This is a genomic window from Streptomyces sp. NPDC003027, assembly GCF_053591435.1.
The window spans coordinates 1-56,611 of the sequence record NZ_JBSFTU010000018.1 but is presented as its reverse complement, the minus strand read 5'-3'; the positions used below and the strand labels follow the sequence as shown (position 1 = coordinate 56,611).

The following is a 56,611-nucleotide window of genomic DNA, read 5'->3' as shown; positions in this document are numbered from 1 at the left end:
CGATCTCCGAGACGGCGGCCCGGACGACGTCGGTCAGCGGCACCGGCTTCCGCCAGGCGCGGCCGGGGGCGGCGCCGGAGAGGATGATCAGGCTCTCGGCGTGGCGCCTCATCCGGGTGGTGAGGTGGTCGAGCCGGAAGAGGTCCCCGAGTTCGTTCGGGTCGTCGGCCCGGCGCTCCATGCTGTCGAGCAGGGTGAGCTGACGGTGGACCAGGATCTGGCTGCGCCGCGCGAGATTGACGAAGACACCGGAGATGCCGTCGGCGAGTTCGGCGCGTTCGACGGCGGCGGAGAGCGCGGCGCGGTGAACGGTGCCGAGGGCCTCGCCGACCTGGCCGATCTCGTCCTCGGGGGTGGGGCCGCGCGGCGCTTCGGCCTGGACGTCGATCTGCTCCCCGGCGCGCAGCCGGCGCATCGCGTCGGGGAGTTGACGCCGGGCGATCTCCAGAGCCGTGTTGCGCAGGCTGATCAGCTCGATCACCAGGGCGCGTCCGATGCGTACGGAGACGACGAGGGAGGCGGCGACGGCGCCGAGGCCGAACAGGACGGCGGCGCCGCCCGCTGTCAGGACGCCGCCCGCGAGCGGGTCGGCGCGGTCGGCGGCGGCGCGCCGGGCGTCGGTGTCGAGGGCGGCGAGCCCACCGCGTACGACGGCCACGGCGTCGTCCCAGGTCGCGGCCGGGACGGCCCGGGCTGCCCTGCGTCCGGGGGCGGCGGCGCGGACCCGGTCCTCGGCCGCGGTGAGCTGCTGGTGGCCGCGCTGGGCGACGAGGCGCTGCCAGGCCGCTCGCTCGGGCCCGCGCAGGTCGGCGGTGGCGGACTCGATGAGAGTGCGGCGGGTGTCGACGGCGCCGGTGAACCGGCGCAGCCCTTCCGCGCTGAGCTGTCCGGTGAGGTGTGCGGAGCTGAGCAGGGCGTCCTCACGGGCGAGCATCTCGCCCGCGCGGGCCAGTTCCAGGAGCACGCGCGCGTCGGATCCGCCGCGGGCGTCCTGGATGCCGCTCAGGGCGCCTCCGACGGTGAAGGCGGCGGAGATGACCGTGGTGTACTCCTCGTACACCTGGTCCGCGTCGCCACGGCCGGTGGCGGCGGCGGTGCGCAGGGGGCCGAGGCTCTCCGCCTCGGTGACGAACTGCCGCACCCGGCCGGCGACTTCGCCGGGCAGGTCACCGGTGTCGCCGACGGTGTGCCTGCCGTCGAGGCGGAGCCGGGAGACGGCGGCGTCGGTGCGCCGCCCCTGCTGCCGCAGCTCGGTGGCGCGTCCGGTGCCGGGAGAGGCGATCTGGCGGACGGCCGCGCGGCGTTCGGCCTGGAGGGCGGTGACGGCGGCGGCGACCGGTTCGCGGATCTCGGTGTCGCCGCGGTGCAGCTGGCGCAGCCGGGCGACGTCCTGGGCGGTGGTCACGGTGGCGAACCCCCACAGGCCCAGCAGCGACACGACGGGCAGCATCAGGAGCGAGACGATCTTCGCGCGGACGGTGCGGGGGCGCGGGGTTCGGCGCCCGGGCGGCGCGGGACGCGCGGGTGGCACGGGTGGCATCGGCGGCGCGGGCGGTCCGGCCTGGGCGCGGGGGGCGTGCTCCGGCGGTTCTTGGGCGGGCGGCCCCGCATGCGCGCGCCGCCCGCGCGCCGCCGCCGGGCGCGGCCTCGCCGTCGCGTCGATGCCCTGGGTCCTGCGGGGAGTTCGCATGGCCTCCTCGTTCCGGCTGCGTCTTCCTGGTGCGGTGTGCGGTGACTGCGCGGGCTTGCCCAGGGGGCGTTCAGGGCCTGTCGACGGGCCCCGCCTGCCGGGCGTACGAGGGTGGGGGCAGCGCGCCGTCCGGGCTCGGTGCTCGGCGGGGAAAGCCGGGGGGCGGCGCATGCGCGGCGGGTTCGTCCGGTTCGTCGAGGTGTTCCGCCGAGGCGTACGCGGCCCGTTCCCCCGCCGTCGGGGAGAGGGCCACGAAGGCCGAGGTGATGAAGAGATAGGAGCCGAGGCCCACCGCGAGGGGGAAGATGAACTGCATGGCCGAGGCTCCGGGAAGGGCTGCCGCCGAGGGGACGACGTCGATCTGCACGGCGAACATCCCGGTGTAGTGCATGCTGCTGATCGCCGCACCCATGACCAGGGAGGCGACCGCGACCGCGGCCGGCGCGCGGATGTGGAGGGCGGCCCACAGAGCGGCCGTCGCCGCGACGACCGCGATGGCGACGGAGAGCGCGACGAGCGGGAGGTCGTACCGCACCTCCCCGTGCAGGCGCAGGGCGGCCATACCCGTGTAGTGCATGCCGGCGACGCCGACTCCCGTGGTGAGCCCGCCGATGAGCAGCGAGCGGACCCGGTCGCCGCCGTGGCCGACGGCGAAGACACCGGCTCCGACGACGGCCACGGCGATCAGCAGGCTGAGCATGGTCAGCGGCACGTCGTAGCGGATGTCGGTCCCGGTCACGCCGAAGCCGAGCATCGCGAGGAAGTGCATCGTCCAGATTCCGGTGCCGATCGCGGACGCGGCGGTGAGCAGCCAGTTGCGTCGCGACCGGCCGGTGGCGTCGAGCGCTCGTACGGTGCAGCGCAGGCCGAGGGCGGCGCCGATACAGGCCATCGCGTACGACAGCACGGGTGTCAGCCAGCCGAAGGTGGCGTGGTCCAGGTGTCCCATGGCTGAGGGACGCTAGTCCGCACCGGGGGGCGCACCGGGGGCGCATTTCGAAAGCTGATGGAATATGACGCAGAGATGTTCCGGAACGATCGTGCCGCGCTCGAACGTGTGCACAGCGCGTTCACCCCTGAGGGGGACAGCACGTGGGGGATCATGGGCGCATGAGCGACGACCCCACCCGCGTCCAGGAGTTCTTCGGCGCCCGCGCCGCCGCCTGGGACGCGCGTTTCCCCGATGACGGTCCCGCCTATGCCGCCGCCGTCGCCGATCTCGGCCTGCGCCCCGGTGACACCGTGCTCGACGCGGGCTGTGGCACCGGTCGGGCGCTGTCTCCGCTGCGCGCGGCCGTCAGCCCCGCGGGCACGGTCCTCGGGGCGGACCTGACCCCCGAGATGCTCGCCGAAGCGGTGCGGGCGGGCCGCGACGCCGTCGCCGCTCTCCTGCTCACGGACGTCACCCGGCTCCCGCTGCGCGACGGCGCCCTCGACGCCGTCTTCGGGGCCGGTCTCCTCTCCCATCTGCCGGACCCGGCGGAGAACCTCCGGGAGCTGGCCCGCGTCGTCCGCCCCGGCGGCCGTCTCGCCCTCTTCCACCCCATCGGCCGCGCCGCCCTCGCCGCCCGCCACGGCCGGCAGCTCACCGAGGAGGATCTGCGCGCCGAGCCCAACCTCCGCCCGCTCCTCGCCCGCTCCGGCTGGCGGCTGACCGCATACGTGGACAGGGACGACCGTTATCTGGCGCTCGCCGTCCGAGCGGACTGAGCGGCCCGCCACCCACGGGCGGTGCCGCGCCCGGGGGCGACAGTGCCGGGTCCCCTCCCGCGCGGTCGCCGCCGCCCGCGCGCCCTTCTGTCCCGGCACATCCATGGCTACGGTGGAGGCACCGGGCAGCCCCTGTCCGGGAAAGGCGGCACACGGTGTCCCGGATACAGGCGATGGCGCGCAGACTCCTCCCGACCGCCCGGCGAACCACGGAAAAACCGCCCGAGCCACGCCATATGCGGCGTGAGCGCAATCTCTTCGAGGCGGCGGCGGTCTATGTGGTCGGTTCCATCGAGGACGACCAGGAACAGGTCGACGAGGCCACCTCCTCGGTCGCGCCGGAGGCGCTCATGTTCGGTCTCAGCGAACTCGCCTGCCGCGCCGTGATCGCGCTCGCCCGCGAGCGGAACGAGTCGCCTCAGAAGGTGGCCCGGTCGCTGCTCGGGCTGCCGGAGGCGTGAGCCGTACGGAAGCCACCGCGCCACTCTCCCCACCGGAGACCCTCGACGTGCGGGTTACCCACTGGTTAAGGTGCGCCGACGACCAGATGGGGAGGCTGCCGTGGGCGGAACGGACCCCGCCGCCGACAACACCGTCGGCGGCATCGACGACGACGCGCTGTACGTACTGACGGCGGTGCTGCTCACACCCGCGCGCTTCCCGAGCGTGCTCGGGGACGACTACCCGGCGGCGTGCGCGGCGCTGGGACTGGAGCCGTACGCCGACGGCTACGGGCTCGTGCTCGGGCAGGACGGCACGGGTGCCCGGTGGACCGTGGTGGTCGACGACGTGTCGCTCGTCGCCGTCGCGATCGCCTCCTGGGACTGCGGGATGGAGTACGACCTCTCCCCCGACGAGCGCTCGGTCGTGGCCGCGCTGCCGGGCTGGCCGCTGGCCGTGGCCACCGCCGCTCCCGGCCTCCCGGACCCGCATGATCCGGAGCCCGAGGAGGGCGACCGCACCCCCCTGACACCGCCGTCCGCCGACGTCTGGGGCCCGGCCCAACGCCGGCTCGGCGCGGACGAGGTGGCGTTGCAGTGGGCGGCCTGGCGGGCCCAGCTGGACGAGGACGAGGACGAGTCCACGGGCGCGGGCGCGGGCACGGACGCGGGCCCGGGCACGGACGCGGACGCGGGCCCAGGCGCGGGCTCAGGCGCGGGCGCGGGCACGAGCGAGCCATCGGCCGCCGACACGCCCCGAGGCGAACCGTCCGGCGTCGACCACCAGGGCTCCGGCCCTCCGGCCGACCCCTACGCCGGTGTCCGGCGGGCCCTCGCCGAGTTGCGCGGCTATCTGGAGGAGGCCCCGCCGGTGGGCCGGGTTCGGTCCAGCTTCGCCGCCGGCGGCGCGCGGATGCTCCGCGCCGACGGACCCGGCTGGTCGCTGGTGGCCCGGACCGACGACATGGCCTTCGTGCTCCTCGACGACCAGCCCAGCGAGGTCCTGCCCGTCACCCGTGGCCCCCAGCTGCCTGCCCTCCTGGAGGCGCTGGACGCGATGGCGGTACGCCCCTCCTGACACCCTGGGCGGGGAAACCACACGGGCCCCCGGCCCGAGGTGTGGCCCCGAACCATGGCCCGGCCCACCGGTCCCCCGCACGATGTGGCGGCGCACCCCGTCCCCTCGTCCCACCGGAGGCCGTCCATGCGCCCGATCCGAGGCGTCCCGCTGCTCGCCACTCTCCTGGCGGGGCTGACCGTCGTCGGCCCCGCCGCACCTGCCGGTGCCGGCACCGGCTCGCCCGCTCCCTGCGCGCGCCAGGACCGGCTCCGCGTCCCCGGCGCTGCCCACCAGGAGACCGCCTGCCTGCCCGATCTCACGACGGCCGGCCTGGCGGGCACGCGGTACACCGACATGGCCGACCAGGCCGGTCTCTCCGCGAAGGGCACCCGTAACCCCTCCGACGTCCCCGGGATCCAGATCGACGGCTACTTCCCCGACGACTCGCGGCTCAACACCACCCACGGCTGGGCCCACGACGCCCAGTTCGTCATCCGGCTGCCGGCGAACTGGAACGGCGGCCTGGTGGTGACCGGCGCGCCCGGCACCCGCCGCCAGTACTCGACCGACGCGCTCATCTCCGATCATGTCCTGGCTCAGGGCTTCGCCTACGCCGCCACCGACAAGGGCAACACCGGGCCGGACTTCTTCACCGACGGGCGGGAGCCCGGTGACGCGGTCGCGGAGTGGAACCGGCGGGTGACCGAGCTGACGAGGGCGGCCAGGCAGGCCGTACGCCAGCGGTACGGCCGGGCGCCCCACCGCACGTACATGACGGGCATCTCCAACGCCGGCTATCTGACCCGCTGGCAGTTGGAGAACCGGCCGGAGCTGTACGACGGAGGGGTCGACTGGGAGGGGGTGCTGTGGACCAGCCGGGGGCCCAACCTCCTCACCAGCCTGCCGGTGGCCGTGGCCCGGTCGTTCGGCCGGGCGTCCGACGACGATCTGATCGCCGCCGGCTTCGCACCCGGTTCGCGGTTCCTGTGGCCGTACCACGAGAAGGCGTACTGGGGGCTGACCCAGAAGGTCTTCCGGGCCGAGTTCGACCCCGCGTACGATCCGGGCTGCCCCGGCTCCACGGCCGGGACGACGGTCGAGCGGATCCTCGCGCCGTGCGCGTCCGACGCCTCGTACGACTACGCCTCACGCCCCGCATCGGTCCACCGGGCCGTCGCGAAGGTCGCTCTGACCGGTCGGATCGGCAAGCCGCTGATCACCCTGCACGGCGATCTCGACGCACTGCTGCCGATCGCGACCGACTCGGACGTCTACGCCCGGATGATCGACGGCCGGGGCCGAGGCGGGCTGCACCGGTACTACCGGGTCCAGGACGGCACCCACACCGACGGTCTGTACGACACGTATCCCGACCGGCTGCGGCCCCTGCTGCCCTGCTACCGCTCGGCGTTCGCCGCGCTGACCCGGTGGGTCGAGGAGGGCGCGGCGCCGCCCGGGGACCGGACGGTCGCCCGGCCCCCGGGCGGTGACGTGGTCAACTCCTGCGCGCTGACGGAGAACGGCCGGCCGCGCTGAGCCTCAGACCTTCTCCAGGGGGCGGTGGGGCTCGGCCGGCAGTTCGACGCCGATGCTGTCGCCGGGCCGCACCACCCCACCGGTCAGGACGATGCTCATGATCCCCGCCTTGCGGACGAGCTGTCCGTTCCCGTCGCGGCCGAGCATCTGCTTCAGCAGCCCGTGCCGGTACGTGTCGATCTGCGCGCAGGGGTTGCGCAGGCCCGTGACCTCCACGACGGCCTCGGGGCCGAGGTGCAGGCGGGTCCCGGTCGGCAGGCCGAGGAGGTCGATCCCCCGGGTCGTGATGTTCTCGCCGAGGGCACCGGGGGGAACCTCGAATCCGGAGCGCGCGACCTCGTCGAAGAGCTCGGCGTGGATCAGGTGGACCTGGCGGAGGTTCGGCACGGTCGGGTCCTTGGCCATCCGCGAGCGGTGCTTGACCGTCACCCCGGCGTGGACGTCGCCCTCCACGCCGAGCCCGGCGAGCAGGGTGATGCTCTCGCGGTTCGGCTTGGTGAACGCGTACACGCCGTTGCTGCTGACCGTCGTGACCGTCCCGCTCATGGCGTGGAGCTCCCCTCTCCTACTGATGATCACCTCGACCCTACGCCACCCCCGCCCGGCGCCCCAGGGGGCGGTCAGCGGCGGAGTTCCTTGCGGGAGATCCGGCGCAGCCGGCGCCGCTGGCTCGGGTCGAGCGCCAGGTAGGCCACGGCGGGCACGCCGAGGATCACGAGGAGCGACATCCAGAACCCGATGAGGGGCATCAGGAGGAGGCCGACGGCCACTCCCCCGAGCACTGCCTTGGTCCGTGTCGTCATGGTCCGACGCCTCCTTCTCGGGCCCGCCGCGCGGAGCGGTCAGGCCGCCGTACGGAGCGGCTCGCCGACCTCGTGCAGATGGCCGAGCGCCTGCCGGTAGGACTCGACGAATCCCGTCTCCGTGTAGGGGATACCCAGTGTGCGGCAGTGCGCACGCACGAGGGGCTGGGCGAGCCGCAGATGCGGCCTGGGCATGCTGGGGAAGAGGTGGTGCTCGATCTGGTAGTTCAGTCCCCCGAGGAACCAGTCGGTCAGGGCTCCGCCCCGGATGTTGCGGGAGGTGAGCACCTGGCGGCGCAGGTGGCCCCAGCCGGCTCCGTCCGGGTGGGCGTCGGGCATCTCCATGCCCTTGTGGTTGGGGGCGAAGGCCATGCCCAGGTGGAGCCCGAGGAGCATCTGGTGGATCAGGGCGAAGACCAGCGCCTGGCCGGGGGTGAGGGTGGAGAGCAGGAGGGCCGCGTAGCCGGTGACATGGGAGAGGAGCAGGGCCCCCTCGACGAACCGCTCCCGCCGGGCCCGGAACGGCCCTTCGGTGGAGAAGAGGGCCTGGAACCCGTACACCTTGAGGGCGATGCCCTCCAAAGTCGTCAGCGGGAAGAACAGCCAGGCCTGGTGGCGGGTGAGCCACCCGCGCAGTCCCCTGCGGCCCTCGGCCTGATGCGGGGCGAAGACGAGGATGTCGGCGGCGACGTCCGGGTCCTTGTCGAGGTGGTTGGGGTGGGCGTGGTGACGGTTGTGCTTGTCGTCCCACCATTCCCGGCTCATGCCGAGCAGGAGGTTGGCGTGGACGAGCTGGACGGTCCGGCCGAGGCGGCGGTGGCCGGTGATCTGGGCGTGCCCCGCGTCGTGTCCGACGAAGGCGATCCGGGCGGAGAGCACGGCGAGCGGGGCGGCGAGGAGCAGCGCCCACCAGGAGGGGCCGAGCAGGACCAGGCCCGCGACGACGGCGGCGAGTCCGAGGAGGTTGACGACGATGCCGCGGGCGTACCAGCCGGCCCGTCGTTCGAGCAGCCCTCGCTCCTTCACGGCGCGCAGCAGCGGCGTGAACTCGCTGCCGCCTCCTCTTGCGGCGGTCGTGCTCCGATCGGGCGCCGTGAGCGTGGCGGTGGCCTGGGGCATGGAGGTCTCCGGTGTCCGTGGGCGGGGTTCGGCGCCTGCCGCGCCGGCTCCCTCGAACGTACGGAACGGTGATCGTCCTCAGCCATGGCGTCCTCCCCCGGGATCCCGGGGGGCTGCCCCGGGGGCGGGGGTGGGGCTGACTCCACCTCTCGCCGCCAGGGGCAGCAGGGGTGAGTCAGGTCACGGGGATGGGCCGCCCGTCGTGGCGGGGCGTTCGGGTACCCTCGGCCGCTCGGCCCCCGCTAGTCAAATTTGAGGAATGCGTTGTCGCTGCCGCAGAGCCCCGATGAACTCGCCCGCCGCTCCGCCCTGTTCCTGCCCTCCGACCCTCCCCGCGCCGGCCGGGTCGCCTTCTGGTCGCCTGGCGGTGAGGCGCTCGCGACCGCCGGGCGGACGCCGGTGGACGGCGGACCGTCCGCGCCGGCGGCCGAGGGAACGGGCGTGGCCGGCGAGCTGACGATGGTGGCGGACGACCTCCGTCCGCACACCGTGCCCGCGCTGTTCCTGCCCGTACGGGACGCCCTGCCGATCCTCGCTCGTGCCCGGTTCTCCGACGAGGCCCCGGCCGCGACGGCGTTCTGGGGCGCCGCCGCCCTCCTCGCCCTGCACCTCGTGGCCCGGGGGCTGCTCCTGCCCGGCCTCACCGGCACGGACCGGGACGCCTGGCGGGCGGGACCGCTCGGCCCGGAGGAACTGACCGCGCTGCGGACCCTCGCCGCCTCCATGCCGCCGGCCGCCCATGCCGTACCGCTGCCGGGGGCGGCGGCCGACGGCGAGCTCCTCCTTCCCGAACCCGAGGGCCTGCTGCGGGCGTTCGTCGACGCGGTGGCGGACGGGCTGCCGCGCACTCCGGCCGCCCCGATCGCGGCGGGTGGGCCCGCCTTCGCCGGCGAGGAGCCCCGGGAGCTGCCCGGCCTCCGAGCCTGGGCGGCGGACGTGGCGGCCGGTCACGACGCCGGAGTACGCCTCTCGCTGCGCGTCGAACTGCCCGGGCTCACCGAGCTGGAGGCTCCCTCCTTCCGGGCGGTCCTGCAGATGCACAGCGCCGCCGACCCGGCACTCGTCGCGGACGCGGCCGACGTCTGGGCGGGATCGGGACCGACCGCGGCGGCGTTCGGGCCCCGGGCCCGGATGGACGCCCTGCTCGCGTTGCGCCGTGCCGCCCGGGCGTGGGCGCCGCTGACCCCGCTGCTCTCGGCGGCCGTCCCGGACGCGGTGGAGCTGGCCGACGAGGAGATCACCGAGCTTCTCGGTCCGGCGGTACGGGCGCTCCAGGCGACGGGCGTCCAGGTCCACTGGCCACGCGAACTGGCCCAGCGCCTCACGGCCCAGGCCGTGATCGGCCCGCCGAGCGAGCCGCCGTACGGACCGCCGGGTACGGACGGTGCTCCGGCCCGCCTCACCGGTCTCACAGGTCTCACCGGTCCCACCGCGGACGGGGCCACCGACGGCGATGGCGCCGGTGCCGGCCCCTCCCGGTCCTCCGCTCTGCCCTCCTTCCTCTCCGCCGACGCCCTGCTCGCCTTCAACTGGCGTTTCGCCGTGGGCGACCAGGAACTCACCCGCGCCGAACTGGACCGGCTGGCCGAGGCGGGCCGTCCGGTGGTCCGGCTGCGGGACCAGTGGGTGCTGATCGACCCGGCCGAGGTGCGCCGTGCCCGCGCCTCCGCGGACCGCGAGCTCACCCCCGTCGACGCACTCGGTGCCGTACTCACCGGCACCACCGAGGTCGACGGGCGCCGCGTCGAGGTCCGGGCGACCGGATGGCTGGAACAGCTGCGCGCCCGGCTCGCCGACCCCGAGGGCGGTCCGCAGGAGGTCGCCCAGCCCGCCGCGCTCGCCGCGACACTCCGCGACTACCAGCTGCGCGGCCTCAACTGGCTGCACCGTATGACCTCGCTCGGGCTCGGCGGCTGCCTCGCCGACGACATGGGCCTGGGCAAGACCATCACCCTGATCGCGCTCCATCTGCACCGGCAGACCGAGCCGTCGGCGGCCGGCCCGACGCTGGTCGTCTGCCCGACGTCCCTGATGGGCAACTGGCAGCGCGAGATCGAGAAGTTCGCGCCGGGCACGCCCGTGCGCCGCTTCCACGGGACCACGCGCGGCCTGGAGGACCTGGCCGAGAACGCGTTCGTCCTCACCACGTACGGCACCATGCGGCTCGACACCGAGAAACTCGCCGGCCGCTCCTGGGGCATGGTCGTCGCGGACGAGGCGCAGCACGTGAAGAACCCGTACTCGGCCACGGCGAGGCAGCTGCGCACCATCGGGGCGAAGGCGCGCGTGGCCCTGTCCGGCACCCCGGTCGAGAACAACCTCTCCGAGCTGTGGGCCATCCTCGACTGGACGACGCCCGGTCTCCTCGGCCGGCTCGGCACCTTCCGCTCCCGGTACGCCGCGGCCGTCGAGGGCGGCGAGGACCCGGCCGCGGCCGAGCGGCTCGCCGCCCTGGTCCGTCCGTTCCTGCTGCGCCGCCGCAAGTCGGACCCGGGCATCGCGCCGGAGCTGCCGCCGAAGACCGAGACCGACCGTGCCGTCTTTCTGACGACGGAACAGGCGGGCCTCTACGAGGCGGTCGTGCGGGAGACCCTCGCGGCGATCGCCGAGGCCGACGGCATGGAGCGCCGCGGTCTCGTGGTGAAGCTGCTGACGGGGCTCAAGCAGATCTGCAACCATCCCGCCCAGTATCTGAAGGAGGAGCGCCCCCGGATCGACGGCCGTTCGGGGAAGCTGGAGCTCCTGGACGAGCTGCTCGACACCATCCTCGCCGAGGGCGCGAGCGTGCTGGTCTTCACGCAGTACGTCCGGATGGCGCGGTTGCTCGAACAGCATCTCGCGGCGCGGGGCGTGCCGACACAGTTCCTCCACGGTGGCACGCCGATCGCCGAGCGCGAGGCGATGGTCGCCCGCTTCCAGGCCGGTGAGGTGCCCGTCTTCCTCCTCTCGCTGAAGGCCGCGGGCACCGGACTCAACCTGACCCGGGCCGGTCATGTCGTGCACTACGACCGCTGGTGGAACCCGGCCGTGGAGGCGCAGGCGACCGACCGCGCGTACCGCATCGGCCAGACCCAGCCCGTCCAGGTCCACCGGCTCATCGCCGAGGGCACGGTGGAGGACCGCATCGCCGACATGCTCGTGCGCAAGCGGGCGCTGGCCGACGCCGTCCTCGGTTCGGGCGAGGCGGCGCTGACCGAACTGACGGACGCCGAGCTGGCGAACCTGGTCGAGCTTCGAGGAGAGGGACGATGAGCGGATACGAGACCGGCGGCGAGGAGCGGACGTTCACGGCGCTGCCGCCCGCCCCGGGCGGTGGTGCCTTCGCCCGGACCTGGTGGGGCCGGGCATGGCTGAAGGCCCTGGAGGACACGGCTCTCGACAACCAGCAGCTGAAGCGGGGGCGGCGGCACGCGCGCGAGGGCGCGGTGGGCGCGGTGTCGGTGCGGCCCGGCCGTATCACGGCCGTCGTCAAGGACCCTGACGGCACCTCGTACCGCAGCGATGTGCTCCTGCAGGAACTGTCGGCGGACGAGTGGGACCGGCTGCTGGACCTGGCGGTGGACAGCGCCGGCCATATCGCGGCGCTGCTCGACCGCGAGATGCCGCCGCACCTGGTGGAGGACGCGGCGGCCGCGGGGCTCGAACTGCTGCCGGGCATCGGTGATCTCGACCCCGAGTGCAGCTGTGAGGCGTGGGACCACTGCCCGCACACGGCGGCACTCTGCTATCAGGTGGCGCGGCTGCTGGACGAGGATCCGTTCGTCCTGCTGCTGATGCGGGGCCGCGGGGAGCGGACGGTCCTCGGGGAGCTTCAGGAGCGCAGCGCGTCACGGGCCGCGCCTCCCGCCGCGGCGCCGCGGGAGGCCGCTGCCGAAGGGGTGCCGGCGCGGGAGGCGTTCGCGGCGCGGGACATCCTGCCGCCGCTGCCCGCTGCGCCCGAGCTGCCCGCGGCGCCGGGCGAGCCGCCGTCCCTGGACACGGAGACGTCCCCGGAGCCGGGCCTCGACCCGGCGGCGCTGGAGTTCCTGGCGGCGGACGCCGCCGACCGGGCGAACCGGATGCTGGCGGAGGCTCTCGCCCACGGCCTCGGATCCGGCGGGGAACGAGCGGCACAGGAGCACGATCTGTCGGTGGGTCAGGACGCGGTTCGGCTGGCCGCCGGTGCTCCGGCGGCGCGGATCGTGGAGCGGCTCGCCTCGGGGTCGGGGCGCCGGCGTGCGGAGCTGGACCTGGCCACGCGCGCGTGGCGGTGCGGGGGCGCGGCCGCCCTGGCCGTGTTGGAGGAGGAGTCGACGCCGGGGCCCGAACTCCTGGCGCGGGCCAAGGCGCGGCTCGCGGAGGCCTGGGAGGACGGTGAGCGGCCCGTGCTGCGCGCGGCGGGGGCGGGTCGCTGGACGGTCGTCGGGGCGGAGGCGCAGCTGCGGCTCGGCGGGGACGGCCGCTGGTGGCCGTATCGCAAGGAGCGCGGTCAGTGGGCGCCCGCGGGCCCGGCGGACCAGGGCCCGGCGGCGGCGCTCGCGGCCCTGTCGGCGGCGGGCGAGGACTGAGCGCCGCGCACACGGGCCGGTAGGACGGGGCAAGGCCGGGCGGGCGGCGGGTCAGTGGAGCGGGGCGGTGAGTTTCCGCCCCGCCTCGCCGCGACCGGTGGGCGTGGCGAGGCTGCAGGCCACCGCGTCGGAGCCGAGGAGGTAGCTGGTGCGGTACGGGTACTGGACGAAGGTGGTCCAGCGGGTGCCGCGCGGCTGTTCCGCCGCCTTGCGGCGCAGCGGCCCCCGGCACAGGCCGGTGGCCGCGTCCCGGACGTCCTGGTCGGTGGGATGGTCGCCGGTCAGCCGCAGCACGGTGACGAGCTGGGCGTCATGGGGCCGGTGGCAGGCGCGTCGGACGACCGTGCCGGGCGCGGCCCGGTCGATGTCGAAGCACTCCCCCGCCCGGAGCCGGTGGTAGGGAAGGGCGGACGGCGGCGGCGCCGGGCGGCGCGGGGGGCGCGCGGACCGCGACGGGGTGGGAGCCGACGAGGGCCGGCGGGTGGCGATCCCTCCCTGGGGGGCGGGGTGTCGACCGACCGTCCGGGGGGTCCGGGTGCCGGACGCGGCCCGGTCGGACGTCGGCCCGGTTCCGAGCGGTGGCGCCTCCCCGTCGCCGTCACCGCCGCCTGTCAGCGCGGCCGCCACCAGGGCGGCCGCGAGGAGGAGCAGGACCGGCACGAGGAGGTGCCGCGGGAGCGGCGACGGTCGCCGGAGTGCGGGGCCATGTGACCAGGGTCACCTCTGGACGGCCGGTCCGGCCACTGTGCGGGCGACGTGCGGCACGTCTCGCACAGAACCGTGACAATCGCTCCATGGAGCGGCCGTTGGAGACCGGCCGGGGGTCAGAGACCCAGTCGGCGCTCGGCCGCCTCGACCGTCTGGGCGAGGAGCACGGCGATCGTCATCGGTCCCACGCCGCCCGGGACCGGGGTGATCAGGGAGGCCCGTTCCGCCGCCGAGGCGAAGTCGACGTCGCCGACGTTGCCCGGGTTGTAGCCGGCGTCGATGACGACGGCGCCGGGCTTGATGTCCTCGCCCTTGATGAAGTTCGGCCTGCCGACCGCCGCGACCAGGATGTCCGCCTCCCGGACGACGGAGGACAGCTCGGTCGTCCGCGAGTGGCAGTACGTGACGGTGGCGTCGCGGCCGAGCAGCAGCAGGCCGGCGGGCTTGCCGAGGATCGCGGAGCGGCCGACGACCACGGCCCGCTTGCCGCTGAGCCCGACCTCGTAGGCGTCGAGCAGGCGCATGATTCCGCCGGGGGTGCAGGAGACGAAGCCGGGCAGTCCGAAGCCCATCGCGGCGAACGAGGCCATGGTCACCCCGTCGACGTCCTTCTCGGGGGCGATCGCCTCGAAGGCGGCGCGCTCGTCGATGTGCGGGCCGACGGGGTGCTGGAGCAGGATGCCGTGGACGTCGGGGTCGTCGGAGAGCGCGGTGATGGCGGCGACGAGCTCGGCGGTCGTGGTGGTGGCGGGCAACTCGACGTGGCGGGAACGGATTCCGGCCTTCGCGCAGCGGTTCCGCTTCATCTTCACGTACGTCACGGAGGCCGGGTCCGCGCCGACGAGCACGGTGGCGAGACAGGGGGTGACACCGGTGCGGCGGGTGATCTCGGCGGCGCGGGCGGCGGCCTCGTCGACGGTGCGACGGGCGAGCGCGGTGCCGTCCATGAGGGTGGCGGGGCCGTGGGAGGCGAGGCTGGTGGGGGCGCTGACGGACATGGGCCGCTCCTGGGCGTCGTCGAGGACAGGTGATCGCCCAGGCGCACGGCAGCGTCGGAGCCGCGCGGACGCGTGGTCTCCACGGGACCGCTCCCCGGTGGTGATCCACCTCAAGCGCCAGTCACGGCCCGGGGCCACTCTACGGGAGGGCCCGGAGCGGCGTCCGGGGCGGGCACCGGGGGAGACGCCGACGGGGCCGGCCGGTCGGCCGTGTCGATCGGTCGGCCCTGTCCGGTGGGCGGCCGGTCGTGCCCGCTCCGTCGGTGCACCGGCCGGTCGTGCCCGCCCGGTCGCGTCAGCCGATCGCGTTCAGCCGGGTGTGGGCGACCCGCAGCTTCGACTGGCCGTGCGGCAGCCGTTCCCAGTCGTCCATGACGTGGGCGACGAGCCCGTGCTTCTCCGCGAGCGCCACCAGCGTCTGGGTGCGGTAGTAGAAGTCCTCACCGAGCACCTGGTGTTCGCTCGTCTCGGTGCGGTCGTACGTGAAGTCGAAGAAGCCGCCGGGAGCGAGCACCCGCCCCACGTGCGCCAGGCATTCGTCGATGACCTCCAGCGGCGAGTGCGAGAAGACGCTGTGCGCGTGGATCACCGTGAACCACCCGTCGGGCAGGAAGTCCAGGGTCAGGTCGTCGACGGGGGTCAGGTGGGGCAGCTTGTCCTGGAGGCCGTAGCGGACGACGGTCTTCTTGGCCTCGATGAGGATGTCGGGCGAGATGTCGATGCCGTAGTAGTGGCCGGGTTCGAGGTGGGAGATGAACCGCCAGCCGGCGCGCAGGTTGCCGCACCCGATCTCCAGCATCCGGTCCTCCGGCTTCAGACCATGCCCGACCAGATAGTCGTACTGCATCTGTCCGATGGCGAGCCAGCGGTCGTGCGACGGCACGCCCCCGACGGCCGCCTCGGGGCTCCTCGCGGTGTCGGAGGCCATCACCGCCCGGTAGTACGCCACATGGCTGCCCCGGTGGCGCAGGCGCAGCCAGGTGTTTCGGCCCGCCCGGCGCAGGTAGGGGACGACACGCTGTGGATGCCGCAGCGCGTAGCGCACTTTGTGCCCCAGTCGGGAGCGGTTCGTCGCCAGGCGGGAGGCATGCGGGTTACTCATGACGGTCTCCGTGGATCCGATGGCCCCCTGTCGCGGATCGTAGCCCGCGGGCAGCGGCACGGCGCCTCGAAACCTCTCCCTCCGCTCGTCCCGTCACGTCCGTTGGGCCGACTGCCTCGTCGCGTGGTGGCGCCGTCCGGCCCGCCGCAGCATGGGGAGACGGACCGAGGGCCGTGACGTCACGCGGGCACTGTTGAGGGAGGTCAGGCATGCGAGATTCCGGGTTGATGTCCGGCTCCCCGAGCGGCTTGCCGTCCGGCCGGAGCGACGAGCCGGGAGACGGCGGACCGCGCCGCGGTGCCCACGGCGGCCGGGCGCGTGCCCGCCGGATGGCGGGGCCGGCGGCGGTCGCCGCGGCATTCACCGTGGCCCAGCTGGTTCTCGCGGTACCGGGTGTGGGTCTGGGGTGGGACGAGACCGTGTACGTCAGCCAGGTCAGCGACCAGGCGCCCGCGGCGTTCTTCAGCGCTCCCCGCGCCCGGGGCATCACCTTCCTCGTCGCACCTGTCACGGCGGTGACCGCCTCCACGGTGGCGCTCCGCGTCTACCTGGCTCTTCTGTCCGGCGCCGGCCTGTTCCTGGCGCTGTGGGCGTGGCGGCGGCTGCTGCCCCCCGCCGTGCTCGCCGTCGCCGGGGCGTTGTTCGCGAGCCTGTGGGTCACCCTGTTCTACGGGCCGCAGGTGATGCCGAACCTGTGGGTGGCCCTGGCAGCGCTCGCCGCCGTCGGCTGCTTCCTGCGCGCCGTGCGGTTTCCCGGCGACAGGTGGGCACTCCCCGGGCTGGGGGCCGGGGTGGCGTTCGCGGCGCTCATGCGCCCCACCGACGCGGTGTGGCTGGTGCTGCCGCTCACCGGGGCGGCCCTGCTCCTGCTGGGGCGACGTCGGCGCGGCTGGCCGCTGCTGCTCGTGCCGGCCGCCGGCGCGGCGCTCGGCGGCGCGGTGTGGGTGGTCGAGGCGTACACGCGGTACGGAGGCCTGGGAGCGAGACTGCGGCGCGCGAGTGAGATCCAGGGCCATCTGGGTTGGCACATGGCCGTCGACGACCACCTGCGCGCGCTGGGGGGCCGTACCCTCTGCCGGCCCTGTGACGTCCCGTGGGCGTACCCGGTCGCGTCCCTCTGGCTGCTGGCGCTGCCCCTGCTGGTCGCGGCCGGAGTCCTGGCCGCCCGGCGTACACGGCATCGCAGGGAGATCGTCGTGGCCACCGCGGCGGGCGCGTCCCTGGCGGTGCCCTATCTGTTCACCGTCGACTACGCCGCTCCCCGCTTCCTTCTTCCGGCGTACGCCCTCCTGGTGCTGCCCGTGGCGCTGGCCATCGTCCGCGCCTGCCGCTCGGAGACCCGGTGGCGTCCGTCCGTCGTCATCCTCGTCGCCGTGGCCGTCACCGCCCACCTCGCCGTCCAGTACCAACTGCTCGACGGAGTCGTCAACCGGGTGCGGCGCGACACGGTCGCCTTCGCCGACGTCGCGAGGGAGCTGCGCGCGGAGGGCGTGCGGCCGCCCTGCGTGGTCACCGGCGAAGAGTCCATCCGCGCCGCCTTCCGCGCCGGCTGCGCCTCCCGGCAGCCCACCGGCCACGACGCCAGCATCACGCCCGCCGCCCTCGCCTCCGCCGCGCTCCGCCGCCCGGTCGTCGTTCTGCTCTCGGGCGACCGGCAACCGCCGTCGTACGCCCGGCACTGGCGCGTACTCCATCTGCCGGACCTTCGCGCACGGACGGACTACCGGGCCTACCTCTCCCCCACGGCGATCCCGGCGGGCCCTTCGTCACCGCGGAACAGCGACGAGCGTTAGGCCCGGCCCGGCCCCGCGGCGCGGCTCGGTCGAACCGAACCGCGCACGAGGTGACGGATCGCGGTCACGGAACCCAGTGGTTGCCGGAAGCCGTGATCATGACTTGGAGCTGGATGCTCGCCGCGAAGTAGCTGCCGGTCTGGATCGGCGTGGCGAGCATCTTGTTCCACAGGGCGTCGAGCCACGCCTGACTGGCCGGGTCGGTCATCGCCGCGAGGGTGAAGGGGGCGAAGAACGCCGCGCTGCCGTACGTCTGGATCGGCGTGCCGTCCAGCCCGTACCCGACGACGATCTTGTTCGGGTCCCCGCCGGTCCTGGTCTTGATCCAGCTGTTGAGCTTGCGCGCGGCGGCCAGGGACTTGGCGTCACCGCTGGTCACCGCGTCATCGGCGATGCGCCACGGGGTGCGGCAGGCGTTCCACCAGAACTTTCCGTCGTTCGGGTCCTCCAGGACCTGGCCCGGGGCGGGCTTCGGGGTGGTGTCGGTGTTCACGACGAAGTCGGGCAGCAGTCCCGTGTGCGGCGCGTACGTCGACTGGAGGCCGGCGATCTGGTTCTGATGGGCGGTGCGGACGGTGTCCCAGGTCGCGTCGCCGGTCGCGGTGCGGAAGGCGCGGAAGTGGTCGATCATCCAGTCGGAGGTGCGGGTGATGTAGTAGTACTGATCGCCGGAGCTGCTCCAGTCGCCCAGCTTCAGCAGGTGGGTGGCCGGGTTGAGCTCGTCCTTCTTGATCGCGTTGATGTGCTTGATCGCGAGGTCTTTGTAGTTGTACGTACCCGAGCTGCCCCACTGCTTGTCGGCGAGCAGCAGCCCGTAGGCCACGTCCATGTCGCCGTCCGTCGCGGCGTCCCCGCCGTTGACGCTCTCGCAGTTCACGTCCTGTTCGGCCGCGAGCAGATTCGGGTTGATGGCCGAGGGGTGGTCGATCTTCCACTTGACCAGACCGTCGAAGATCTTCTTCGCGTCCGGGTCGGCACCCGCCATGGTGGCGGCGATCACCATGCCGTAGCCCTGGGCCTCGGCGACGTACGGGTGATCGGCGTCCGGGGAGATGACCTGGTACCAGCCGTTGCCGCAGTTCTGCCGGACGAAGGCGGACTTCCAGCTGTTGTAGTAGTCGACGACCTTCTGGTCGAGCGCGGCCTGTGTGCCGGACGGCTTGAGCGTGCCCGCCGCGTACGGCTTGAGGTGGCTGCCGAACGGGACGGCCGGGCCGGTCCCGCCGGTGACCGGGGAGCCGTAGACCTCGAACTCCCAGAGGGAGTAGCCGTAGGGGGTGCCGCGCTGCGTGCCGTACATACGGACGTACCGACCGGTGCCCGTCACCGACAGGTCGTCGATCGCGCCGTCTCCGGCGGTCGTGCTGTAGACGTCCGTCCAGGTCGAGCCGTCCGCCGAGGTCTGGATCCGGTACGTCTTGCCGTACGCGACCTCCCAGTTGAGCTTGACCCGGGATATCCGGTGACTGGAGCCGAGGTCGATGCGCATCCACTGCGGATCGACGCCTTCGGCGCTGGCCCAGCGGGTGCCGGTGTTCGCGTCGACCGCCAGGCGGGGTTCGAAGCCGGCTGCCTCGATGGACGACGCCGTCGTCGGCTTGGCCACGGAGACGAGCGTGTCGGCGGCCACAGCCGTCTGAGGCACGGTCAGGGGCGCGGACAACAGGCCGGCCGCGACGAGCAGGCCGATAATTCTTCGTCGCATGTCAACTCCTCTGCTTCTTCCTGGGCATGGGGTGGAGGGGACGGTCGCGGAGATCACGCGCGGGCCTGGGGCGGCAGGCGGACGGTTCTCGTGGCGGCGTATTCTCCGGGGCGGGACATGTCGGACCTCGTGATGCGCTGGTGAGCGTGAGGCAGACACTCCTTCAATGGTTAGTAAAACTTCCTAACTATTGAAGGAGCCTAGAGACGCGCCCGCGCCGTTCGCAAGTCCCTTGCGGAAAAGGACGCGTGGGAACCAGTCGCCGCCGCCTTCCGCCTCCTCCGTGCGGGCGATGACGGGAACCGGACACCCGAAGGGCGGCGCGAAGGGGAAAGATCGAGGCATTGCGGCGCCTCTCACGGCTGTACCACTGCACCGAGACGCGCCCCCGCGCGCCACCGGCGTCGACTCCCCCTTCACCACGGCGCCGCCCGACGGGCGACCCGCCTGTGCGACCGCTACCCCTTCGAGGTGGGGACGGAGGTGCTCGGTGGGCGAGAGCGCCGGAACGGGCCGGCGCCGAGTGCGACGCGGGGGCCCCGCGACGCTGATCTGGAGAGACAGCACGGCACCCTCCACCTCCTCCACAGGCTCTCAACCACCTCCCGCCTCACGCTCCCCGCAGCCCTGAAGGAGTGTCAGCAAACTCTAGTAAGCGTTTGCACTCCCTTGCCGCGCAGGTCGACGCGGTCGCCCGACGAGTTCGCCCTGCGGCCCGCCCGGGGAGGGGACCATCCGAACGCGCGTAGAACGACTGAAAGCCATTCTTGCGGCGAGCACCATCCGGACCGGAGGATTCCCCTCGTCGAGATTGACAGGTCCATGCTGGAGCACCCTCCGTCCCGGACCTGTCGGCCGCGCCTCAAGTCCCGCCTACCCAGCGGGTCTCCACTCCCCCACCGGAGGAAGCAGTGAACCTCAAGCGTCTGTCCCCCCTCGGCGGCGTCGCGAAGGGGGCCCGGCTGATCGCCGTGGCCTCCGCGCTCCTGGCCGCCTCAGCGCTTGCCGCCCCCACCTCGTCCGCGGCGACGGGCGAGACCGCACGTGCCACCAGCACCCAACTCGCCGCGACCAGCGACGCCGTGCGCGTGGCCGACGTGCCCGGCACCGCGTGGTACACCGACCAGGCGACCGGGAAGATCGTCGTGACCGCCGACTCCACCGTCTCCGCCGCCGAGATCGCCAAGATCCGGAAGGCGGCGGGCACCGGCGCCTCCTCCCTGGAGATCAAGCGCACGCCCGGCACCTTCAACAAGCTCATCGCCGGCGGCCAGGCCATCTACGCCGGTGGCGGACGCTGCTCGCTCGGCTTCAACGTCCGCAGCGGCTCGACCTACTACGCCCTGACGGCGGGTCACTGCACCAACATCGGCAGCACCTGGTACACCAACTCGGCCAACACCACGCTGCTCGGCACGCGGACCGGCTCCAGCTTCCCGAACAACGACTACGGAATCATCCGCCACTCCAACGCCTCGGCGGCGGACGGCCGTGTGTACCTCTACAACGGCAGCTACCGCGACATCACCGGTGCCGGAAACGCCTACGTGGGCCAGTCGGTCCAGCGCAGCGGAAGCACCACCGGCCTGCGCGGCGGCACGGTCACCGGCCTCAACGCGACCGTCAACTACGGCAACGGCGACGTCGTCTACGGCATGATCCAGACCAACGTCTGCGCCGAGCCGGGTGACAGCGGTGGCGCCCTCTTCTCCGGCACCACCGCGCTCGGCCTCACCTCCGGCGGCAGCGGCAACTGCTCCAGCGGCGGGACCACGTTCTTCCAGCCGGTGACCGAGGCCCTCAGCGCGTACGGCGTGAGCGTCTTCTAGTCCCTCACCGAAGGACCGGCGGACCCTCCGGTCCGACACGCAGGAAACCTCGCGGGCACACGGGCCGGCGGTCCCCCAGGGGCCGCCGGCCCTCCGCACATGGAGCGGTGCTGCCCGCACCGTGGGACCGGAACCGGTGGGCGGACGCGGGACCGGCCCGGTGGGCGGGGCGGCGCTCTCAGGACGGCGGCCGGGTGTCGTGGCCGACGAGGTGCAGGAAACGATCGGGCAGGGCGTGCAGCCACCCGGCGCGTTCCGTGGCGATCTCCCTCAGCCGCGCGTGGTCGCTGCGGGCGACGAGATGGCCCATGTAGCGCTCGTTGAAGTGGGCGTACTCCTGGTGCAGGGTGCGCAGCGCCTGTGCCACCCTGCGTTCGGGTGCGCCGACGAGCCGGCCGAGCGCGGCGGTGTGCTGCTTCCACCGGCCTTCGACGGCCTGGCGCAGGAGGCGGTCGAGTTCGCCGGCGCGGACGATGACCCGCAGCACTTCGTCCGGTTCGAGGCCCAGGGCGTCCGCGAGCCTCAGGGTCTGCCGGTCGGTGCCGCGCCAGTGGTGGTCCTCCTCGGCGCGGGCGTAGTCCCGCGGGTCCATGCCGATGCGCTGGGCGAGCCGCTCGGCGGTGAACTGCCGGGCCAGGCGGTGCTCGCGCAGGGATCTCGGCCGCAGCGCCATGAGCTCCGGTACGGGGCACCACAGCGCGTCGGCCAGGGCGAACAGTTCCGTCTCCGAGGGCGCCACCGCCCCGGACTCCCAGGCCGTGACGGCCTCCACCGGACGGCGCACGCCCAGCTGCGCCATGGCGGCGACGACCTGTTCCGGGGTCAGGCCGATGCGGAGGCGGGCGGCCCGGGCCTGGACGGGAGAGAACGGAGGGTGGGACACGTACGGATCACCTCGGTGGGCGGCTGCGCGGGGCTAGGGTCTTTCGAAGGCACCAGGGCACGCGAGCCCGGCATGATCCGAACGAGAGGCCCTGGGCTCCGCGAGCGGGAACGGGTCAGCGGGCCGGGGTGGTCCGCGGACCCGTCCCGTCGTCGTACGCGGCGAGCCCGTCCCAGTCGATGTCCTCCCGTTTGCGGCGGCTCTCGAAGACGTGGAAGAACAGGTTCAGCAGGACCGCCGCCAGCGTGCCGAGGGTGATGCCGCTGCCCAGGACGGCCCGCACCTCGGTGGGCATGCGCTCGAAGAAGGGCGCGACGGCGGTCGGCAGCATCGCGGCGCCGAGGCTGACGGCGAGGACGAGGGCGTTGCGTTCCTCCCTCAGATCGACCTTGGCGAGGATCTGGATGCCGACCGTGGCGACCATGCCGAACATCGCGACGGCGGCGGCGCCGAGCACGGGGTGCGGGACGGAGGCGACCACGGCGCCGGCCTTCGGCACCAGGCCGAGGAGGATCATGAAGACTCCGGCCGCGACCACGACGAACCGGCTGGTGACGCGGGAGATCCGGACCAGGCCGATGTTCTCCGCGAAGGCGACGTACGGGAAGGAGTTGAAGATCCCGCCGAGCACGGTGGCGACGCCGTCGGCGCGCACCGCGCGGCTGACCGTGTCGCCGTCGACCTTCCGGCCGGTGATCTCGCCCATGGCGTACACGTCTCCGGTGGTCTCCACCATGGTGATGAGCATGACGACGACCATGGCCAGCATGGGGAAGACGGAGAAGTGCGGAAGGCCGTAGTGGAAGGGCGTGCTGACGCCGAGCCAGTCGGCCTGGTCGACCGCGCCGAGGTCGGCGTCGCCGAGCAGCCAGGCGACGGCGGTTCCGCCGACCAGTCCGAGCAGGACCGCGATGCTGCGCAGGAACGGGCCGCCGAACCGGACCACCAGCAGGATGAACAGGAGCGTGCCGCCCGCGTAGGCGAGGTGGGCGGGGTCTCCGTAGCGTGGCCCGCCCATCAGTGCCGCGCCGCCGCCGACGTCCTGGAGCGCCACGGGGATGAGGACGATGCCGATGACGGTGAGGAGGGTGCCGGTGACGATCGGGGGGAAGTACTTGGCGAGCCGTCCGGCGAACGGCGCGAAGAGGAAGGCCGCGACACCACCCGTGATCACGGCGCCGTACACCACGAGGAGGCCGGCGGTGCCTCCCCCCGCCCCCTGACCGATGGCGATCATGGGAGAGACGGCCGTGAAGGTCGCGCCCTGGACGAGCGGCAGTCTGGCTCCGATACGCCAGAAGCCCCACGCCTGGATGATGGTGGCGATACCGGCGGTGACCAGGTCGGCGTTGATGAGATAGACCAGCTCCTGCCGCGAGAGTCCGAGGCTGTTGCCCAGGATCACCGGTACCAGCACCGCGCCGGCGTAGAACGCCAGGACGTGCTGGAATCCGTAGAGCGCGAGCGTGGGGAGCGGAAGGACCTCGTCCACCGGGTGCGGGGTGGTGACGGGTCGTCGGCGCGAGGCCAGTGGTGCCATCTCTGCCTTGCCTTGAGGTAGGTGAACGAGAGGGAGCGCGACGCCGAGTCGCGGGGGTGGGCCTCGAAAGGGGTCATCCGGGCGGCCGCGCGGATCAGGCGGTTCACCGGCTGGCGGCACGGGGTTACCGGTGCGCTGCCAGGCGTCCAGACATGGAGGCGTGAGGGGGCCATGGGGCGAAAGGGCCCGGGCCGGAATCAGATCCTCGCGGACGCGTACACCCCCACGCAAGACCAGGGACCATGTTTCTTGAAGTAAAACCGTTCGGTAACTTACGAATCCATGGTCGCCGATGGCGCGTGATGCGGATTTCGTTGTCCACGGCACTTACCACCAGAACGCCGCCGACTCTTGACGTCCGCCGTACGCCCTCAACATACTTGCGGCCGAATCGATGGCCAAATCGATTTGGCTCCCCGTCCAGGGCCGGATCGCGGCTGAACCCGAACGTGTCGAACGCCGATCGGAGCTCGAACGTGTCCAGTCCCCGCCAGACCCTTTCCGGTACGGATCAGCCCCCGACGCCGGAGCCCACCGACCCCAGCGAGCCCACTGACCCCAGCGACCCCGCCGACCCCTCAGCCGTCCACCCCGTCGACGAGTCCCGCCCCTTGGGCCGGATCCTCCTCTTCGGGATCCAGCACGTCCTCGTGATGGCCGCCACGCCGATCTCGGCGATCTTCCTGATGAGCGCCACCCTCCGCCTCGACGCCGGCCTGACCGTCGACCTGCTCTCCGCGGCCTTCGTGCTCTCCGGTGCCGGATCGCTGGTCCAGTCCCTCGGGCCGTGGAAGTTCGGTCCCCGGCTACCGTTCGTGATGCTGCCGGGCGGCGCGCCGCTCATCCTCTTCCTCGCCATCGCCGAGCAGCACGGACTGCCCACCGCCTGCGGCGCGGTCATCCTGACCGCCCTCTTCTACTTCGTCGTGCTGCCCGTCTTCTCGCGGCTGCTCGCCTTCTTCCCGGCCCTCGTCATCGGCACGATGATCGTGATCGTCGGCGTCAACCTGGTGAAGGTCGGGGCCGTCCTGGTCACCGGCCGGCCCGGCGAGCCCGGCTTCGCCGACCCCACGAATCTCATGCTCGGCATGGCGACGATCGGATTCACCGTCGTCTTCTACCTCCTGTTCAGCGGCATCCTGCGCCAACTCGCCGTCATGCTGGGGCTCCTCGCCGGCACCGCGCTGGCGGCGGTCCTGGGCCACATCGACGCGGGCGGTGCCCCCGACGGCGGACTGGTCAGCCTGCCGCAGCTGCTGCCGTTCGGCTCCCCGCAGTTCAACCTGCTCGCCGCGCTGCCCCTGATGCTCTACAGCCTCGCCTCCATGGCCGAGGCCACCGGCCAGACCGTCATCAACGCCGAGGCCGTCGGCAAGAGGATCGACCGGCGGACCGCCGTCCCCAAGACCATCCGCGGCGACGCGCTGACCTCCCTCTTCGGCGGCTTCTTCGGACTGCCGCTGATGGTGACGAGCGGCGAGAACATCGGGATCGTCCGCGTCACCGGTGTACGCAGCCGGTACGTCACCGCCGCGGCCGGCGTGGTCCTCATCGCCATCGGCTTCCTCGCCCCCGTGACCCGCGCGATCAGCGTCATCCCGGCCGCGGTCATCGGAGGCACCGCCATGGTCGTCTTCGCGGTCATCACCGTGCTCGGCGTGCAGATGCTCGGCCGCTCCGACCTCGACCAGCACACCAACACCTTCATCTGCGCCGTCGCCCTCGCACTCGGCCTGCTGCCCATCCTGATCCCCGGGGTGTACGCGGGCTTCTCGCCCAACCTCCGGATCCTCCTCGAAAGCGGTGTCGCCGTGGGCGCGTGCGTCGCCGCCGTCCTCAACATCCTCTTCCACCACGTCAGGCCGGGCATCGCCGCCCGCCTGGCCACCAGCCGTACGGAAAGTGACCGATGAACCAGCTCACCCGCGAGCTCCTCGACCGGCCCGGCCCGCTCCTCCTCGTACCGGACGCCGTGCTGTTGCCCGAAGGGCCGGCCGATGGCTTCGCGGTCGTCGTGGCCGACGGCTCCTTCCAGGCCGTGGGCCCGGTGGAGGAGCTCCGGCGCACGCACCCGCACCTCGACGGCGTACGGCTGTCAGGTCAGTTGCTGATGCCCGGCTTCGTCGACGCCCACCACCACCTCACCCAGAGCTTCGGCTCCGCGCTGGCCTTCGGTGAGCCGTCGGAGATCTTCCGGCGGGTGTGGGTGCCGCTGGAAGGCGCGCTGGACGAGGAATCCGCCTACACCGCCGCCAAGCTGGCGGCGCTGGAGGCTCTGCGCGGTGGCTTCACCACGGTCGCCGACGCGGGCACCCGCGCCGCCGTGGACGTCGATGTCGTCGCCCGCGCCGCCCGCGACGCCGGAATCCGCTGTGTTCTCGGCCTCGTCTGCGACGACGCCTCCGCGGCCGGCGACGGTGCGACCGGCGACGGCGGCGCGTCGGTCCTCGCCGACGCGGAGAAGCATCTCGCCCGGTACGACGGCGACCCGCTCGTCCACTCCTCCCTCGCCGTCTCCATCCCCGAGGCGGCGACCTCCGCGACCCTGCGGAGCGTCGCCCGCCTCGCCGCGGAAGCCGGAGCGACCGTACAGATCCATGTCAACGAGCATCTGGCCGCTGTCGAACGCTCCCTGCTCCGGCACGGACTGCGCCCGCTGGAGCACCTGCACCACATCGGCGTGCTCGGCTCCCATCTGCTCGCCGCCCACGCCACCCTGCTCACTCCGCGTGAACTGAGCCTGCTCGCCGACACCGGAACCGCCGTCAGCTACAACCCGGTCGCCAGCGCCTGGAAGGGCAACGCCGTCGCACCGGCCGTGACCATGGCCGAGCGCGGCATCCGGTTCGGCCTCGGCACCGACGGAACCCGCGGCGACGGATTCCGGCTGGCCGAGGCGGCCGAGTTCGCCCAGCGGATCACGTACGGCCTCGCCACCGGCGACTCGTCGTGCGGGGCGGGATGGACCTGGCTGGAGGCCGCCACACGCGGCGGCGCCGACGCCGTGGGCCTGCGTGCCCGTACCGGCGCCATCGCCGAGGGCCTCGCCGCCGACTTCCTCGTCGTCGACGTGACCAACCCCGAACTCGCGCTCTCCTGGGACCTGCCGTGGGAGCTCGTACGGCGCGGCAACCGCGACCAGATCACGGCCGTGTTCGTCGCGGGCCGCATGCGGTTGTGGCGCGGGATGCCCACCACCTGGGACGGCCCGGGGCTCGTCCGACACGCGGTCGAGCTGGCCCGCGCCGCCGTGGAGCGGGCGCCCATCACCCGCGTGCACCCCACCTCCACGGCGGCACGGCTCCGGAGCACCGCCCCGTGAGCACCGAGACACTGGCCGTCCTCGCCGTCACCGTGGCCGTGGCCGCGTTCGTGCAGGGCAGCAGCGGGCTCGGCTTCGCTCTGATCGTCGCGCCCGTGGCGGGGATCCTCGATCCCGGCCTGCTGCCCGTGTTCGTCCTGGCGTCGATGATTCCGCTCAACATGTACGTCGCCTGGCGCGAGCGCGCCTCGCTCGATCTGCGCGGGGCGGGGTGGATCACCGCCGCGCGGCTGGCCGCGACGCCCGGCGGGCTGGCGCTGCTCTGGCTGATCCCGGAGCGCAGCCTGGGTCTCTTCGTGGGCATCGCCACCGTCCTGGCCGCGGTGGTCAGTCTCGCCGCTCCCGCCTTCACCCCCGGCCGGGCCGCCTACGTCGGCGCGGGCGCGGTGACCGGTCTCACGGAGACCGCCACCGGCGTCGGCGGCCCGCCGCTCGCCCTGGTGTACCAGCACCGTCCACCGGCCGAGCTGCGCTCCACCGTCGCCGCCTGCTTCCTCGTCGGCGAAGTGGCCTCGCTCGTCCTGCTGTTCGCCGCGGGGAGGGGGCAGCCGGCCGACCTGGGCCTGGCCGTGGCGCTGCTGCCGGCCATCGCCGCCGGCGCGTGGTTGAGCCGCCTGGTGCACCACCGTATGGACGCCCGCAGGATGCGCCTGTTCGTGCTCGGGTTCGCGCTGGTCTCCGGGCTGGTGCTCATCGCGGGTCTGTGACCCTCAGCGAAGAGGCACGCGCGATCACCCGGGGCCGGGGTGAGGGGGCGGCCGTCGCGGCGGCCGCCCCCTCAGCGCGCAGCCGGTCGAGGAGCAGCTCCACCGCGTCGGACGCCGCCCGGTCCAGATGGAGATCGACGGCTGTGAGCGGCGGTTCGCAGGTACGGGCCCGCAGCCCGTCGTACCGGGTGGCCACCATGACGTCGTCCGGTACGGCGCGACCGCTGTCCCGGATCGCGCGCACCGCGCCGACGGCGAACGCGTCCACGAGCGCGCAGACGGCGTCGATCCCGGGATGCCGGGCGAGCAGCTCCGCGCAGCGCTCGTAGCCGGCCTGTTCGCCACCGGCCTCGGGGGCGGTCGCCACGATCGGCGTCCAGCCGTGCTCCGCGGCGACGCGCTCGTACGCGGCGCGCGCGTCGACCGACGAGTGGCGCCGTCCCGCCCCGATGAGCAGCGCCGGCCGCTGGGCGCCCTGCTCCCGCAGATGGGCGAGGAGCAGTTCGGTGACGAGTTCGCCGCGCAGATCGACGTACGGCGCCGCCTCGTCCGGCGCCACGGGCCTGCCCAACGCCACGTAAGGAAGCCCGCGTTCCTTGAGATGGGCCGCCGCGGCGTCGTTCTCGTCCGGCTCGACGACGATGGCCCCGTCGATGTCGACGGAGTGGAGACCCGACCCCGATTCCACGGGCGGTACGAGCACGAGCGCGTAGCCGTGCAGCAGCGCGCGCTCGGCCGCGGCGGCGGCGATCTCCATGTAGAAGCCGAGCCGGGAAGGCCCCGCGGCCACCGCGAACGGCATGGAGGAGGCGAGCGCGATGGCCTTGGCCTGTCCACGCCGCAGCCGCTGCGCCCGCAGGTTGGGGCGGTAACCCAGCTCGGCGGCGACCCGCTTGACGCGCTCTCGGGTCCGGGGGTCGACCTTTCCGAGGCCGTTGAGTGCGTGGGAGACCGTGGTGCGCGACACCCCGGCGGCACTGGCGACGTCGGCGATCGTCGGTGGTCTCGACCCGGACCCGGAAGTGGGCATCTGCCGTCGCTCCTCACGCGCTCGGAACAGGTGACGCCACCATCTTCGCCGACCCGGGCGGGGCCGAGGAGGCTGGGTCCGACGGCCGGGGCGCATCGCTTCCCGTCTTCTGCCGCTCGACGACACACGTCCGCCCGGGCAGCACGGGGCTGCCCGGGCGGAGACGGCCGTCAGGCCGGGTTCCGGTCGGCGACGTCAGGCGCTGTCCGCCGCGCCGGTGGTCCTGGTGTGGTGCATCAGGGCCGAGCCGGCCAGGGCGATGACGGCCGCGGCGCTCAGCACCGCTGTGGCCTTCGCCCAGGCGAACGTGGAGCCCAGACTGCTGTTCAGCAGGTCCACCGTGCGGGCACTCGCCAGGACGTGGAGCGCGATGACGCCGACGGCGAGCCCCGCGGCGGCGGCCCACACCATCAGGGTGTCCCGCACCACGAGCCAGATGCCGCACAGGAGGCAGAGGATCGTGACCGCCACGGTCAGCGTCTCCGCCTGCCCGCCCGTCCGCAGACCCGCCAGGTCCGTGGGCAGATGGATGAGGCCGCAGGCGAACAGCGCGAGGGCCGCGGGCCAGCGGAGGGCCGACCGCACCGCCGGAGAGGGGGCGTGGCTCCCCGGACCGGACGCCAGCGCGCCGTCCAGGGTGGCCGGCCACTTCGCGGACCCTCGCCGGGGCTTGGCTGCGGCGGTGACGACCGGGACGGATTCCCGGCCGGCCGTCACGCCGTCGTCCTGGCCGGGCCGGGCCTTCCGCACCTCGGCATCCCCGCCGCCGAGGGTGCGCCAGTCGCTGCTGTCGGTACCGAGGATGCTCACGAGCTGCACGACATCCTCGATGGGCCGCCCCACGGCCGCTGCGCGGAGCGTGGTCTCGGCCTGATGGAGGTCGTACCCCGACGCGTTGAGCAGCGCGAGCAGCTGCCGTACCTCGTCCAGCGGGCGGGAGACGGCGGCCGCGCGGAGCGCCACGTCCGCGGGGCTGGACAGCGCGCCGGTCTGCTTGAGCCGCGCGACCAGCGAGGCGACCTCGTCGACCGGGCGCTCGGTCGCCGCCGTCCACAGGAGGGTGTGTATCGCTTCGTCACCGCCTTCGGCTACGGACTCGAGCTGGAACCCACCCTCGGTGCCGGCCGCGGTCCTTGTCCCCGCCACGGTCGGGGGCGCGGACGCGGTCGGGGGCTCCGCCACGCTCCGGGCCTCGGCCACGGCGGGGGGCTCCGTCACCGCCTGAGGCTGCGTCTGCTGCTGGGCCTCGGGCGCGGGCTCGGCGGGGGGCTGGGTGACGGGCTCGGCGCGCGGCTGGGTAGCGGGCTCGGGCGCGGGCTCGGTCGGGGGCTCGGAGGCGGTCCGCGTCCGGGACTGCGCCTGAGCTTCGACCGGGGGCTCGGCGGGCACTTCCACGGCGGTGACCGGTTCCACCGGCGGCTCGTGTCCCTCCGGCGCCGCCCGTGGGGCCTCGGGGGCGTGCTCCGGGCGGGCCGGTACGGCCGTCGCCGTCGCTCCCCCGGCTTCCTCGGGGTACTCCGGGCCCACCGGTGCCGCCGCCACGACGGGGACACCGGTGGGAGCCGGAGGTACGGCAGGAGGAACAGCGGGCGGCGTGCTCGGCATGGCCGGGGTGTACGGGGTGTGGGGAGCCGGGTGCGGGGGGACGGCGAACCCGGGATCCGGCGCGCTAGCGGGCCCGGCGGTCCGATCTGTGTCGTCTTCCGCCGGATGGGTGTGGAAGGGGTCGGGGGTCATCGCGGGCTCCGTTCGTGGAACATCCGGTAGGCGTCCACCGTGGCTGTCTCGTGATACGCCAGAGAAGCGCACACTTGATGACAACTAGTGCGTACTTCGCCGGACTGTGCCATCCGAGGACGGCCCCGCTGGGCCGACGGAGCGAAAAGGACCTCCGGTCGGCCCGGCCCCCTCGCCGGCGTCGCAGCGCAGGGAGCGGTGCCCGGCCGGCCCGGAACCGCTCGGCGCCGCCCGGTCCTCGACGGCTCACCGGCAGGCGCGAGGCGCTCTGCCGGTCAGCGCTCGCACGCGGGCGTCGAGCGGTCGCGGCTCCGGAGGACCTCCTCCGCCTCGGGCTCGCGGTTCACCCAGGCGCGTCTATTGACGTGCCCATGGCGCACTCCTAACGTGGCAAGCGCTTTCTATCTCTCGTGTCGAGAGCCGCACCCCATGCCTGCTCGCAGGCGACCACACGGAGAAGGACGAGACCCCATGAACCCGAGATCACCGCTGTCCTTACTGGCATGCTCCGCTTTGGCGGTCGGCACCTTCGTGGCGCTGCCCAGCGCCACGGCGGCGGCCGCGCCGGTCCGCTACGAGGCCGAGCGGGCACCGGCCACCTGCGACGGCACCATCGACTCCGACTGGACCGGCTACTCCGGCAGCGGATTCTGCAACGGAAGGAACGCCGTGGGCGCGGCGGTCCAGTTCACCGTCGACGCGGCGCAGGCCGGTACGGCGACGCTGAGCGTCCGTTTCGCCAACGGGACCACCACCGTACGGCCGGTGAGCGTCACGGTGAACGGCTCGGCGGCCGCCACCACGTCGTTCGGGAGCACGGGCGCCTGGGGCACATGGGCGTCGCAGACGCTGACGGTGCCGGTGAGGTCGGGCAGCAACACGATCCGGCTCAGCCCCACCGCCGCGGCCGGTCTGCCCAATGTCGACGCCCTCGACCTGGAAGTGAGCGGGGGCACGACACCGCCGTCGGGCAGCGCCCTGTACGTGGCGCCGAACGGCAGCGACGGCGCGGCCGGTACGCAAGCGGCCCCGACGACGCTCACGTCGGCGATCAGCCGGGTCGCTCCGGGCGGAACGATCTACCTGCGCGGCGGGACCTACCGTCACTCCCAGACGGTCACCGTCCCGGCGGGCAAGAACGGCACGTCGAGCGCCCGCACCACGTTGTCCGCCTATCCCGGCGAGACCCCGGTGCTCGACTTCTCGGCCATGACCGAGGATCCGGCCAACCGCGGGCTCGCGGTCAACGGTTCGTACTGGCACGTCAAGGGCATCGTGGTGGAACGCGCCGGTGACAACGGGATCTTCGTCGGCGGCAGTCACAACGTCTTCGAGCGTACGGTGACGCGCTTCAACCGGGATTCGGGGCTTCAGCTCTCCCGGATGGCCTCCACCACCCCGCGGGACCAGTGGCCGTCCCACAACCTCGTCCTGAGCGCGGAGTCGCACGACAACGCCGACTCGGACGGCGAGGACGCCGACGGCTTCGCGGCGAAGCTCACCGTCGGCCCGGGGAACGTCTTCCGCTACGCCGTGGCCCACCACAACATCGACGACGGCTGGGACCTCTACACCAAGACCGACACCGGCCCCATCGGCCCGGTGACCATCGAGGACTCCCTCGCCTACGCGAACGGCACTCTCTCCGACGGCACCGTGAACGCCAACGGCGACCGCAACGGCTACAAGCTGGGCGGCGAGGACATCGGCGTCGACCACGTCATCCGGCGCAGCATCGCCTACCGCAACGGCAAGCACGGGTTCACCTACAACAGGAACCCGGGCACGATGGCGGTGTCGAACAACATCAGCGTCGACAACGCCCAGCGCAACTTCTCGTTCGACGCCGGGACTTCGGTGTTCCGGAACAACGTCTCCTGCCGCGCCGGCAGCGGCACGAACGACAAGACCGTGGGTGACGTCGACGGCTCCAACCAGTTCTGGCTGGGCTCGAACGGCTCCCGTTGCTCCTCGTACGCGGGCGCCCTGGGCTGGTCCTTCGCCTCGGACGGCCGCCTCGCCGTGACCTTCGGGGGCAATCCGGTGAGCTGACGGGAAGGGACGACCCGCGGGTGTCTCGCCGATCTCGCCGCCAACCCGGTGTGATCGGTGGGACACCCGCGCAACGCCGTTCGCCCAGGCGATGATGGTGGAATGGTGAACGTGAGCAGACGAGCCGAGCTTTTCACGGGCGACGAGAACGATCCTCGGTTCAGCGGCCCCGCGACCGGTGACGAGCGGGGCATGCTCGTCGGGTTCCTGGAGGCTCAGCGCGCGACTCTTGAGTTGAAGTGTGCCGGCCTGGAAGGGGAGTTGGCTCGACGCTCGGTGGAGCCGTCCACGCTCTCCTTGCTGGGTCTGGTCAGGCATCTCGCGGATGTGGAGCGCCGCTGGTTCAGGCAGGTCCTCGCCGGGCAGGACGTGGCGCTCCGCTTCGCATCGCGTACCGCCCCTGACGGGGACTTCGACGGTGCGGTGCCTGACCCCGCCGTCATCGCGGCGGCGTGGGAGGCGTGGCGTTCCGAGGTGGCGTTCGCCGAACGCTTCGTCGCCGAGGCGCCCGACCTCGACGTCGAGGGAGAGGATTCGTGGCGCGGGACGGTGTCACTGCGCTGGGTGCTCGTCCACATGGTCGAGGAGTACGCGCGGCACAACGGGCACGCCGATCTGCTCCGGGAGCGGATCGACGGAGCGATAGGAGTGTGAGCGCGGGGGCTCGTCCGGCGCGTCATGGAACGTGATCAAGGATGCGTGTCGCGTCCGCCAGAATGCTCGTATGACTGATCTCGTTCAGCTGTCGCCGGGCCGACTGCCCGCGTCCGTAGCCGCCGACGAGCTGCTCGCACTCGCCGCGGGCCATCACCCCCGTGCCGTGAATCCGCTGGGCACACACGAGGCATCGGGTCACCTCGTGAAGGTGTACGCGATCGAGGCTCCGGGACGCGCGGTGACCGCGCAGGAGGAGTCCGCGGCTCTGAGGCTTGCCGCGGACCACCTGGCGTCGGGCGGTGCCCGCGGGTCTCTCGGGCTCGCTGTCCTGCTGGTGCATGCCGGCGGTGACGGCGACTACGTCCTCGTGCACACCTGGATCGAGGGATACATGTCCGATCTGGCGGTCTTCGCCGGCCCGGCCGGTGCCACCGGTCAGATGCGGCCGGGACGGCAGGGTCTCGCCCCCTGTGTTTGGGAGGCAGCGGTGCTGGCGCACGAGCGGAACGCCTTCAGCGCCCATGTACTGAGCGGGGAGGGCGAACTCTCCATGCGGCTGACGGCCTGGGGCAACGATGTGATGAGGGGAGAGGTGCGCTGACGGACGATGGTCCACGGGCCAGGTCCAGGCAGCCGTACGCGGCCCCGCGGCTCGCCGGTGCCGGGAGGGGCCGCGAGGGGCCGTGCGGCGAACTGGACATCGCGCGGCGTGCGGCCTAACTCGTCCGCGCCCTGTCCCACCTCCGCCGCCGTTCGGACCTGAGGGTGCGTCAGGCAGGCGCGCCGTCGACGACGGAGTCCGTCGCCGGCAGGCGTGCGCAGCGGCGGCAGGCGCGGGCGGAGGACGCCATGGAAGCGTGCGACGCCGCGGCGAGCAGGCCGGCGAAGGAGAGCAGGGGCCAGTCCGCGGCCAGGAGGGCGGCGGTGAGGAGCGCGAGCACGGCGACCGCCATCGCCACGCTGGCGGTGGTGCCGGCCCATGCGACCGCCAGGGGCAGCCGGTGGGGCGTGGGCAGTCGGCGCGCCAGCGTGCCCGTGGCGGCCAGCGTCACCGCGGCGAGCAGGGCGGCGAGCGTGGCCACTCCGGCCAGATGGGCGGCCAGCAGCTGAGCCGCGCGCGGGAGTTGCCAGACCTGCGACGACTGCCCGCTCTGCTCGTGACCGGCGGTCGCGGCCAGGTACCAGCAGGCGATGAGGAAGGGGGCGGTCAGGACGACGGCCCGGGCGGTGTGCCGGGCCTGAACGACCGTCAGTTCCCTTTGGCAGCTGGGGACGAGCTCCTCGGCGGACCCGAACTCGCGCACGGCCCTGCGGGCCGCCTCCCGCGCGGTCGCCCCCTCGCCGGTGTACGCCGCCACCGTGTCGTCGAGGCCGTCGCGAATCTCCTGGATCATCCGGGACTTGGCCCGGGCCGGCCCGTGCAGGGCGGCCGTCAGGACCGCCACGTACTCGTCGACGGGGCCGGCTCGCCTGCCCGTGGCGTTCACGTGGCGAGTCCGGGCGGCGTGGCGGGGTTCAGGACCGAGCCGATCGCCGCCGTGAACTCGCTCCAGGCCGTGCGCTCGCCGGCCAGGGTGTGCCGCCCCGCGTCGGTGAGTTCGTAGCATCGCCGGCGCCGCTCGCCGACCGATTCCCAGCTGCTGCTGAGCAGCCCGAGCCGCTCCAGCCGGTTCAGCGCCGGGTAGATCGTCCCCGTGCGCAGCTCCAGCGCGCCGCCGCTGCGCCGCTGGACCGCGGCGATGATCGCATAGCCGTGCAGCGGGCCGGGTTCGAGCACGGCCAGCAGCAGTCCGTCCAGGTGCCCCCGCACCGCGTCTGCCCTCATGAGTAGGCAGCCTACACAAACTCACCGTAGGCAGTGTATGTATTGGCAGCCAACACATTCATCTCCGGCTCGGAGGCCCCTCGTGACCAAGGTGCTGTTGTCCGTCCATGTACTCGTGGCGATCCTGGCGGTCGGGTCGATCACCGTGGCCGCCTCGATGTTCCCGCGCTACGCGCTCCAGGCCTCCGGCTCCGAGGCGGCCGACGGCCGGGCCGCCGGGGTCGCCGCCCTCCTGCACCGGATCTGCCGCGGCTACGCGGTCGCCGGTCTCGCCGTGCCGGTCTTCGGGATCGCCACCGGCGCCTCCCTCGGCGTGCTCACCGACGCCTGGCTGATCGCCTCGCTCGTGCTGACCCTGATCGCCGCGGCGCTCCTCGCCGCCGCCATCCTGCCCGGTCAGCGGCGGCTGCTGACATCGGCGCCGGACCCGGCGGCGCCGGACGGACCGCGTCGCGCGGCGGCCCGACTGACCATGCTCACCGGCATCTTCAACGTGCTGTGGGCGATCGTCGTCGTCCTGATGATCGTCCGCCCCGGCTCGACGACGGGAGCGTGACCCCCGTGCGTACGCTGCGGATCGCCGCCGGCGCCGAGGCCGCCTCCCTCGCGGTTCTGCTGGGCAACCTGCTCACCACGCACACGCAGTCCGTCTCGGCGCTGGTCGGGCCGCTGCACGGCACGGCCTACCTCGTCGTCATCGCGGCCGCCGCGATGATCCCGGCCGCCCCGCCGGGCGCCCGGTGGCGCGCCGCCGTCCCGGGAGTCGGCGGCCTGCTCGCACTGCGGCGGATCGCGGCCCGGTCCCGAGCGGGCGGGCCCCCTCGACCCGGCCCGAGGTAGGCGTCGGGCAGCGCGGGCGGCTGCCCGGATCAGGCGTCGGCCGGGGCCGCCCATTCGACGAACCGCACGACGACGCCGTTGGGGTCGGTGACCTGGAAGAGGCGCTCACCCCAGGGCTCTTCGCGCAGCGGCATCGTGATCTCGACGCCCTCCGCCCGGAGCCGCTTCTCCTCGTCCTCAAGACCCGTGACGGTGAAGGCGAACCTCGGCGGCTTCGCCGACGATGGTCCCGGGTGATCAGTCCAGGCCGCGAGCGTGCCGGAAGCGGGCGAGTCCCTCCGCGAGCGTCACGAGCGGCGCGGGGTAGTCGCCGGCCGCCCGCCCGAGGCCGGTGAGCTTCCACGGCTCGTGGATCGACCGGGCCGGCACGTCGACGAGTTCGGGGACCCAGCGGCGCACGTAGGCGCCCTCGGGGTCGTACTTCTTGCCCTGCAGTACGGGGTTGAGCACCCGGTTGGGCCGTGTGTCCGTGCCGGTCCCCGCGACCCACTGCCAGTTGAGCTGGTTGTCGGCGACATCACCGTCGACGAGGAGGTCGAGGAAGTGCCGCGCGCCCGCCCGCCAGTCGATGTAGAGCGTCTTGGTCAGGAAGGAGGCGGCGAGGAGCCGGCCCCTGTTGTGCATCCAGCCCTCGTGGGCGAGTTGGCGCATGGCGGCGTCCACCACGGGATAGCCGGTGCGTCCCTCCCGCCACGCCCTCAGGTCCGCCTCGGCGTCCTCGCCCCGGCGCCACCGGTCGTGCCGGGTCCGGTAGTCCTCCCTCGCCACCCGCGGACGGGCGGCCAGCACCTGATGGTGGAAGTCGCGCCAGCACAACTGGCGTACGAACGCCTCGGCGCCCGCGCCGCCCCTGGCCCGGGCTCGGTGCACCGCCTCGGCGGCCGACACCGCGCCGAAGTGCAGGTACGGCGAGAGGCGCGAGGTGGCGTCGCCGGCCAGGTCGTCGTGGCGCGCCTCGTACGCGTCGGCGTGCCGGGACAGCCAGGCCGTCAGCCTCCTGCGGCCCTCCCGTTCGCCGCCGGTGGCCAGGCCCGCCGACACGGTCCCGACCGGGGGCCGCGCGGGCACGGGCTCGGACCGTACGGCGGGCGGCACCCGGACCGCGAGGGGTGGCGCGAGCGGAGCGCGGAGCCGCTCCGCCTGCCAGCGCCTGAAGTACGGGGTGAAGACGGCGAAGTGGTCCGAGCCGTGCGGGGTCACCGCACCGGCCGGCAGGGCGGTGGACACCCCGTCGTGGACGCGGAGGCGGCGCCCGTCGGACTCCAGTGCGTGCCGGAGCCGGTCCTCCCGGTCGCGGGCGAAGGCGCTGCACCCGGCCGCCATGTGCACCTCGCCCGCACCGGCCCGCCGTGCCACGGCCAGGACCTCGGAGACGGTGTCACCGCACCGCACGACGAGCCGGCCGCCCCGGTCCCGCAGCCCGGCGTCGAGGTCGGCCAGGCAGTCCGCGAGGAAGGCGAGCCGGTTGGGGGCGGCGAATCCGGCGCGGTCCACGGCGGGATCCCTGACGAACAGCGGCACGACCTCGGGCGCCGACCCCACCGCGGCACGCAGGGGCGGGTGGTCGTGGACGCGGAGATCGGATGTGAACAGGACGACGGAGACGTTCATGCGCCCTTCCTCGGGATCGCCTCCGCCTGGGCGGCGGGGTCCGCCGCGACCTCGGTCCCGGCGGTTCTCTCGGCGGTGCGCGCGATGGTGCGCGCCATGCCGCCGAACACGACGGCGTGGAACGGCGCCACGCTCCACCAGTACAGCTGTCCGGCGAGGCCACGGGGGTGGAAGAGGGCGCGCTGCCGGTAGCGGGTTCGGCCCGCCTCGTCCGTCTCGGCGTACATCTCCAGCCAGGCGAGTCCGGGGAGCCGCATCTCCGCGCGCAGCCGGAGCAGTCCGCCCCGTTCGATCTCCTCGACCCGCCAGAAGTCCAGCGCGTCACCGACCCTGAGCCGCTCCGCGTCACGCCGGCCCCGGCGGAGGCCGACGCCGCCGAGGAGCCGGTCGAACCAGCCGCGCACGGCCCAGGCGAGGGGGAAGGAGTACCAGCCGTTCTCGCCTCCGATTCCTTCGATCACCCGCCACAGCGCCTGGGGGCTCGCGGCGACGGTCCGCTCGCGCTCGTCGGTGTACAGGCTGCCGCCCGCCCAGTCGGGGTCGGTGGGGAGCGGGTCGCTCGGGGCACCGGGGAGGGACGCGGAGGACCAGCGGGTGGTGACCTTGGCGTCCCGGACGCGCTGGAGGGCGAGGGAGAGGGCGCGGTCGAAGGGCACCGGCGCCCCGGGCGGGTCCGGGACATGGGTGGCGATGTCGTGTTCGGCGCAGACGACCTCGTACCGGAGCGACTCCGCGAGCGGCCGGGCGAGGGCGGCCGGCACGGGTGTGACGAGCCCGATCCACTGGCTCGACAGGCGCGGGGTGAGCACCGGGACGGGGAGGATGAGCCGCCGGGGCAGCCCGGCGACGGCCGCGTAACGGATCATCATGTCCCGGTACGTGAGGATGTCGGGGCCGCCGATGTCGAAGGCACGGTTGACGTCGTCCGGCATCCGGGCGCTGCCCACGAGGTAGCGCAGCACATCCCGTACGGCGATGGGCTGGACGCGGGTGGCGACCCAGCTGGGGGTCACCATGACGGGAAGCCGCTCGGTGAGGTAGCGGAGCATCTCGAAGGAGGCCGAGCCGGAGCCGATGACGACGGCGGCGCGGAGCACGGTGGTGGGGACGCCGGAGTCGAGCAGGATCCGGCCGACCTCGGCCCGCGAGCGCAGATGGGGGGAGAGCCGCTCTTCCGGGATGTCCCTCGGGGTGAGGCCGCCGAGGTAGACGATGCGGCGCACGCCGGCGGCGCGGGCGGCCGCCGCGAAGGTGCGCGCCGCGCGGCGGTCGGTCTCCTCGAAGTCCCGTCCCGCGCCCATGGAGTGCACCAGGTAGTAGGCCACGTCGATGTCGCGCAGGGCGGGGCGCAAGCTGTCGGCGTCGGTGACGTCGCCGCGGACCACCTCGGCCCGGTGGGCCCAGGGGTGGTCGCGGAGGTTCGCGGGGGTACGGGCGAGGCAGCGGACGCGGTGGCCTGCGTCGAGCAGTTCGGGGACGAGCCGACCGCCGATGTAACCGCCGGCTCCGGTGACCAGGCAGCGCGGGGAGTCGGGGCGGGGGTGGGAGTCGGGCTCGAAACGCGCGTCGGGCCCGGGCGGGGGGTCCAGCCCGGGCGGGGAGTCCCGGGACTGTCGGTGCGCGTCCCCGGCCTGTCCGTGCGTCGGCCCCGCCTGTCCGTGCGTCGGCCCGGGCTGTGGGTGCGTCGCCATGGGGCTCCGTTCGGCCGTGAGGGCACGGTCGCGACGGATGTCGCCCGTGCGTCGTGCGGGGCACTACCGCGATTGTTCTCCGGTCGTGGCCGCCGCGGACGCGGAAGGCGGCTTCGCTGGGCCGAACGGGTGATCCTCTCGGGCGGCCCCGGGCAGGCGGCGTCCCCGCACCGCCTGCCCGGGGCGCCCGGGTCCTGTCGGCGTCACATGGCGCTCGGTCAGGCGGCCCGCGCGAGTTCGGCGCGGCCGAAGAGCAGGCTGTAGCCGGGCGGCAGCTGGGCGAGCACGCGGTCGAGGAGATCGGGGCCGGCGAGCTGGGCGACGACGTTGAGGACGGCTCCCGTGTCCCAGCGGGCGGTGGCGGGAGTGCCGCCGATACGGCCGGCGAGATCCTTGACGAAGCCCCAGCCGGTGAGCTGCTCGGTCGCGGGGATCTGGCAGGTGAACGCGCGGGCGGCTTCGAGCGGGAGACACGCGGCGAGATCGACGCGTTCGTCGCCGGTGATCTGGCGGCCGAGGGCGGCCAGCACCGCGCGCACCGTGTCCTCGGCTCGTTCGCGGGTGGGATAGGCGCCTTCGTATCGGACTCGTTCCAGCATCTGGTCGAACGTCATGGCAGGCGTGGCCAGGGCCTGTTCCGACAGGACGGGCATGGAGGAGGGCTGCCTTTCTGGTCGTGGTCTTCGCTTAGGTGCGGCCCGGCGGGCGGAGGACGGGAGGGGAGGAGAGGATCCCGTCCTCCGCGCGGCGGAGGATCCGTCCTCCGCGCGGCGCCGGCGGGCGTGCCGGTTCAGCCGCTGATCTCCTTGCGGCCGGATCCGCCGCCGATCGTGATCTTGCGCGTCTTGGCGCGCTCGGCGATCGGGATCCGCAGGGTCAGCACACCCGATTCGTAGTCGGCCGTGATGTGCTCCGTGTCCAGGGTGTCGGCCAGCATCAGCTGGCGCGAGAAGACGCCCAGCGGCCGTTCGGAGAGCTCCATCTGCACGTCGTCGGCCTTCGTGGCCGGCCTGCGTTCGGCCTTGACGGTCAGCATGTTCCGTTCGACGTCGATGTCGATCGCGTCGCTCGTCACTCCCGGCAGGTCGAAGGCGATCACGTACTCGTCGCCCTCGCGGTACGCGTCCATCGGCATGGGGGACGGCTTGGACCAGGTGCCGGTGGTGCCCAGGAGCTGCTGGGTGAGCCGGTCGAGTTCGCGGAACGGGTCGGTGCGCATCAACATCGCGAAACACCTCCAGTCGGTTCGGGCAAGAACTGCCAATGCGCTTCACCTGGCACCGTTGTAACATGTCATCGAAACGATGACAACTGCGATGTCGTCATAAGGGTGACGACCGAAGAATCCGACTGCCGAACGACCGACGAAAGGGGAGCCGGAGCCCATGACCGCAGCCGACCAGCACCGACGGGCCGGCCCCGCCGCCTCGTCCTTCCTCGCCGCCTCGGCGGCGCTGTCCGCGATCGACGAGGCGGTCCGCACGGCCCAGGCCCCTCGGACCGAGGAAGATCCGGAAGCCCGCCCGGTCAGCTCCGAGCAGGCGCTGGCCGCACTCCTGCTGCTGCGGGAGCTTCGGGAACAGCTCGCCGGATGGGAACCGGCGCTGATCGAGGCGGCCCGCGAGGCGGGCGCCAGCTGGGCCGAGCTCGCCCACCCGCTCGGCGTCGCCAGCCGCCAGGCGGCCGAGCGCCGCTATCTGCGGGTACGCCCCGGCGCCGAGGGCACCACCGGCGAGCAGCGTGTGCAGGCCACCCGCGACCGCCGCGCCGCCGATCGCTCGGTCACCGCCTGGGCCCGCGGCAACGCGGCGGACCTGCGCCAGCTCGCCGGGCAGATCACCACCCTGGGGAACCTTCCCGCCGAGTCCCACGCACCCGTCGCGCGGCTCACCGAAGCCCTCGGCGACGACGACGCCGCCGCCCTCGTGCGCCCCCTCATCGAGACCCATGAGCACCTGGAGGCCGAGCATCCCGATCTCGCCGCCCGGGTGGACACCATCACCCGGCAGACCGACCGCCTGCGCCGGAACAACAGCCGTCAGGACCCGGCCACGGACACCTGACCGGCCCCGGGCGGGGCCCACCGGCGGCGCGTCCATCCCGCCGGCTCGCGCTCCGGCTCGCGGGCGGGCGGGGCCCGGCGCGCGTCACCGGGGCGGCTGCCGCCTCTGCGTCTCGCGATAGCGGGCGGGAGAGGTGCCGTACCGGCCGGTGAAGGCCTGCCGCAGCGACTCCGCCGTGCCGAATCCGCAACGGGCCGCCACACTCGCCATGGGCAGCGTGGTCGACTCGAGCAGGCGCGCGGCCGCTTCGGTACGGGCCTGGCGGACGAATCGGCCGGGTGGCTGCCCGAGGTGCTCCGTGAACAGCCGGGTGAGATGGCGCGGAGTCACTCCGGCGCGCTCGGCCAGGGCCGGCGTACTCAGGTCGTGGTCCGGATGGGCGGCGATGTGGTCGACGAGCTCGCGGACCAGGGCGTCGCGGGGCGGTGGGGCCGAGGTGAACAGGCTCATCTGCGCTTGGGTGCCCGGCCGTTGCAGATAGGTGACCAGGTCGCGGGCGACCTGGCGGGCCAGTTCGGGGCCGTGGTCCTCCTCGATGAAGGCGAGGGTGAGGTCCAGCGCGCTGGTGACGCCCGCCGCCGTGTACACGTTCCCGTCCCTGATGTATATGGGGGCCGGGTCGACCCCGACCTCGGGATACCGCGCGGCGAGCCGATCCGCGAACCGCCAGTGCGTGGTGGCGCGGCGGCCGTCGAGGAGACCGGCGGCGGCGAGCACGCCGGCGCCCGTGCACACGGAGGCCACCCGCCGGCTCTCCCCGGCCAGCCGCCGGACGTGCCCGACGAGCCGGAGGTCCTCGGCCGCCCGCTCGAAGCCGACGCCGCCCGACACGATCAGCGTGTCGAGCGGCCCGACGAACCGCTCGAGGGAGTGCTGGCTCTGCAGGGACAGGCCCGTGCCGCAGACGATCGGGCCCCCGCCCGGCCCGACGACGCTCACCCGGTACGGCACCGCCGGGTCACCGATCCCGTTCGCCATGGCGAGGCTGGTGGTCACACACGCGATGTCCAGCAACTCGGCCGATTCGTAGCCGACCACCACCATGAGCCGCTCCCCCATGCGACGACCCTACGCCGGAAGGACCGGTACCCCAAGGCCCCGGACATCGATCCGGCCGCCGCGTGCGAAGCCCGCCGACCGGGCGGGAGAGTGACGACGGGAACGCCCCCACCGCTCCCGGCCCTCGCCCCTTCGAACCTCCCGGAGACTCCATGACGACCGACTCCACGCACGACGCCCCCGAACGGGCGCTCCGGCACCGTTGGCCCACCCTGCTGGCGCTCGCCCTGGCGGTCACCACCTTCGCCGACGGCCTCCCGGCCCCCGCCTTCCTGGCCGGGCTCCTCGTCGCCATGCCGCTCTGCTACCTCCTCTTCGGAGCACTGCGCGGCGAACTGGGCCGCCCCGGCGTCCTGGTCGTCCAGCTCGCCGGCCTCCTCGGCTTCGCGGCCGTGGCGGCGGCCGCGTCGGCCGTCGGCGCGACCCTCGGCCTCTTCGTCCTGGCCGCCGGATGGCTGGCGCACGGCGTCTGGGACTTCGCGCACCACCGCACGGGGAGGGTCGTCCCCCGAGCGTGGTCGGAGTGGTGCTGCGTCGTCGACGTCTGCGGCGCGCTCGCTATGGTCGGCTTCGCCTTGACGAGCCACTCCGCGTGATCGGGGTCGTCGGCGTCGGACCAGGGGGCGCAGGTCGTGCTCGTACCTGACGAGCCGGAACACCGGGGAAAGGGGCCGGGCGGCCTCGGGCAAGGCCGGGAAGTATTTCGCGCACGCGTCTTGCCCTCTGCCGCATACCCGGCAGTAACCTTTCGGCACCCTCGTACGGCACTGGTGTGTTCGGTCTTTCCGTGACCCGGGACGACAGCTCTCTTCACCGCTTCCCCCGCGCGCCCCACACGCGCTGTCCCCCGCTCGCCTTGGAATCTCCGTGAGGTCAGTGTGAGAAAGCACGTCATCGTGGCCGCTGTGGCCGCCGCCCTTCTGCTCGCCCTGCCGGCCGCCATGACTCCGGCCGCCGCCGCGACCGACAAGTCGACGTTCAACCCCTCCAGCAACCCGATCCTGTTCGTACACGGCTACAACGGCAGCGCGTCGAACTGGGACACCATGGTGAGCCGGTTCAAGAACGACGGCTGGCCCGCCTCGCACCTCGATCGGTGGAGCTACGACTCCCGGCAGTCCAACGCCACCACCGCCGAGCAACTCGGCCACGAGGTGGACCGGCTGCTCGCCGCCACGGGAGCGTCGAAGGTCGATGTCGTCACCCACTCCATGGGCGGCCTGTCCTCGCGCCACTACGTCAAGAACCTCGGCGGCGACTCGAAGACCGAGGCATGGGTATCGCTCGGCGGGCCCAACCACGGAACGGACACCGCCAACAGCTGCTTCGACGCCTCGTGCCACGAGATGCGCGTCGGATCGGACTTCCTGACCGCGCTCAACTCCGGCGACGAGACGCCGGGACTCCCGCGCTACGCGACGTGGTGGTCGCCGTGCGATTCGGTCATCAACCCCGACAGCAGCGTCGCCCTCTCCGGGGCCGTCAACACCCGGACGGCCTGCCTGAGCCACAACGGGCTGCTCACCGACGCCGCGGTCTACGCCCAGACCCGCGACATGATCAACAGCTGAGGACCGCCGAGCGCGCCGGCCGGCTTCCGGATCACCGATGCCCTCGTCGGCGTCGGGGGGCCGGCCCCGTGCTGCGGCGGACGATGAGTTCGACCGGGACGACCGGTTCCACGCCCGGTTCGGTCAGGCCGTCGATGTGCGCCAGGAGAAGGCGCAGGGAACGGGTGCCGATCTCGGTGAAGTCCGTGCGTACGGTGGTGAGCGGCGGGAGCAGATGGGCGGCCTCGGGGATGTCGTCGTAGCCGACGACGCTGACGTCGTCGGGAACGCGGCGGCCGGCCTCGTGGAAGGCGCGCAGGGCGCCGAGGGCCATCTGGTCGTTGGAGGCGAAGACCGCGGTGACGTCCGGGCGTTCCGCCAGTCGGCGGCCGAGGTCGTAACCCGAGTCGGCGCTCCAGTCCCCGACGTGGAGTTCGGGGACTTCCGCGCCCGCCGCCTCCAGGGTGGCGCGCCAGCTCGCCGCACGACGGTCGGCGGAGGTCCAGCCGAGAGGGCCCGCGATGTGCCAGACGGTGGCGTGGCCGAGGTGGAGGAGGTGCTCGGTGGCCGCGCGGGCTCCGGCACGGGAGTCGGCGGTGATCAGGGGGGTGCCGTCGCCGAGGTCGTTCTCGAGCACGACGAGGGGGCCGTCGATGCGGGCCTCCACCAGCGCCTGGCGCACCCCGTCCTGCGGGGCGATGGCGATCACGCCGTCCGCGCCCTCCGCCGACAGCCGGTCCACGGCCCGCACCACCGTGGCGGGGTCGGCGGTGTCGATGGCGATGGCGCTCACGAGGTAACCGCGCTCCTGGGCCGCCTTGTTGATCGCGGTCAGGATGGAGGCCGGGCCGTAGCGCGCCGCGTCGAAGGAGATGACGCCGAGCATGCGGGTCCGGCCGCTGGCCAGGGAGCGGGCGCTGCGGCTGGGGCGGTAGCCGAGTGCGGACATGGCGTCCAGGACGGCCGTACGGGTCTCGGGGCGGACGGCCGGGTTGTCGTTGAGGACGCGGGAGACGGTCTGCTTGGAGACACCGGCGAGCCGCGCCACGTCCTCCATCACCGGGCGTGTTCCGGCGAAGTTGCGGCGGCTGCGCCCCTTGGGAGCCGGGCCGTCCGTGGCGTGAGGGGGCATGGCGGAGGTGTCCTTCGGCGTCGTCCCGGGGGTCTGTCCCGCGTGTCGGGCCCACAGGATAGGCGGATCGGGACGAGCCGTACGGGTGCCGCCCCCCTCTGCCGGGCGGGTGCGCGGGGCGAAGGGCGGCCCGTGTCCGTCGGTCGGGTCAGCCGGGCCGCGTCGTCCAGGTGCGGACGGTGACCGACTCGACGTGCCGTACCGCGGCTTCCTGCCCCGCGTCCCCCACCTGGGCGGGCAGGTGGACGGGGGCGCCGGGGGGCAGCGGCAGCAGTTTCAGGCGCAGTCCCTCCGTGCGCAGGAGATCGGCGGGCAGCCGGTCCAGGCCGATCTCCCAGACGCCGCCCGCGTGGAACTGGTCGGCGACGAGGGTGTCACCGACGTACGCGCGCCCCACGTCGCCGGTCCAGTGGACGCGCAGGAGCGTGGCCGCCGTGTCCTCCAGGAGGTGGCCGGGTACGTCGACGCGGTACTCGGCCGCGGCGGTGTCGTAGTACTTGTCGGCGGGGGCGCTGGCGCGGCCCAGTGTGCCGGTCACGGTCTCGGGTGCCGGGCCCGCCGGGCGGAGCAACGTGAAGGGCAGAGCGCTGTCCTGGGCCACGGGCGGGTCGACGGTGAGGTCATGGCCCCGGTCGGCCGGCAGGTCCTGAGCCCGGTCGTGAGCCCGGTCGTCGGTCCGGTCGTCGGTCCCGTCGTCGGGCAGCAGGGTGTAGCGGGCGAGGACGCCGTCCGTCTCGGTGCGCACGCTCGCCCCGGCCGCCACCGGCGGCCGTTCGGGGGCGGGCAGGACGGCGAGGGACGGCGAGGTGCCGGTGGTGTGCAGGCGGACCTCGTCGCCGTCGAAGACGACGCCGTCGTGGGACAGGACGAGCCGCTCGGCTCCCCACGCGAAGCCGCGGTACGCGGTGCGCGCCGTCGCCGCGTCGAGGACCAGCAGTCCGACCCGTCCGCCGTCCGCCGTGTCCACCTCCACGAGGGCGTCCGTGCCGGGCCGCAGACCGGTGATCAGGATGCGGTCGCCGGCGCGCGTCACGGCTCCGGTGGGTGTGGCGACGGACTCCACCGTGCGGGGATCGAGGGCGAGTTCGGGCGTGATGCCGTCGGTGGCGGCGAGCACCAGGACGGTGCGCCCGTGGTCGTCGACGCGGCAGACCGGCTGGGCGGTGGCCCAGTCGAGACGGAGTCCGGCGACGTCCAGACGCAGCGGCCAGCAGAAGTACGCGCCGGTGGGGACGGTCACGGGTGTGCTGGGCAGCGACAGGGCGGGGCCGTCGGCGAAGTCGACCGTGAAGGAGGTGTCGGGGTGGCTCGGCAGCGGCTCGTGCGGCTGGTGGTTGTTGACGAAGAGGAAGCCGGAGGTGCCGTCGCCGCGGACGGCCCAGCGGAGCGTTTCCCGGTCGTGCTGCCCGGCCGGCTGCCGCTCGGGCAGCACGGACGCCATGGGTGCGATCAGGTGGCCCAGGTCAGCCAGCATGAGGTGCTGGAGCCGGAGTTCGTGGTACGAGGGCCGGTACTGGCCGTACTCGCCCAGGGGCGCCTGGAAGTCGTAGGTGAGCAGGGGGAGGTCGTTGGGGTAGTGGGTGGCGTGCGACTCCTGGAGGGTGGTCAGCTCGCCGTGGGGGTTCGTACCGCCGTGGAACATGTAGTAGCCCTGCCACACCGAGCCGCAGCCGATCTTGGTGAGGCCGAGCGCGCCGACGTCCTCGGGCTCCACGCGCGGCCGGCGGTGGTACGCCACGGCCATGCCGCCGCCGAGCTCGCAGGTGGCCCAGGGGAACCGGGCGTCATCGGTGGCAGGCGCGCCTCCGCGTACGGTCGTCGGGCGCAGGTCGGCGCCGATGCCCTCGTCGTCGCGCTGGTGGGTGAAGAAGAAGTGCTTGCGGCAGGTGTCGGGCCAGCCGCCGTCCCATTCGGTCCAGAACGTCTCCGGGTAGCCGCCGTAGAGCGGCAGCAGCTCGTCGGGCGGGAGCCGGACCCCTCCCCAGGCCGTCGAGGTCCACAAGGGGGCGTCGAGACCGGCCTCCTGGGCCATCGTCTTCAGCGTGAGGAGGTGGCCGGGCTGGTCGTACAGCTCGTTCTCGACCTGGATGGCGACGATGGGGCCGTGGTGCGCGCGGTCGAGGCCGCGCAGCTGTCCGGCGATGGCCGCGAACCAGGGGCGTACGGCTTCGAGGTAGGCGGGGTCGTCGGTGCGGGGTGTGCAGACGCGGGCGAGGAGCCAGTCGGGCAGACCGCCGTTGCGCACCTCCGCGTGGGACCAGGGGCCGATGCGGGGGATGAAGTCGAGACCGTGACGGGCGCAGAGTTCGGCGAAGCGCCGCAGGTCGCGGTCGCCGTCGAAACGGACGCGGCCTTCGATCTCCTCGTGGTGGATCCAGATGACGTAACTGGCGACGGCCGTGACACCGCCGGCCTTCATCTTCAGAAGCTCCTCCTCCCAGTGCCGGGCGGGGTGGCGGGTGTAGTGGAACTCGCCGGAGACCGGGAACCAGGGACGGCCGCCGCGGGTGAGGAAGCGGCTGGTCACCTCGATCGGATCGGTGGCCGAGGGTGCGTCGGTGAAGGGGAGGTGACCGGTCAGCGGGGCCGCGGCGGGCGCGGGGGCGTGCAGCCGGTGGTGCGTCATCAGGGCTTCTCCGGTCCGAGGTCGGGTGCGTCGGTGAGCTGGGCGAGGGTGCGGGTGGCGGCGTGCAGTTCCAGCAGCACGAGGTCGTTGGCCCCGGGGCGCAGGACGGGCGCGGGGACGTACAGGGTGCGTTGCGGACCGCGGTTCCAGTAGCGGCCGAGGTGGAAGCCGTTGATCCATGCCTGGCCCTTGGTCCAGCCGGGCAGTTTCAGGAAGGTGTCGGCCGGGGTGCCCACCTCGAAGGTCCCGCGGTGGAAGACGGGGCCGAGCTCCGCGGCGGTGCCGGCCGGTGCGAAGGGCAGCAGGTCGAGGATCCCGGGGCGGTCCAGGGGCAGGGGGTGGCAGTCCCAGCCCCGCAGCCGGGTTCCGTCGAAGGTGACCGGCCCGAGCAGGCCCTTGGGCGTGCCGATGCGCGGGCCGTAGTTGACGCCGCCCATGTTCTCCACGAGAACGTCCAGGGTGGCTCCTGGGTGGGGGACGCTCACGGCCAGGGCCTCGTCGTGCCGTTCGCGTTCGAGTACGCCGACGGGGACGCCGGCCACGAAGACCTGGGCGCGGTCGCCGACCCCGTCCGGGAAGTGCAGCAGACCGTCGCCCGCGACCGGCACGGTGGTGCGGTAGAGGACGTAGCCGTTGCGCTGCCCCAGTTCCTCCATGGTGACCGGGTCGTCGGTGCGGACGGGCTCGGCCAGGGCGGCCGCCTGGGAGAGCAGCGGGGCCCGGCGGTCCAGGTGGACGGTGAGGGGCGCGAGTTTGACGGCGGGCGCGGGGACCGCCTCGTCGGGGACGGTGGCGTGGCGGGCGATCACCTCCCGGAAGGCGTGGTACTTGGGTCCGGGATCGCCCCCCTCGGTGAGCGGGGCGTCGTAGTCGTACGACGTGACCGTCGGGGCGTACGTGTGATCGTGGTTGGCTCCGTTGCTGAAACCGAAGTTGGTGCCGCCGTGGAACATGTAGATGTTGACGGAGGCGCCGGCCGCGAGGAGCCGGTCGAGGTCGGCGGCGGCGTCGGCCGCGTCCCGTACGTGGTGCGGTTCGCCCCAGTGGTCGAACCAGCCGATCCAGAACTCCGCGCACATCAGCGGGCCCTCGCTCCGGTGCTCGCGCAGCCGCGCCAGCTGGTCGGTGATCTTGCTGCCGAAGGTGCCGGTGGCGAGGACACCGGGCAGGCTACCGCGCTTCAGATGCTCGGGGTCGGCCTGGTCGCAGGTGAAGAGGAGTTCCTCGACACCGCGGGTGCGCAGGGAGCGGGCGAGGTGGTCGAGGTAGCCGGAGTCCTCGCCGTAGGCGCCGTACTCGTTCTCCACCTGGACGGCGATCACGGGCCCGCCGAAGGCGGCCATGTAGGGCAGCAGGGGAGGCAGCAGCTGGTCGAGATAGCGGTCGACGGCCCCGGTGAACTTCGGGTCGGCGCTGCGCGGCCGCACGTCCGGGTCGGCGGTGAGCCAGGTGGGCAGGCCGCCGCCGTCCCACTCGGCGCAGATGTACGGGCCGGGGCGCAGCAGGACCCGTAGCCCTTCGGCGTGGGCGAGTTCCAGGTAGCGCGGCAGGTCGAGGGGCCCGTCGAGGACGAGTTCGCCGTCGGGTTCGGGCTGGTGCAGGTTCCAGGGGACGTAGGTCTCGACGGTGTTGAGGCCCATGAGGCGGGCCTTGCGGAGCCGGTCGGCCCACTGCCCGGGATGGACGCGGAAGTAGTGCATGGCACCGGAGATGATCCGGAACGGTTCGCCATGGAGCAGGAATCCGTCGGACGTCGTCGTCAGAGCGGGCACGGGGGCTTCCCTTCGGCTGGGAGGGCGGGGACGGCCGGGATCGGACTGGGGGGGCCGGGGTCGGGTCGGGTCGGGTCGGGTCGACGGGATCAGGAATTCAGGTCGCGGGACCGGATCGCGGGTTCACTCCATGGCGTTTCACGGCGTTCAGGCCCCCGTGCCGCTTCGGGTGGCGCGGATCAGCCAGAGCGTGGCGGCCAGGCAGAGAGCCGAAATGCCGCACAGCAGGAGCGGCACCGCGCGGACACCGGACCACTCGATGGCCTTGCCCAGCACCGGCCCCGCCGCGACACCGCCGATCATCGACGCGGCGATCACCACCGCTCCGGCCCTGCGGGCCCGGGGGGCGGCCCGCTGGAGCCAGGGCAGGCCGGTGGGGAAGATCGGCGCGATGAAGAGACCGACACCGGCGTACGCGTACGGTGCCAGCCCCGGCACGGCGGCGAGGAGCAGGCAGACCGTCATGCCCGCGCAGGAGACCGTGATGATGGCCTGGGCCGAGAAGCGCAGCGCGATCGGTGCGACGAGGAACCGTCCGACCGTCATCATCAGCCAGTAGACGGAGGTGGCGGTGGCGGCGATCCCCGCACCGTACCCGACCGTCTCCAGGTGGGTGGGCTCCCAGCCGCCGACTCCCGCCTCGATGCCCACGTGCAGCACGTACAGGGTGACGAAGACCGCGAGCACCGAGCCCAGGCTCCGGCCGAGCACCTGGCCGCGGCCGGCCTCTCCGGCCGCCGCGCCGGCCGGGTCGGGTACCCGGTCGCGTACGCCCTTCAGGCACAGCAGCAGCGGCAGGTTGGCGAGCGCGAAGCCGAGGAAGATCGCCGGGTAGTGCGCGGAGCCGAGAACGCCGATGAGTGCCGGGCCGAGGATCGCTCCCACGCCGAAGTGCGCGTTGAGGATGTTCAGCATCGCCGTGGAGCGGTGGCCGAAGCCGATCGCGAACAGCTGGTTGAGGCCGTAGTCGATGCCGCCGAAGCCGAGTCCCGCCAGGAGGGCCATGGCCAGGGCCACGGGCCAGTTCGGCGCCAGCGCGAAGCCCGCGGCGCCGACGGCCATCAGCACGTACGAGCTCGCCAGGATCTGCCGGTTGCCGAGGCGTCCGAAGAGCCGGTCGAAGAGCAGCACTCCGGCGACTCCGCCGATGAAGTGGGCGCTCAGGCCGAGGCCGGCGGCCGACGGTGAGAGCCCGAACTCCTTGCGGAGGGCCGGGATCGCGGGACCGTACAGCGCCTGGAGCGCCCCGATGAGGACGAAGCCGACACAGGACGCGACCACGGCGGCGGGGCTGAACAGCGGGGCGGACGGGGCTCCTCGGGTCTCCTTCGGACGTCGCCCGCTCGATCGGCCGGGCGGTCGGTCGGTCGTTCGCTCGCTCACACGGTCTCCAGATGGCGGCCCACGAGCTCGTGGGCGAAGGACATGATCGTTCCCTGCGGGCTGATCCCGGGAGCTCCGGGCAGCACGGCGGCGTCGCACAGATGCAGGTTGGTGAAGCCGTGCGGCCTGCCGAGTTCGTCGCAGACCCCGCCCCGCTCCGGCAGCGCCATGGGGCAACTGGCCATGGCGTGCACCGACACCAGCTCCCAGTCGGCGGGCCGGACGCGGGCGCAGTACTCCTCCACGTCCGCTTCGGTGCGCAGCGGGCCGGCGGTGGACGTCGGGGGCACCAGCTCCACGGCGCCGGCGGCGAACAGCAGCCGTGCGGTTCTGCGGAACGCCAGGGTCAGAGCGTGGTGATCGGCCTTGGTCATGCCGTGGCGCAACACCGGTGTGCCGCCGAGGGTCCCGACGATCCCGGCCGTTCCCTGCATACGTACCTGCGTGGTGAACATGCCGAGATGCGGCAGGGAGGCCAGGAGTTCGTCGACCTGCCTCGGGTCGCGTCCGGCGAGCGCGGCACCGAGGCCGCCGGGCGTCAGGTTGGACGGCATGACGAGCATGCCGAGCGCCGAGTGCTCCTGGACCTGGGCGGTGAACATGGTGCCGCGCACGGCGTCGACGATCCGGGGGAAGCGGGCCACGGTCCTCAGGTTGAGATGGAGCGCGAGCCGGCGCCCGGCCGTGCGGCGGTGGATGCCGCTGCGGCGCAGCAGTACGGGTGTGCCGATGGGCCCGGCGGCGACGAAGAGGGTACGCGGGCGGTAGCGCACCGGGCGGCCGGCGGAGTCGGTCGCCTCCACGCCGCGCACCACGCCCTGCCGGTGCGTGATCCGCTCCACGCGCACGCCGTCCAGGACGCGCGCGCCGAGCGCCTCCGCCTGCGGGAGGTAGGTGACGGCCATGCTCTGCTTGGCACCGCTCGGGCAGCCGGTGGCGCAGCGGTTGAGGTGCCGGCAGCCGCGCACCACGCGCTGCGGGTGCTGCCAGCGCCAGCCCAGGGACTCGGCCGCGCGCGCCAGCAGCCGGGAGTCCTCGTTGCCGTCGCCGTGCTCCTGCGTGATCATGCCGAGGCGCCGCTGGACCTCGGCGAAGCGGGCGGCGACGACCGGGGAGCGGTAGCTCCCGTACCCGGACCAGAGGGCCCAGCGGTCGAGGACGGCGGGTGAGGGTTCCCACAGCAGGCCGCCGTTGACGACGGTGGTGCCTCCGACGGCGTGCGCCTCGCCGTAGGCGATGGTGGGGGTGCCGAGGACGGCGGTCGCGCCGGCGTTGCGGTAGAGGCGCCGCATCGACTCCGCGGGGTCGGTGGCGGCGAGCTCCTCGGTGGTGACGCGGGGGCCCTCCTCCAGAACGGTCACGGACCGTCCGGCGCGGGCCAGTTCGAGCGCGGCCACGCTGCCGCCCGCGCCGGAGCCGACGACCAGGGCGTCGCACGCGATCTCGGTGGGACGGGTCGTTCCGCCCGACCACCTCATCGCAGGGCCTCCTTCCGGCGGTCCGGCGGTCGGACAGGGGTTCCGTCGAGGGCGCCGTACAGGGCGAGAGCCGTGGTGAGGCGGAGCAGTTCGGCGAAGCCGGGCAGCGCGCGCAGCCGGGCCAGACCGCGGTGGATCTCCTCGGGGCCGGCGGCGGCCGGGCTCCGGCGCGTGACCGCGCGGAAGGCGACCGGGAAGAGGCGCAGGGCCGCGGCGGTCCCCCACCGGTACGCGGCGGGCATCCGGTTCAGGCTCTCGGCGGTGTGGTGGACCGCCCGGCCCAGGGCCGGTGCCGGGCTCAGCGCCGCGTAGGCACCGGCCCAGCAGTGCGGCAGCCCGGAGTCGTACAGGTCGCGGTCGGTGATCCGTGCGATGGCCGTACGGCGCGCCCTCACCCGGTCACCTTCTCCCGTACCAGGCCCGCGAGCAGCCGGGCGGCCCCCTGGCCGAGCACCTCGTCGAGCGCCTTCACGAACAGGTCCACCTCGTCGGTCCTGGCCACCAGGGGCGGGGAGACGATCAGGGCGATGGCGCGGTTGGAGCCGAAGAAGGTGAGGATCCCGTGGTCGCGGTAGAGAGCGGCGACGACGGCTCCGGTCAGCAGTTTCGAGACGGCCTGGGGGTCCTTGGCGACCGAGGTGGGCAGCATCTCGCGCAGCGCGGCGGGCATGCGGGGGCCGGGGGTGAGGAAGACGCCGTGCAGGGCGCCCGCTCCCTCCACCCGCCGGACCAGGCGGGGGTGGCGCCCGGCGACCTCCGCGAGACCGGTGCGCAGGCGCTCGCCCAGCTCGCGGGCGCGGCCGGGGAAGTCCTCGTCGACGGCGATCGCCACCGCTTCGAGGGCGGTCGCGGTCTCCTCGCCGAAGCCGTAGTACGTCGTGCTGTGCAGGGTCGCCTCGGAGAGGTTGTCGTACGCGGCGCGGAAGACCGGCTCCCGTGCGATGTAGCCGGAGATCGACGCCTTGCCGCCGCCGAAGGACTTGGAGGTCGTCACGATGTCGGGTACGAGCCCCGGGTGGTGCATGAAGTGGAAGAGCGCTCCGGTCTTGCCCCAGCCCGTGTACACCTCGTCGAAGATCAGGACGATGTCGCGTTCGGTGCAGATCCGGCGGAGCGCCCGCAGGAAGTCGGCCGAGCAGGCGCGCAGGCTGGAGGCGCTGAAGGGCTCGACGACGACGGCGTACACGTCGCTCTCACCGGAGGACCAGGTGTGCCGGTCCAGGGCGAGGAGGAAGGAGTCCAGGTCGTCGTAGGCGAAGGTGTCGGTGCCGGGGATCTGCGGGTAGGGGAAGTGGATCTCGGGCGAGGCGGTGAGGCTTCCGGCGCCGAGGAGTTTGCCGTGGAAGGCGATGTCGGTGTGCAGGACCGTGCCGCGGCGGCCGCGGTGGTACTTGTAGGCGAGCTTCACCGCTCCTTCGACCGCTTCCGCCCCCGAGTTGGGGAAGTAGCTGATGTTCAGGTCGCCGGGCAGCAGGGCCGCGAGGTTGTGGCTGAGCGCCGCCACGTAGGGCGAGAGGTAGTTCTTGTGCACCTCCATGCGGCGCGACTCCTGGAAGCGGCGTCGCGCGGCGAGGATGCGGGGGTGGTTGTGCCCGTGGCTGAGGACTCCGACGCCTCCGGTGAAGTCGAGGACGCGCCGGCCGTCGCGGAGGTGGATCCACGCTCCCTCGGCGTGGTCGACCAGGTCGCGTCCGAAGCCGAAGGAGCCGATGAGGGAGACCTGGCTGCGGCTGACGAACCGCCGGTACAGGTCGTGGACCTGCTCGGTGGTCATCGCCTCGGCCTGGTCCAGGGTGATGAGGTCAGGCATCGTGGCTCCCGGTGGCGGATGCGGTGAGGCGGTCGGCCGGGCGGTCGCCGGCGGCCCGGCGCGCGGCGGCGGCGTCGGTGGCTGTGCCGTCCGCGGCCCCGGCGGCCGTGGTGAGACGGTCGGCGATGAGACGTCCGGCCCTGCGGCCGTCCCGTACGGCGTAGTTGGTGCCCCGGTCCTCGGGGAAGACCTGCGCCATGCCGGCGAGGTACAGGCCCTGCACGCGGGATTCCACCGACGGCATCACACGGGTGTAGTGCGGGGTGATCACGGGCTGCGCGTGCGCGGCGCGCCAGACGTGGTAGCGCTCCACCCAGTCGCGGTCGAAGCCGGGGAACATGCGCCGGATGTGCGGCAGGCTGTACTCGAAGACCTCCTCGTCGGACATCCGGTAGAGGTCCGCGTCCGTCGGCAGGTACTTCGAGAGATAGACGACATGGGTGCCGTCGTACCGTTCGGGCCGGTCGAGGTTGGTGTGCTCGATGACGCCGACGTAGGGGAAGTCAGGGTCGTTGACGTTGAGCCAGTAGGTGTCGGAGAGCCGGCGGTTGTTCTCCAGGACCAGGCAGACGTTGCCCAGGTAGTCGACGGCCGACCAGCGGCGCCGCAGCTCCGGTACGGCCGGGTGGTCCGCCCCGTCGTGGTCGAGGAGTCGGGCGGCCAGTCGCGGCGCGGCGGTGATCAGCACCTGGCGGGCCGGATGGAAGGTGCCGCCCGCCGTCACGCCGCTCACCCCGGCGCCGTCGGTGTGCACCGCGTCCACGGGCACGCCGGTGCGGATGTCGACGCCGAGCGACTCCAGCCGCCCGCGCAGCGCGGCGAGCAGCGCCTCGCAGCCGCCCTTGATGTAGTACAGCGTCTCCTTGCCGGAGCGGGTACGGCTGCCGCCCCGCAGATGCAGCTTGGTCCACATCCAGGTGGCGCCCACCTGGTCCGCGTACGCGCCGAACTTGCCCTCCAGGAGCGGCCGCCAGACCACGTCGTACACGCGCCGCCCGCCGAGGGAGACCAGCCATTCGCGCGCGGTCCGCGACTCCAGTTCCCGCCAGTGCTTGACCCGCCGGGCCCGCAGGGCGAGCAGCCCGAGACGGAAGCGGTCGCGCAGCGGGAGCGGCGCGAAGCGCAGCACGTCCAGGGGTGCGGACAGGCGGTAGACGGAGTTGGCGTAGTAGACGCCGGTGCGGGTCTCGTGCGCTTCGAGGAGATGGGAGATGCCCAGGCTCTCGCAGAGCCGGATCATCTCCTCGTCGGAGGAGAACCAGTGGTGGTAGAAGCGTTCGAGGCGTTTGCCGTCCCCGATGTCGAAGCTGGCGGCCAGCCCGCCGATCTGCTCCTCCCGCTCGACGATCCGCACGCTGCGGCCCTGCGCGGCCAGTTCGAGCGCCGCGGCGAGGCCGGTGAATCCCGCGCCGACGATGACGACGTCCACGGGCGCGGCGGTACGGCCGGTCGCGGGGCCGGCCTGCGTACCGGGGGTGGCTTGCGTACCGGGGGTGGCTTGCGTACCGGGGGTGGCTTGCGTACCGGGGGTGGCTTGCGTACCGGGGGTGGCTTGCGTACTCGGGGTGGCTTCGGTGGTCGGGTTGGCTTCCGTACTCACAGGGCGACACGCTCCTTCTCGGCGCGGGGGTGCGGTGCGGGGGTGGGGGCGCCCGGGGCGCCGGCACGGTCCGCGATGACGTAGTCGGGGCGGCCCTGCACCTGGCGGAAGACGGCGTGGAGGTACTCGCCGACGATCCCGAGGGCGAGGGCGTGGGCCCCGAAGGCGCCGGGCCGGGCCAGCAGCCGCGGGTCGCGCCGGACGGTGGCGGCGGCGAGGCCTCCGGCGAGGACGGCCGTCCCGAGGTAGGTCGGCAGCCGCAGCGGCGCCACCGAACCGGCCAGCAGACCTCGCCGGGAGAGGGCGAGCATCTTGCGCAGGGTGTACTTGGACTCACCGGCGTGGCGTGGGTCCCTGTCGTACGAAACGCTGGTCTCGGGGAGGCCGAACCAGCTGACCGCGCCGCGCAGATAGAGGTTCTTGTCCGGCGTGGCGGCGAGGAGGTCGACCAACTCCCGGTCCAGCAGCCGGAAGTCGCCGGTGTCGAGGGCGAGGGCATGGTCGGAGAGGGTGTTCAGTAAGCGGTAGAAGGCATAGGCGCTGGCTTTCTTGAACCATGTCTCGCCGTCGCGGGCGCGGCGCCGCGCCGACACGACGGACCAGCCCTCGCGCCACAGGGCGGCCATGTCGGGGATCAGCTCCGGGGGGTCCTGGAGGTCCGCGTCGATGACGACGACCGCGTCACCGGTGGACTCGCGCAGCCCGGCCAGGCAGGCGGCCTGGTGGCCGAAGTTGCGGCTCAGCCGCACGGCCCGCACCGAACCGCTCGTACGGGCGAGGGAGTTGATGACCTCCCAGGTGCCGTCGGAACTGCCGTCGTCGACATAGATCTGCTCGCACTCGAAACCGGCGAGCGCGGCGAGGACCTGCGACAGCCGGGCGTGGGTGTGGGCGAGGACCTCCACCTCGTTGTAGCAGGGGACGACGACGCTGAGCACCGGTCGCCTGGCATCGAAAGAACGTAATTCCCGTGGCACAGCACACCTTTCGCGTATGGAACACGGAGGGAGATGGACGGGTGGTACGCGGTTCTCGGAGCGCGGGACCGGGTCGGACGACCGGGGCCGGCGGGTGCCGGCGGCGCTGCGACGAACGGAGATGTTACCGGTAACATTCCTAGCGTCAAGGGTGCCTGGGCGAGCGGCGCGGGGTGGGGGCGCCCGTACGACAGAGGGGGCGGCCGGATCCTGGAGAGGATCCGGC

48 protein-coding genes, 1 pseudogene and 1 riboswitch (1 of these 50 cut by a window edge) are annotated in these 56,611 nt (G+C 73.2%); of the genes and pseudogenes, 19 read left to right on the top strand and 30 right to left on the bottom strand.

Translation table 11 applies throughout. The features are described 5' to 3' along the window. Together ACWDX6_RS15390 and ACWDX6_RS15385 are read right to left on the bottom strand one after the other, a co-directional pair. A protein-coding gene (locus tag ACWDX6_RS15390) for a sensor histidine kinase (protein ID WP_451485439.1) crosses the window boundary here: on the bottom strand, window positions 1-1,690 show its 5' portion. It extends 833 nt beyond the left edge of the window; 1,690 of the gene's 2,523 nt are visible here — the first part of the coding sequence; the start codon lies at window positions 1,688-1,690; its stop codon lies beyond the left edge, outside the window. Between the two features lie 70 nt (window positions 1,691-1,760). Next, window positions 1,761-2,639, bottom strand: coding sequence for an MHYT domain-containing protein (locus ACWDX6_RS15385; RefSeq protein ID WP_451485438.1), 879 nt, complete (start codon window positions 2,637-2,639; stop codon window positions 1,761-1,763). A gap of 161 nt (window positions 2,640-2,800) precedes the next feature. Here ACWDX6_RS15385 and ACWDX6_RS15380 point away from each other — a divergent pair, with 161 nt between their 5' ends. From ACWDX6_RS15380 to ACWDX6_RS15365, 4 genes are all read left to right on the top strand, one after another. Continuing rightward, window positions 2,801-3,400, top strand: a complete 600-nt coding sequence (locus ACWDX6_RS15380; protein ID WP_451485437.1) for a class I SAM-dependent methyltransferase — start codon at window positions 2,801-2,803, stop codon at window positions 3,398-3,400. A gap of 155 nt (window positions 3,401-3,555) precedes the next feature. Continuing rightward, window positions 3,556-3,861: a hypothetical protein gene (locus tag ACWDX6_RS15375; RefSeq protein WP_451485436.1), complete on the top strand. Its 306-nt coding sequence runs from the start codon at window positions 3,556-3,558 to the stop codon at window positions 3,859-3,861. 100 nt (window positions 3,862-3,961) lie between these two features. After that, entirely contained in the window at window positions 3,962-4,918 is a 957-nt protein-coding gene (locus tag ACWDX6_RS15370) for a hypothetical protein (RefSeq protein ID WP_451485435.1), read from the top strand. A 126-nt stretch (window positions 4,919-5,044) separates the two neighbouring features. Next, window positions 5,045-6,436: a tannase/feruloyl esterase family alpha/beta hydrolase gene (locus ACWDX6_RS15365; protein ID WP_451485434.1), complete on the top strand. Its 1,392-nt coding sequence runs from the start codon at window positions 5,045-5,047 to the stop codon at window positions 6,434-6,436. A gap of 3 nt (window positions 6,437-6,439) precedes the next feature. On the opposite strand, the gene ACWDX6_RS15360 is transcribed toward ACWDX6_RS15365, so the two are convergent. The 3 genes from ACWDX6_RS15360 to ACWDX6_RS15350 form a co-directional block, all read right to left on the bottom strand. Beyond that, entirely contained in the window at window positions 6,440-6,982 is a 543-nt protein-coding gene (locus ACWDX6_RS15360; RefSeq protein WP_451485433.1) for an MOSC domain-containing protein, read from the bottom strand. Between the two features lie 74 nt (window positions 6,983-7,056). After that, a complete protein-coding gene (locus tag ACWDX6_RS15355; protein ID WP_356893425.1) occupies window positions 7,057-7,239 on the bottom strand; it encodes a hypothetical protein in 183 nt (60 codons plus the stop codon). 39 nt (window positions 7,240-7,278) lie between these two features. Continuing rightward, window positions 7,279-8,358, bottom strand: a complete 1,080-nt coding sequence (locus ACWDX6_RS15350; RefSeq protein WP_451485432.1) for a fatty acid desaturase family protein — start codon at window positions 8,356-8,358, stop codon at window positions 7,279-7,281. Window positions 8,359-8,622: 264 nt separating this feature from the next. On the opposite strand from ACWDX6_RS15350, the gene ACWDX6_RS15345 reads away from it, so the two are divergent. Further along, on the top strand, window positions 8,623-11,610 hold the full coding sequence (locus ACWDX6_RS15345; RefSeq protein WP_451485431.1) for a DEAD/DEAH box helicase: 2,988 nt from the start codon (window positions 8,623-8,625) through the stop codon (window positions 11,608-11,610). Further along, window positions 11,607-12,905, top strand: a complete 1,299-nt coding sequence (locus ACWDX6_RS15340) for an SWIM zinc finger family protein (protein ID WP_451485430.1) — start codon at window positions 11,607-11,609, stop codon at window positions 12,903-12,905. Before ACWDX6_RS15345 ends, ACWDX6_RS15340 begins: the two co-directional genes overlap by 4 nt. Window positions 12,906-12,956: 51 nt before the next feature. On the opposite strand, the gene ACWDX6_RS15335 is transcribed toward ACWDX6_RS15340, so the two are convergent. The 3 genes from ACWDX6_RS15335 to ACWDX6_RS15325 all read right to left on the bottom strand — a co-directional run bounded on the left by ACWDX6_RS15335 (window position 12,957) and on the right by ACWDX6_RS15325 (window position 15,713). Next, on the bottom strand, window positions 12,957-13,565 hold the full coding sequence (locus ACWDX6_RS15335; protein ID WP_451485429.1) for a hypothetical protein: 609 nt from the start codon (window positions 13,563-13,565) through the stop codon (window positions 12,957-12,959). 164 nt (window positions 13,566-13,729) lie between these two features. Beyond that, window positions 13,730-14,611 carry a bifunctional 5,10-methylenetetrahydrofolate dehydrogenase/5,10-methenyltetrahydrofolate cyclohydrolase gene (locus tag ACWDX6_RS15330; protein ID WP_451485428.1) on the bottom strand — a complete coding sequence of 294 codons (882 nt, stop codon included), beginning with the start codon at window positions 14,609-14,611 and terminating at the stop codon, window positions 13,730-13,732. Between the two features lie 28 nt (window positions 14,612-14,639). Continuing rightward, a riboswitch (ZMP/ZTP riboswitch) is annotated at window positions 14,640-14,746 on the bottom strand. 160 nt (window positions 14,747-14,906) lie between these two features. After that, complete coding sequence (locus tag ACWDX6_RS15325; protein ID WP_451485427.1) at window positions 14,907-15,713, bottom strand: class I SAM-dependent methyltransferase; 807 nt, start codon at window positions 15,711-15,713, stop codon at window positions 14,907-14,909. A gap of 209 nt (window positions 15,714-15,922) precedes the next feature. On the opposite strand from ACWDX6_RS15325, the gene ACWDX6_RS15320 reads away from it, so the two are divergent. Further along, window positions 15,923-17,506 carry a hypothetical protein gene (locus ACWDX6_RS15320; protein ID WP_451485426.1) on the top strand — a complete coding sequence of 528 codons (1,584 nt, stop codon included), beginning with the start codon at window positions 15,923-15,925 and terminating at the stop codon, window positions 17,504-17,506. Between the two features lie 64 nt (window positions 17,507-17,570). Here the strand turns inward: ACWDX6_RS15320 and ACWDX6_RS15315 are convergent, their stop codons facing one another. Further along, window positions 17,571-19,211, bottom strand: coding sequence for a glycosyl hydrolase family 8 (locus ACWDX6_RS15315; protein WP_451485425.1), 1,641 nt, complete (start codon window positions 19,209-19,211; stop codon window positions 17,571-17,573). Between the two features lie 911 nt (window positions 19,212-20,122). Here ACWDX6_RS15315 and ACWDX6_RS15310 point away from each other — a divergent pair. Then, the gene (locus tag ACWDX6_RS15310; protein ID WP_451485424.1) at window positions 20,123-21,040 is read left to right on the top strand and encodes a S1 family peptidase; all 918 of its coding nucleotides are present in this window, start codon (window positions 20,123-20,125) and stop codon (window positions 21,038-21,040) included. A gap of 178 nt (window positions 21,041-21,218) precedes the next feature. Here ACWDX6_RS15310 and ACWDX6_RS15305 read toward each other — a convergent pair whose 3' ends face one another. Both ACWDX6_RS15305 and ACWDX6_RS15300 read right to left on the bottom strand, forming a co-directional pair. Next, window positions 21,219-21,923: a helix-turn-helix transcriptional regulator gene (locus tag ACWDX6_RS15305; RefSeq protein WP_451485423.1), complete on the bottom strand. Its 705-nt coding sequence runs from the start codon at window positions 21,921-21,923 to the stop codon at window positions 21,219-21,221. Between the two features lie 115 nt (window positions 21,924-22,038). Further along, window positions 22,039-23,463: a nucleobase:cation symporter-2 family protein gene (locus ACWDX6_RS15300; protein WP_451485422.1), complete on the bottom strand. Its 1,425-nt coding sequence runs from the start codon at window positions 23,461-23,463 to the stop codon at window positions 22,039-22,041. Between the two features lie 620 nt (window positions 23,464-24,083). Here ACWDX6_RS15300 and ACWDX6_RS15295 point away from each other — a divergent pair. The 3 genes from ACWDX6_RS15295 to ACWDX6_RS15285 are packed head-to-tail and all read left to right on the top strand — an operon-like array spanning window position 24,084 to window position 27,492. Beyond that, a complete protein-coding gene (locus ACWDX6_RS15295) occupies window positions 24,084-25,376 on the top strand; it encodes a uracil-xanthine permease family protein (protein ID WP_451485501.1) in 1,293 nt (430 codons plus the stop codon). Beyond that, entirely contained in the window at window positions 25,373-26,785 is a 1,413-nt protein-coding gene (locus ACWDX6_RS15290) for an amidohydrolase family protein (protein WP_451485421.1), read from the top strand. The genes ACWDX6_RS15295 and ACWDX6_RS15290 overlap by 4 nt, the downstream gene beginning before the upstream one ends. Then, a complete protein-coding gene (locus ACWDX6_RS15285) occupies window positions 26,782-27,492 on the top strand; it encodes a sulfite exporter TauE/SafE family protein (RefSeq protein WP_451485420.1) in 711 nt (236 codons plus the stop codon). Before ACWDX6_RS15290 ends, ACWDX6_RS15285 begins: the two co-directional genes overlap by 4 nt. Here the strand turns inward: ACWDX6_RS15285 and ACWDX6_RS15280 are convergent. Together ACWDX6_RS15280 and ACWDX6_RS15275 are read right to left on the bottom strand one after the other, a co-directional pair. Then, window positions 27,476-28,522: a LacI family DNA-binding transcriptional regulator gene (locus ACWDX6_RS15280; protein ID WP_451485419.1), complete on the bottom strand. Its 1,047-nt coding sequence runs from the start codon at window positions 28,520-28,522 to the stop codon at window positions 27,476-27,478. The genes ACWDX6_RS15285 and ACWDX6_RS15280 overlap by 17 nt on opposite strands. A gap of 195 nt (window positions 28,523-28,717) precedes the next feature. After that, window positions 28,718-30,127: a hypothetical protein gene (locus tag ACWDX6_RS15275; protein ID WP_451485418.1), complete on the bottom strand. Its 1,410-nt coding sequence runs from the start codon at window positions 30,125-30,127 to the stop codon at window positions 28,718-28,720. A gap of 603 nt (window positions 30,128-30,730) precedes the next feature. On the opposite strand from ACWDX6_RS15275, the gene ACWDX6_RS15270 reads away from it, so the two are divergent. From ACWDX6_RS15270 to ACWDX6_RS15260, 3 genes are all read left to right on the top strand, one after another. Then, complete coding sequence (locus tag ACWDX6_RS15270; RefSeq protein WP_451485417.1) at window positions 30,731-32,311, top strand: carbohydrate-binding protein; 1,581 nt, start codon at window positions 30,731-30,733, stop codon at window positions 32,309-32,311. A 102-nt stretch (window positions 32,312-32,413) separates the two neighbouring features. Beyond that, entirely contained in the window at window positions 32,414-32,965 is a 552-nt protein-coding gene (locus tag ACWDX6_RS15265) for a DinB family protein (RefSeq protein ID WP_451485416.1), read from the top strand. 70 nt (window positions 32,966-33,035) lie between these two features. After that, the gene (locus ACWDX6_RS15260) at window positions 33,036-33,569 is read left to right on the top strand and encodes a hypothetical protein (RefSeq protein WP_451485415.1); all 534 of its coding nucleotides are present in this window, start codon (window positions 33,036-33,038) and stop codon (window positions 33,567-33,569) included. A 169-nt stretch (window positions 33,570-33,738) separates the two neighbouring features. On the opposite strand, the gene ACWDX6_RS15255 is transcribed toward ACWDX6_RS15260, so the two are convergent. Beyond that, window positions 33,739-34,455: a permease prefix domain 1-containing protein gene (locus tag ACWDX6_RS15255; protein ID WP_451485414.1), complete on the bottom strand. Its 717-nt coding sequence runs from the start codon at window positions 34,453-34,455 to the stop codon at window positions 33,739-33,741. After that, complete coding sequence (locus tag ACWDX6_RS15250; protein WP_451485413.1) at window positions 34,452-34,793, bottom strand: PadR family transcriptional regulator; 342 nt, start codon at window positions 34,791-34,793, stop codon at window positions 34,452-34,454. Before ACWDX6_RS15250 ends, ACWDX6_RS15255 begins: the two co-directional genes overlap by 4 nt. Before the next feature lie 82 nt (window positions 34,794-34,875). On the opposite strand from ACWDX6_RS15250, the gene ACWDX6_RS15245 reads away from it, so the two are divergent. Together ACWDX6_RS15245 and ACWDX6_RS15240 are read left to right on the top strand one after the other, a co-directional pair. Then, a complete protein-coding gene (locus ACWDX6_RS15245; protein WP_451485412.1) occupies window positions 34,876-35,349 on the top strand; it encodes a hypothetical protein in 474 nt (157 codons plus the stop codon). After that, window positions 35,346-35,633 carry a hypothetical protein gene (locus tag ACWDX6_RS15240; protein WP_451485411.1) on the top strand — a complete coding sequence of 96 codons (288 nt, stop codon included), beginning with the start codon at window positions 35,346-35,348 and terminating at the stop codon, window positions 35,631-35,633. Before ACWDX6_RS15245 ends, ACWDX6_RS15240 begins: the two co-directional genes overlap by 4 nt. A gap of 29 nt (window positions 35,634-35,662) precedes the next feature. Here ACWDX6_RS15240 and ACWDX6_RS15235 read toward each other — a convergent pair. From ACWDX6_RS15235 to ACWDX6_RS15215, 5 genes and pseudogenes are all read right to left on the bottom strand, one after another. Further along, window positions 35,663-35,845, bottom strand: a pseudogene (locus tag ACWDX6_RS15235) (VOC family protein); the annotation flags it as partial. Window positions 35,846-35,870: 25 nt separating this feature from the next. Beyond that, entirely contained in the window at window positions 35,871-37,244 is a 1,374-nt protein-coding gene (locus ACWDX6_RS15230) for a cryptochrome/photolyase family protein (protein WP_451485410.1), read from the bottom strand. Then, entirely contained in the window at window positions 37,241-38,935 is a 1,695-nt protein-coding gene (locus ACWDX6_RS15225; RefSeq protein ID WP_451485409.1) for an SDR family oxidoreductase, read from the bottom strand. The genes ACWDX6_RS15230 and ACWDX6_RS15225 overlap by 4 nt, the downstream gene beginning before the upstream one ends. Window positions 38,936-39,153: 218 nt before the next feature. Further along, window positions 39,154-39,588, bottom strand: a complete 435-nt coding sequence (locus ACWDX6_RS15220; protein WP_451485408.1) for a DUF2267 domain-containing protein — start codon at window positions 39,586-39,588, stop codon at window positions 39,154-39,156. Between the two features lie 137 nt (window positions 39,589-39,725). Continuing rightward, a complete protein-coding gene (locus tag ACWDX6_RS15215) occupies window positions 39,726-40,160 on the bottom strand; it encodes an Hsp20/alpha crystallin family protein (RefSeq protein ID WP_403290177.1) in 435 nt (144 codons plus the stop codon). A gap of 160 nt (window positions 40,161-40,320) precedes the next feature. Between ACWDX6_RS15215 and ACWDX6_RS15210 the strand changes: the two genes are divergently transcribed. Continuing rightward, window positions 40,321-40,998 carry a type III effector protein gene (locus tag ACWDX6_RS15210; RefSeq protein ID WP_451485407.1) on the top strand — a complete coding sequence of 226 codons (678 nt, stop codon included), beginning with the start codon at window positions 40,321-40,323 and terminating at the stop codon, window positions 40,996-40,998. 84 nt (window positions 40,999-41,082) lie between these two features. On the opposite strand, the gene ACWDX6_RS15205 is transcribed toward ACWDX6_RS15210, so the two are convergent. Beyond that, complete coding sequence (locus ACWDX6_RS15205; RefSeq protein ID WP_451485406.1) at window positions 41,083-42,057, bottom strand: GlxA family transcriptional regulator; 975 nt, start codon at window positions 42,055-42,057, stop codon at window positions 41,083-41,085. A gap of 152 nt (window positions 42,058-42,209) precedes the next feature. On the opposite strand from ACWDX6_RS15205, the gene ACWDX6_RS15200 reads away from it, so the two are divergent. Together ACWDX6_RS15200 and ACWDX6_RS15195 are read left to right on the top strand one after the other, a co-directional pair. After that, window positions 42,210-42,653, top strand: coding sequence for a hypothetical protein (locus tag ACWDX6_RS15200; protein WP_451485405.1), 444 nt, complete (start codon window positions 42,210-42,212; stop codon window positions 42,651-42,653). 282 nt (window positions 42,654-42,935) lie between these two features. After that, window positions 42,936-43,628, top strand: coding sequence for an esterase/lipase family protein (locus ACWDX6_RS15195; protein WP_451485404.1), 693 nt, complete (start codon window positions 42,936-42,938; stop codon window positions 43,626-43,628). A gap of 31 nt (window positions 43,629-43,659) precedes the next feature. Here the strand turns inward: ACWDX6_RS15195 and ACWDX6_RS15190 are convergent, their stop codons facing one another. The 9 genes from ACWDX6_RS15190 to ACWDX6_RS15150 form a co-directional block, all read right to left on the bottom strand. After that, complete coding sequence (locus ACWDX6_RS15190) at window positions 43,660-44,739, bottom strand: LacI family DNA-binding transcriptional regulator (protein WP_451485403.1); 1,080 nt, start codon at window positions 44,737-44,739, stop codon at window positions 43,660-43,662. A 148-nt stretch (window positions 44,740-44,887) separates the two neighbouring features. Next, a complete protein-coding gene (locus tag ACWDX6_RS15185) occupies window positions 44,888-47,365 on the bottom strand; it encodes a beta-galactosidase (protein ID WP_451485402.1) in 2,478 nt (825 codons plus the stop codon). Next, entirely contained in the window at window positions 47,365-49,137 is a 1,773-nt protein-coding gene (locus ACWDX6_RS15180; RefSeq protein WP_451485401.1) for a beta-galactosidase, read from the bottom strand. Before ACWDX6_RS15180 ends, ACWDX6_RS15185 begins: the two co-directional genes overlap by 1 nt. 147 nt (window positions 49,138-49,284) lie before the next feature. Then, window positions 49,285-50,436: an MFS transporter gene (locus ACWDX6_RS15175; RefSeq protein WP_451485500.1), complete on the bottom strand. Its 1,152-nt coding sequence runs from the start codon at window positions 50,434-50,436 to the stop codon at window positions 49,285-49,287. Between the two features lie 80 nt (window positions 50,437-50,516). Continuing rightward, the gene (locus ACWDX6_RS15170; protein WP_451485400.1) at window positions 50,517-51,998 is read right to left on the bottom strand and encodes a GMC family oxidoreductase N-terminal domain-containing protein; all 1,482 of its coding nucleotides are present in this window, start codon (window positions 51,996-51,998) and stop codon (window positions 50,517-50,519) included. Continuing rightward, window positions 51,995-52,393 carry a hypothetical protein gene (locus tag ACWDX6_RS15165; RefSeq protein ID WP_451485399.1) on the bottom strand — a complete coding sequence of 133 codons (399 nt, stop codon included), beginning with the start codon at window positions 52,391-52,393 and terminating at the stop codon, window positions 51,995-51,997. The genes ACWDX6_RS15170 and ACWDX6_RS15165 overlap by 4 nt, the downstream gene beginning before the upstream one ends. After that, the gene (locus ACWDX6_RS15160) at window positions 52,390-53,808 is read right to left on the bottom strand and encodes an aspartate aminotransferase family protein (protein WP_451485398.1); all 1,419 of its coding nucleotides are present in this window, start codon (window positions 53,806-53,808) and stop codon (window positions 52,390-52,392) included. Before ACWDX6_RS15160 ends, ACWDX6_RS15165 begins: the two co-directional genes overlap by 4 nt. Beyond that, a complete protein-coding gene (locus ACWDX6_RS15155; RefSeq protein ID WP_451485397.1) occupies window positions 53,801-55,408 on the bottom strand; it encodes an FAD-dependent oxidoreductase in 1,608 nt (535 codons plus the stop codon). Before ACWDX6_RS15155 ends, ACWDX6_RS15160 begins: the two co-directional genes overlap by 8 nt. Next, window positions 55,405-56,346, bottom strand: a complete 942-nt coding sequence (locus ACWDX6_RS15150) for a glycosyltransferase family 2 protein (protein WP_451485396.1) — start codon at window positions 56,344-56,346, stop codon at window positions 55,405-55,407. Before ACWDX6_RS15150 ends, ACWDX6_RS15155 begins: the two co-directional genes overlap by 4 nt. Window positions 56,347-56,611: the final 265 nt, after the last annotated feature.

What these genes read in the sequence shown, in the direction of transcription:
- ACWDX6_RS15385 (WP_451485438.1), bottom strand. Translation starts at nt 2,639, where the DNA reads ATGGGACACCTGGACCACGCCACCTTCGGCTGGCTGACACCCGTGCTG.
- ACWDX6_RS15380 (WP_451485437.1), top strand. Translation starts at nt 2,801, where the DNA reads ATGAGCGACGACCCCACCCGCGTCCAGGAGTTCTTCGGCGCCCGCGCC.
- ACWDX6_RS15365 (WP_451485434.1), top strand. Translation starts at nt 5,045, where the DNA reads ATGCGCCCGATCCGAGGCGTCCCGCTGCTCGCCACTCTCCTGGCGGGG.
- ACWDX6_RS15360 (WP_451485433.1), bottom strand. Translation starts at nt 6,982, where the DNA reads ATGAGCGGGACGGTCACGACGGTCAGCAGCAACGGCGTGTACGCGTTC.
- ACWDX6_RS15355 (WP_356893425.1), bottom strand. Translation starts at nt 7,239, where the DNA reads ATGACGACACGGACCAAGGCAGTGCTCGGGGGAGTGGCCGTCGGCCTC.
- ACWDX6_RS15350 (WP_451485432.1), bottom strand. Translation starts at nt 8,358, where the DNA reads ATGCCCCAGGCCACCGCCACGCTCACGGCGCCCGATCGGAGCACGACC.
- ACWDX6_RS15340 (WP_451485430.1), top strand. Translation starts at nt 11,607, where the DNA reads ATGAGCGGATACGAGACCGGCGGCGAGGAGCGGACGTTCACGGCGCTG.
- ACWDX6_RS15330 (WP_451485428.1), bottom strand. Translation starts at nt 14,611, where the DNA reads ATGTCCGTCAGCGCCCCCACCAGCCTCGCCTCCCACGGCCCCGCCACC.
- ACWDX6_RS15325 (WP_451485427.1), bottom strand. Translation starts at nt 15,713, where the DNA reads ATGAGTAACCCGCATGCCTCCCGCCTGGCGACGAACCGCTCCCGACTG.
- ACWDX6_RS15320 (WP_451485426.1), top strand. Translation starts at nt 15,923, where the DNA reads ATGCGAGATTCCGGGTTGATGTCCGGCTCCCCGAGCGGCTTGCCGTCC.
- ACWDX6_RS15315 (WP_451485425.1), bottom strand. Translation starts at nt 19,211, where the DNA reads ATGCGACGAAGAATTATCGGCCTGCTCGTCGCGGCCGGCCTGTTGTCC.
- ACWDX6_RS15300 (WP_451485422.1), bottom strand. Translation starts at nt 23,463, where the DNA reads ATGGCACCACTGGCCTCGCGCCGACGACCCGTCACCACCCCGCACCCG.
- ACWDX6_RS15290 (WP_451485421.1), top strand. Translation starts at nt 25,373, where the DNA reads ATGAACCAGCTCACCCGCGAGCTCCTCGACCGGCCCGGCCCGCTCCTC.
- ACWDX6_RS15280 (WP_451485419.1), bottom strand. Translation starts at nt 28,522, where the DNA reads ATGCCCACTTCCGGGTCCGGGTCGAGACCACCGACGATCGCCGACGTC.
- ACWDX6_RS15275 (WP_451485418.1), bottom strand. Translation starts at nt 30,127, where the DNA reads ATGCCGAGCACGCCGCCCGCTGTTCCTCCTGCCGTACCTCCGGCTCCC.
- ACWDX6_RS15270 (WP_451485417.1), top strand. Translation starts at nt 30,731, where the DNA reads ATGAACCCGAGATCACCGCTGTCCTTACTGGCATGCTCCGCTTTGGCG.
- ACWDX6_RS15265 (WP_451485416.1), top strand. Translation starts at nt 32,414, where the DNA reads ATGGTGAACGTGAGCAGACGAGCCGAGCTTTTCACGGGCGACGAGAAC.
- ACWDX6_RS15260 (WP_451485415.1), top strand. Translation starts at nt 33,036, where the DNA reads ATGACTGATCTCGTTCAGCTGTCGCCGGGCCGACTGCCCGCGTCCGTA.
- ACWDX6_RS15250 (WP_451485413.1), bottom strand. Translation starts at nt 34,793, where the DNA reads ATGAGGGCAGACGCGGTGCGGGGGCACCTGGACGGACTGCTGCTGGCC.
- ACWDX6_RS15230 (WP_451485410.1), bottom strand. Translation starts at nt 37,244, where the DNA reads ATGAACGTCTCCGTCGTCCTGTTCACATCCGATCTCCGCGTCCACGAC.
- ACWDX6_RS15225 (WP_451485409.1), bottom strand. Translation starts at nt 38,935, where the DNA reads ATGGCGACGCACCCACAGCCCGGGCCGACGCACGGACAGGCGGGGCCG.
- ACWDX6_RS15220 (WP_451485408.1), bottom strand. Translation starts at nt 39,588, where the DNA reads ATGCCCGTCCTGTCGGAACAGGCCCTGGCCACGCCTGCCATGACGTTC.
- ACWDX6_RS15215 (WP_403290177.1), bottom strand. Translation starts at nt 40,160, where the DNA reads ATGTTGATGCGCACCGACCCGTTCCGCGAACTCGACCGGCTCACCCAG.
- ACWDX6_RS15210 (WP_451485407.1), top strand. Translation starts at nt 40,321, where the DNA reads ATGACCGCAGCCGACCAGCACCGACGGGCCGGCCCCGCCGCCTCGTCC.
- ACWDX6_RS15205 (WP_451485406.1), bottom strand. Translation starts at nt 42,057, where the DNA reads ATGGGGGAGCGGCTCATGGTGGTGGTCGGCTACGAATCGGCCGAGTTG.
- ACWDX6_RS15200 (WP_451485405.1), top strand. Translation starts at nt 42,210, where the DNA reads ATGACGACCGACTCCACGCACGACGCCCCCGAACGGGCGCTCCGGCAC.
- ACWDX6_RS15190 (WP_451485403.1), bottom strand. Translation starts at nt 44,739, where the DNA reads ATGCCCCCTCACGCCACGGACGGCCCGGCTCCCAAGGGGCGCAGCCGC.
- ACWDX6_RS15185 (WP_451485402.1), bottom strand. Translation starts at nt 47,365, where the DNA reads ATGACGCACCACCGGCTGCACGCCCCCGCGCCCGCCGCGGCCCCGCTG.
- ACWDX6_RS15170 (WP_451485400.1), bottom strand. Translation starts at nt 51,998, where the DNA reads ATGAGGTGGTCGGGCGGAACGACCCGTCCCACCGAGATCGCGTGCGAC.
- ACWDX6_RS15160 (WP_451485398.1), bottom strand. Translation starts at nt 53,808, where the DNA reads ATGCCTGACCTCATCACCCTGGACCAGGCCGAGGCGATGACCACCGAG.